The 54,119-nt window shown below is 64.2% G+C and carries 66 protein-coding genes and 1 tRNA gene (2 of these 67 running past the window's edge); 9 read left to right on the top strand and 58 right to left on the bottom strand.

Annotated elements, in window-relative coordinates; genetic code table 11:
• On the bottom strand, positions 1-563 hold the 5' portion of the coding sequence (locus PKE71_RS02460; protein ID WP_271185364.1) for a carboxyl transferase domain-containing protein. 1,045 nt of this gene lie to the left of the window's left edge; the window shows 563 of its 1,608 coding nt (coding positions 1-563); it begins with the start codon at positions 561-563; the stop codon falls past the left edge of the window.
• Positions 564-1,047: 484 nt separating this feature from the next.
• Here PKE71_RS02460 and PKE71_RS02455 point away from each other — a divergent pair, with 484 nt between their 5' ends.
• Positions 1,048-1,683, top strand: coding sequence for a hypothetical protein (locus PKE71_RS02455; RefSeq protein WP_271185363.1), 636 nt, complete (start codon positions 1,048-1,050; stop codon positions 1,681-1,683).
• A gap of 97 nt (positions 1,684-1,780) precedes the next feature.
• Positions 1,781-3,529, top strand: a complete 1,749-nt coding sequence (locus PKE71_RS02450; RefSeq protein WP_271185362.1) for a patatin-like phospholipase family protein — start codon at positions 1,781-1,783, stop codon at positions 3,527-3,529.
• A 6-nt stretch (positions 3,530-3,535) separates the two neighbouring features.
• Here PKE71_RS02450 and PKE71_RS02445 read toward each other — a convergent pair whose 3' ends face one another.
• The 7 genes from PKE71_RS02445 to mgtE all read right to left on the bottom strand — a co-directional run bounded on the left by PKE71_RS02445 (position 3,536) and on the right by mgtE (position 10,624).
• Positions 3,536-3,769, bottom strand: a complete 234-nt coding sequence (locus tag PKE71_RS02445) for a hypothetical protein (protein ID WP_271185361.1) — start codon at positions 3,767-3,769, stop codon at positions 3,536-3,538.
• A gap of 24 nt (positions 3,770-3,793) precedes the next feature.
• On the bottom strand, positions 3,794-4,285 hold the full coding sequence (locus tag PKE71_RS02440; protein WP_271185360.1) for a lysozyme inhibitor LprI family protein: 492 nt from the start codon (positions 4,283-4,285) through the stop codon (positions 3,794-3,796).
• Between the two features lie 77 nt (positions 4,286-4,362).
• Positions 4,363-5,067, bottom strand: coding sequence for a flavodoxin family protein (locus PKE71_RS02435; protein WP_271185359.1), 705 nt, complete (start codon positions 5,065-5,067; stop codon positions 4,363-4,365).
• 56 nt (positions 5,068-5,123) lie between these two features.
• On the bottom strand, positions 5,124-6,296 hold the full coding sequence (locus tag PKE71_RS02430) for an isovaleryl-CoA dehydrogenase (protein ID WP_373878781.1): 1,173 nt from the start codon (positions 6,294-6,296) through the stop codon (positions 5,124-5,126).
• 63 nt (positions 6,297-6,359) lie between these two features.
• Complete coding sequence (locus tag PKE71_RS02425) at positions 6,360-8,159, bottom strand: glycoside hydrolase family protein (RefSeq protein WP_271185357.1); 1,800 nt, start codon at positions 8,157-8,159, stop codon at positions 6,360-6,362.
• A gap of 62 nt (positions 8,160-8,221) precedes the next feature.
• Positions 8,222-9,184, bottom strand: coding sequence for a Kelch repeat-containing protein (locus PKE71_RS02420; RefSeq protein WP_271185356.1), 963 nt, complete (start codon positions 9,182-9,184; stop codon positions 8,222-8,224).
• A gap of 51 nt (positions 9,185-9,235) precedes the next feature.
• On the bottom strand, positions 9,236-10,624 hold the full coding sequence (gene mgtE, locus PKE71_RS02415; RefSeq protein ID WP_271185355.1) for a magnesium transporter: 1,389 nt from the start codon (positions 10,622-10,624) through the stop codon (positions 9,236-9,238).
• 277 nt (positions 10,625-10,901) lie between these two features.
• On the opposite strand from mgtE, the gene PKE71_RS02410 reads away from it, so the two are divergent.
• Positions 10,902-11,033 carry a hypothetical protein gene (locus PKE71_RS02410; protein WP_271185354.1) on the top strand — a complete coding sequence of 44 codons (132 nt, stop codon included), beginning with the start codon at positions 10,902-10,904 and terminating at the stop codon, positions 11,031-11,033.
• 79 nt (positions 11,034-11,112) lie between these two features.
• Complete coding sequence (locus PKE71_RS02405) at positions 11,113-11,409, top strand: hypothetical protein (RefSeq protein WP_271185353.1); 297 nt, start codon at positions 11,113-11,115, stop codon at positions 11,407-11,409.
• A 243-nt stretch (positions 11,410-11,652) separates the two neighbouring features.
• Here PKE71_RS02405 and PKE71_RS02400 read toward each other — a convergent pair.
• A tRNA-Leu gene (locus PKE71_RS02400) sits at positions 11,653-11,739 on the bottom strand.
• 63 nt (positions 11,740-11,802) lie between these two features.
• Entirely contained in the window at positions 11,803-12,051 is a 249-nt protein-coding gene (locus PKE71_RS02395; RefSeq protein ID WP_271185352.1) for a FliM/FliN family flagellar motor switch protein, read from the bottom strand.
• Positions 12,052-12,129: 78 nt separating this feature from the next.
• On the opposite strand from PKE71_RS02395, the gene lipB reads away from it, so the two are divergent.
• Positions 12,130-12,819, top strand: coding sequence for a lipoyl(octanoyl) transferase LipB (gene lipB, locus PKE71_RS02390; protein WP_271185351.1), 690 nt, complete (start codon positions 12,130-12,132; stop codon positions 12,817-12,819).
• A gap of 25 nt (positions 12,820-12,844) precedes the next feature.
• Here lipB and PKE71_RS02385 read toward each other — a convergent pair whose 3' ends face one another.
• The 8 genes from PKE71_RS02385 to PKE71_RS02350 all read right to left on the bottom strand — a co-directional run bounded on the left by PKE71_RS02385 (position 12,845) and on the right by PKE71_RS02350 (position 23,441).
• Entirely contained in the window at positions 12,845-14,089 is a 1,245-nt protein-coding gene (locus PKE71_RS02385) for a PepSY-associated TM helix domain-containing protein (protein WP_271185350.1), read from the bottom strand.
• A gap of 7 nt (positions 14,090-14,096) precedes the next feature.
• Positions 14,097-16,247 carry a TonB-dependent siderophore receptor gene (locus tag PKE71_RS02380; protein ID WP_271185349.1) on the bottom strand — a complete coding sequence of 717 codons (2,151 nt, stop codon included), beginning with the start codon at positions 16,245-16,247 and terminating at the stop codon, positions 14,097-14,099.
• Between the two features lie 147 nt (positions 16,248-16,394).
• Positions 16,395-16,913: a hypothetical protein gene (locus PKE71_RS02375; protein ID WP_271185348.1), complete on the bottom strand. Its 519-nt coding sequence runs from the start codon at positions 16,911-16,913 to the stop codon at positions 16,395-16,397.
• Between the two features lie 79 nt (positions 16,914-16,992).
• Positions 16,993-17,454 carry a DUF805 domain-containing protein gene (locus tag PKE71_RS02370; RefSeq protein ID WP_271185347.1) on the bottom strand — a complete coding sequence of 154 codons (462 nt, stop codon included), beginning with the start codon at positions 17,452-17,454 and terminating at the stop codon, positions 16,993-16,995.
• Positions 17,455-17,534: 80 nt separating this feature from the next.
• Entirely contained in the window at positions 17,535-18,026 is a 492-nt protein-coding gene (locus tag PKE71_RS02365) for a DUF805 domain-containing protein (RefSeq protein WP_271185346.1), read from the bottom strand.
• Between the two features lie 79 nt (positions 18,027-18,105).
• Positions 18,106-20,115 carry an acetyl-CoA carboxylase biotin carboxylase subunit gene (locus tag PKE71_RS02360; protein ID WP_271185345.1) on the bottom strand — a complete coding sequence of 670 codons (2,010 nt, stop codon included), beginning with the start codon at positions 20,113-20,115 and terminating at the stop codon, positions 18,106-18,108.
• A 90-nt stretch (positions 20,116-20,205) separates the two neighbouring features.
• On the bottom strand, positions 20,206-20,664 hold the full coding sequence (locus PKE71_RS02355; protein ID WP_271185344.1) for a potassium channel family protein: 459 nt from the start codon (positions 20,662-20,664) through the stop codon (positions 20,206-20,208).
• Positions 20,665-21,908: 1,244 nt separating this feature from the next.
• A complete protein-coding gene (locus PKE71_RS02350; RefSeq protein WP_271185343.1) occupies positions 21,909-23,441 on the bottom strand; it encodes an acyl-CoA carboxylase subunit beta in 1,533 nt (510 codons plus the stop codon).
• A gap of 164 nt (positions 23,442-23,605) precedes the next feature.
• Between PKE71_RS02350 and PKE71_RS02345 the strand changes: the two genes are divergently transcribed.
• A complete protein-coding gene (locus PKE71_RS02345) occupies positions 23,606-24,697 on the top strand; it encodes a GNAT family N-acetyltransferase (RefSeq protein WP_271185342.1) in 1,092 nt (363 codons plus the stop codon).
• Between the two features lie 65 nt (positions 24,698-24,762).
• On the opposite strand, the gene PKE71_RS02340 is transcribed toward PKE71_RS02345, so the two are convergent.
• Genes PKE71_RS02340 through PKE71_RS02330 form a run of 3 tightly spaced genes read right to left on the bottom strand, consistent with a single transcriptional unit; the run spans position 24,763 to position 26,952 of the window.
• Positions 24,763-25,440 carry a 2OG-Fe(II) oxygenase gene (locus tag PKE71_RS02340; protein ID WP_271185341.1) on the bottom strand — a complete coding sequence of 226 codons (678 nt, stop codon included), beginning with the start codon at positions 25,438-25,440 and terminating at the stop codon, positions 24,763-24,765.
• A gap of 52 nt (positions 25,441-25,492) precedes the next feature.
• Positions 25,493-26,260, bottom strand: coding sequence for an ATP12 family chaperone protein (locus PKE71_RS02335; protein ID WP_271185340.1), 768 nt, complete (start codon positions 26,258-26,260; stop codon positions 25,493-25,495).
• Entirely contained in the window at positions 26,257-26,952 is a 696-nt protein-coding gene (locus tag PKE71_RS02330) for an HAD-IA family hydrolase (RefSeq protein WP_271185339.1), read from the bottom strand. Before PKE71_RS02330 ends, PKE71_RS02335 begins: the two co-directional genes overlap by 4 nt.
• A gap of 107 nt (positions 26,953-27,059) precedes the next feature.
• Between PKE71_RS02330 and PKE71_RS02325 the strand changes: the two genes are divergently transcribed.
• Complete coding sequence (locus PKE71_RS02325) at positions 27,060-27,383, top strand: DUF1244 domain-containing protein (protein WP_271185338.1); 324 nt, start codon at positions 27,060-27,062, stop codon at positions 27,381-27,383.
• Positions 27,384-27,409: 26 nt separating this feature from the next.
• On the opposite strand, the gene PKE71_RS02320 is transcribed toward PKE71_RS02325, so the two are convergent.
• Positions 27,410-28,402 carry an RluA family pseudouridine synthase gene (locus PKE71_RS02320; RefSeq protein ID WP_271185337.1) on the bottom strand — a complete coding sequence of 331 codons (993 nt, stop codon included), beginning with the start codon at positions 28,400-28,402 and terminating at the stop codon, positions 27,410-27,412.
• On the bottom strand, positions 28,399-28,797 hold the full coding sequence (gene crcB, locus PKE71_RS02315) for a fluoride efflux transporter CrcB (RefSeq protein ID WP_271185336.1): 399 nt from the start codon (positions 28,795-28,797) through the stop codon (positions 28,399-28,401). The genes PKE71_RS02320 and crcB overlap by 4 nt, the downstream gene beginning before the upstream one ends.
• Before the next feature lie 510 nt (positions 28,798-29,307).
• Between crcB and PKE71_RS02310 the strand changes: the two genes are divergently transcribed.
• Positions 29,308-30,009 carry a hypothetical protein gene (locus PKE71_RS02310; protein WP_271185335.1) on the top strand — a complete coding sequence of 234 codons (702 nt, stop codon included), beginning with the start codon at positions 29,308-29,310 and terminating at the stop codon, positions 30,007-30,009.
• Here PKE71_RS02310 and PKE71_RS02305 read toward each other — a convergent pair.
• The gene (locus PKE71_RS02305) at positions 30,006-31,316 is read right to left on the bottom strand and encodes a replication-associated recombination protein A (RefSeq protein WP_271185334.1); all 1,311 of its coding nucleotides are present in this window, start codon (positions 31,314-31,316) and stop codon (positions 30,006-30,008) included. The two genes, PKE71_RS02310 and PKE71_RS02305, sit on opposite strands and share 4 nt — an antisense overlap.
• 44 nt (positions 31,317-31,360) lie before the next feature.
• Complete coding sequence (locus PKE71_RS02300) at positions 31,361-31,669, bottom strand: hypothetical protein (protein WP_271185333.1); 309 nt, start codon at positions 31,667-31,669, stop codon at positions 31,361-31,363.
• A gap of 129 nt (positions 31,670-31,798) precedes the next feature.
• Here PKE71_RS02300 and PKE71_RS02295 point away from each other — a divergent pair, with 129 nt between their 5' ends.
• Positions 31,799-32,239: a VOC family protein gene (locus PKE71_RS02295; RefSeq protein ID WP_271185332.1), complete on the top strand. Its 441-nt coding sequence runs from the start codon at positions 31,799-31,801 to the stop codon at positions 32,237-32,239.
• Here the strand turns inward: PKE71_RS02295 and PKE71_RS02290 are convergent.
• The 33 genes from PKE71_RS02290 to rpoC all read right to left on the bottom strand — a co-directional run.
• On the bottom strand, positions 32,236-33,627 hold the full coding sequence (locus PKE71_RS02290) for a Do family serine endopeptidase (RefSeq protein ID WP_271185331.1): 1,392 nt from the start codon (positions 33,625-33,627) through the stop codon (positions 32,236-32,238). The genes PKE71_RS02295 and PKE71_RS02290 overlap by 4 nt on opposite strands.
• Before the next feature lie 89 nt (positions 33,628-33,716).
• Positions 33,717-34,139: a 50S ribosomal protein L17 gene (gene rplQ, locus PKE71_RS02285; protein WP_271185330.1), complete on the bottom strand. Its 423-nt coding sequence runs from the start codon at positions 34,137-34,139 to the stop codon at positions 33,717-33,719.
• A 45-nt stretch (positions 34,140-34,184) separates the two neighbouring features.
• Positions 34,185-35,204, bottom strand: coding sequence for a DNA-directed RNA polymerase subunit alpha (locus PKE71_RS02280; protein ID WP_271185329.1), 1,020 nt, complete (start codon positions 35,202-35,204; stop codon positions 34,185-34,187).
• Between the two features lie 75 nt (positions 35,205-35,279).
• Complete coding sequence (gene rpsK, locus PKE71_RS02275) at positions 35,280-35,669, bottom strand: 30S ribosomal protein S11 (protein WP_271185328.1); 390 nt, start codon at positions 35,667-35,669, stop codon at positions 35,280-35,282.
• A gap of 11 nt (positions 35,670-35,680) precedes the next feature.
• On the bottom strand, positions 35,681-36,049 hold the full coding sequence (rpsM, locus tag PKE71_RS02270) for a 30S ribosomal protein S13 (RefSeq protein WP_271185327.1): 369 nt from the start codon (positions 36,047-36,049) through the stop codon (positions 35,681-35,683).
• Between the two features lie 145 nt (positions 36,050-36,194).
• Entirely contained in the window at positions 36,195-36,761 is a 567-nt protein-coding gene (locus PKE71_RS02265; protein WP_271185326.1) for an adenylate kinase, read from the bottom strand.
• Positions 36,758-38,098, bottom strand: coding sequence for a preprotein translocase subunit SecY (secY, locus tag PKE71_RS02260; protein ID WP_348507880.1), 1,341 nt, complete (start codon positions 38,096-38,098; stop codon positions 36,758-36,760). The genes PKE71_RS02265 and secY overlap by 4 nt, the downstream gene beginning before the upstream one ends.
• A 30-nt stretch (positions 38,099-38,128) precedes the next feature.
• The gene (gene rplO, locus PKE71_RS02255) at positions 38,129-38,602 is read right to left on the bottom strand and encodes a 50S ribosomal protein L15 (RefSeq protein WP_271185325.1); all 474 of its coding nucleotides are present in this window, start codon (positions 38,600-38,602) and stop codon (positions 38,129-38,131) included.
• Between the two features lie 40 nt (positions 38,603-38,642).
• Entirely contained in the window at positions 38,643-38,828 is a 186-nt protein-coding gene (gene rpmD / locus PKE71_RS02250) for a 50S ribosomal protein L30 (RefSeq protein ID WP_271185324.1), read from the bottom strand.
• 12 nt (positions 38,829-38,840) lie between these two features.
• Positions 38,841-39,461 carry a 30S ribosomal protein S5 gene (gene rpsE, locus PKE71_RS02245; RefSeq protein WP_271185323.1) on the bottom strand — a complete coding sequence of 207 codons (621 nt, stop codon included), beginning with the start codon at positions 39,459-39,461 and terminating at the stop codon, positions 38,841-38,843.
• A gap of 12 nt (positions 39,462-39,473) precedes the next feature.
• Positions 39,474-39,836, bottom strand: coding sequence for a 50S ribosomal protein L18 (gene rplR, locus PKE71_RS02240; RefSeq protein WP_271185322.1), 363 nt, complete (start codon positions 39,834-39,836; stop codon positions 39,474-39,476).
• 8 nt (positions 39,837-39,844) lie between these two features.
• The gene (gene rplF, locus PKE71_RS02235; RefSeq protein WP_271185321.1) at positions 39,845-40,378 is read right to left on the bottom strand and encodes a 50S ribosomal protein L6; all 534 of its coding nucleotides are present in this window, start codon (positions 40,376-40,378) and stop codon (positions 39,845-39,847) included.
• Positions 40,379-40,390: 12 nt separating this feature from the next.
• Positions 40,391-40,789 (bottom strand): 30S ribosomal protein S8, encoded by a 399-nt coding sequence (gene rpsH, locus PKE71_RS02230; protein WP_271185320.1) that lies wholly within the window; start codon positions 40,787-40,789, stop codon positions 40,391-40,393.
• Between the two features lie 13 nt (positions 40,790-40,802).
• Complete coding sequence (gene rpsN / locus PKE71_RS02225) at positions 40,803-41,108, bottom strand: 30S ribosomal protein S14 (RefSeq protein WP_271185319.1); 306 nt, start codon at positions 41,106-41,108, stop codon at positions 40,803-40,805.
• Between the two features lie 49 nt (positions 41,109-41,157).
• On the bottom strand, positions 41,158-41,718 hold the full coding sequence (gene rplE / locus PKE71_RS02220; protein ID WP_271185318.1) for a 50S ribosomal protein L5: 561 nt from the start codon (positions 41,716-41,718) through the stop codon (positions 41,158-41,160).
• Positions 41,711-42,028: a 50S ribosomal protein L24 gene (rplX, locus tag PKE71_RS02215; protein WP_271185317.1), complete on the bottom strand. Its 318-nt coding sequence runs from the start codon at positions 42,026-42,028 to the stop codon at positions 41,711-41,713. Before rplX ends, rplE begins: the two co-directional genes overlap by 8 nt.
• Positions 42,028-42,396: a 50S ribosomal protein L14 gene (rplN, locus tag PKE71_RS02210; protein WP_271185316.1), complete on the bottom strand. Its 369-nt coding sequence runs from the start codon at positions 42,394-42,396 to the stop codon at positions 42,028-42,030. The genes rplX and rplN overlap by 1 nt, the downstream gene beginning before the upstream one ends.
• A gap of 38 nt (positions 42,397-42,434) precedes the next feature.
• Complete coding sequence (gene rpsQ / locus PKE71_RS02205) at positions 42,435-42,671, bottom strand: 30S ribosomal protein S17 (RefSeq protein ID WP_271185315.1); 237 nt, start codon at positions 42,669-42,671, stop codon at positions 42,435-42,437.
• Positions 42,672-42,674: 3 nt separating this feature from the next.
• Positions 42,675-42,896: a 50S ribosomal protein L29 gene (rpmC, locus tag PKE71_RS02200; RefSeq protein ID WP_271185314.1), complete on the bottom strand. Its 222-nt coding sequence runs from the start codon at positions 42,894-42,896 to the stop codon at positions 42,675-42,677.
• Between the two features lie 11 nt (positions 42,897-42,907).
• Positions 42,908-43,321: a 50S ribosomal protein L16 gene (gene rplP / locus PKE71_RS02195; RefSeq protein ID WP_271185313.1), complete on the bottom strand. Its 414-nt coding sequence runs from the start codon at positions 43,319-43,321 to the stop codon at positions 42,908-42,910.
• An 11-nt stretch (positions 43,322-43,332) separates the two neighbouring features.
• The gene (gene rpsC, locus PKE71_RS02190) at positions 43,333-44,037 is read right to left on the bottom strand and encodes a 30S ribosomal protein S3 (RefSeq protein WP_271185312.1); all 705 of its coding nucleotides are present in this window, start codon (positions 44,035-44,037) and stop codon (positions 43,333-43,335) included.
• A complete protein-coding gene (rplV, locus tag PKE71_RS02185; RefSeq protein ID WP_271185311.1) occupies positions 44,037-44,417 on the bottom strand; it encodes a 50S ribosomal protein L22 in 381 nt (126 codons plus the stop codon). The genes rpsC and rplV overlap by 1 nt, the downstream gene beginning before the upstream one ends.
• A 3-nt stretch (positions 44,418-44,420) precedes the next feature.
• Entirely contained in the window at positions 44,421-44,699 is a 279-nt protein-coding gene (rpsS, locus tag PKE71_RS02180; protein WP_271185310.1) for a 30S ribosomal protein S19, read from the bottom strand.
• A gap of 10 nt (positions 44,700-44,709) precedes the next feature.
• Positions 44,710-45,546 carry a 50S ribosomal protein L2 gene (gene rplB / locus PKE71_RS02175; protein WP_271185309.1) on the bottom strand — a complete coding sequence of 279 codons (837 nt, stop codon included), beginning with the start codon at positions 45,544-45,546 and terminating at the stop codon, positions 44,710-44,712.
• A 1-nt stretch (position 45,547) separates the two neighbouring features.
• Positions 45,548-45,844: a 50S ribosomal protein L23 gene (locus tag PKE71_RS02170; RefSeq protein ID WP_271185308.1), complete on the bottom strand. Its 297-nt coding sequence runs from the start codon at positions 45,842-45,844 to the stop codon at positions 45,548-45,550.
• 1 nt (position 45,845) lies between these two features.
• Entirely contained in the window at positions 45,846-46,481 is a 636-nt protein-coding gene (rplD, locus tag PKE71_RS02165; RefSeq protein WP_271185307.1) for a 50S ribosomal protein L4, read from the bottom strand.
• The gene (gene rplC, locus PKE71_RS02160; protein WP_348506349.1) at positions 46,478-47,290 is read right to left on the bottom strand and encodes a 50S ribosomal protein L3; all 813 of its coding nucleotides are present in this window, start codon (positions 47,288-47,290) and stop codon (positions 46,478-46,480) included. Before rplC ends, rplD begins: the two co-directional genes overlap by 4 nt.
• 4 nt (positions 47,291-47,294) lie before the next feature.
• Positions 47,295-47,609, bottom strand: coding sequence for a 30S ribosomal protein S10 (gene rpsJ / locus PKE71_RS02155; protein WP_011643734.1), 315 nt, complete (start codon positions 47,607-47,609; stop codon positions 47,295-47,297).
• An 81-nt stretch (positions 47,610-47,690) separates the two neighbouring features.
• Positions 47,691-48,881: an elongation factor Tu gene (gene tuf / locus PKE71_RS02150; protein ID WP_271185291.1), complete on the bottom strand. Its 1,191-nt coding sequence runs from the start codon at positions 48,879-48,881 to the stop codon at positions 47,691-47,693.
• A 52-nt stretch (positions 48,882-48,933) separates the two neighbouring features.
• A complete protein-coding gene (fusA, locus tag PKE71_RS02145) occupies positions 48,934-51,009 on the bottom strand; it encodes an elongation factor G (RefSeq protein WP_271185306.1) in 2,076 nt (691 codons plus the stop codon).
• A gap of 39 nt (positions 51,010-51,048) precedes the next feature.
• Complete coding sequence (gene rpsG, locus PKE71_RS02140) at positions 51,049-51,519, bottom strand: 30S ribosomal protein S7 (RefSeq protein WP_271185305.1); 471 nt, start codon at positions 51,517-51,519, stop codon at positions 51,049-51,051.
• Between the two features lie 11 nt (positions 51,520-51,530).
• On the bottom strand, positions 51,531-51,902 hold the full coding sequence (rpsL, locus tag PKE71_RS02135; RefSeq protein ID WP_011643738.1) for a 30S ribosomal protein S12: 372 nt from the start codon (positions 51,900-51,902) through the stop codon (positions 51,531-51,533).
• Between the two features lie 328 nt (positions 51,903-52,230).
• Positions 52,231-54,119, bottom strand: the end of a protein-coding gene (gene rpoC / locus PKE71_RS02130) for a DNA-directed RNA polymerase subunit beta' (protein ID WP_271185304.1). Its footprint extends 2,326 nt past the window's final position; 1,889 of the gene's 4,215 nt are visible here — the last part of the coding sequence; its start codon lies beyond the right edge, outside the window — the gene reads right to left on this strand; it ends in the stop codon at positions 52,231-52,233.

The raw sequence follows: 54,119 nt of genomic DNA, 5'->3' as shown, positions 1-54,119 counted from the left end.
CACGAGCCCATCACCACGGCGATCTGGGGAATGCCCTCGGCGGACATGTTGGCCTGGTTGAAGAAGATGCGGCCGAAATGGTCGCGATCGGGGAAGACCTCGGCCTGGTGCGGCAGGTTCGCGCCGCCGCTGTCGACCAGATAGACGCAGGGCAGACGGTTCTGCATCGCGATTTCCTGGGCGCGCAGGTGCTTCTTCACCGTCATCGGATAATAGGCGCCGCCCTTGATGGTGGGATCGTTGCACACGACCATCACTTCGCGGCCCGAAACGCGGCCGATGCCGGCGATCATGCCGGCGCCGTGCACATTGCCCTCATACATGCCGTTGGCGGCCAGGGCGCCGATCTCCAGGAAGGGCGAGCCGGGATCCAGCAGACGCTCCACCCGGTCGCGGGGCAGCAGCTTGCCCCGGGCGACATGGCGCTCGCGCGACCGTTCCGATCCGCCCAGAGCCGCCTCGGCCGTCTTCGCGCGCAGGTCGGCGACCAGCGCCTCCATGGCCGCCGCATTCTCGCGGAAGGTATCGGACTGGGGATCGATGGCGGAAGCGAGCTGGGTCATGATCGGGTCCCGGTTTGGTCAATCTCTGCCGCTGCTTAACCCGCCAGGCCACCCGAGCGCAATTGTTGCTGCATCCAAAGCGGTTCCCGCACGCATCTTTCCCGGCACAGGTCCAACGGGACAAGACCATGCGCAAACACGCCATTTCTGCCGGCCACCGCGCATCGCGGGACCGATCTGATTCGGCAAGGTGCTGCCCGTGCGCGCCCCTGTTCCGGGCCCGCACAAACCGGACGGGAAACGGAAAAGTTGTTGCTTTGTCAGGAACGCAACCGGGTTTCCCACGTTGTTTGGATGGAATGCCTTGGCGCCGTCACACTTCTCCGGCAATGTCTGGTTCGGACCGCCGGGACAGGGCGGGCAGGGCGAATGAAAAATGAGTGCGTGGCCGGGTTAACGAGTGATTCAGGCCTCCGCTCGCAGGCTCACGGGCGTGATCTTCACGCTTTCTGTGATGTCCCGATTTCGTTCGCGGGAGGGAGCAATGCGTAAGCAAATTTTTGTTTCCATAGGCTTTGCAGCCGCGCTCTGCGCCCCTGCCATGGCGCAGTCCGCCATCGATTCCGAGGCCTGGCTGACCGCCCCGGCGAGCGTCGAGAATCCCGGCGCCGTGCGCTGGCGGATCACGACGGAATCGTCCAGCGGCACTCCTGTCGTTATCGGTTCCGGGCAGACGGGCGGCGACCGCGAGATTTCCGCCATCGCCGGCCAGATCGACTTCTATCCCTTCGGCGATGAATTCTACCTGTCGGCCGGTACGGTCGCGCCCAATGACCGGGGCCGATACCCGCTGTGGACCCGCGATACCGGCCAGCGCCCCGATGTCTTCCCGCACGCTGAACTGGCTGAAACTGCCAATCCCAGCCAGATCGAGCGTCTGACCCGCTATTTCGGTGCCGGCGTCACTGTGCGGACCATCGACGACTGGAGCCTGACGGTGGAAGGCGGCGCCTATTTCCAGGATTCCGGTGAAGACCGGATGGTGCTGTTCGATCCGGACACCGGCGAGAACCTGCCGCTGCTGGAGGATCTCGACAGGATGGATGTCGAGGCCGTCGGCGAAACCCAGGGCCGCTCCGTCCGCCCGGTCGGCCATCTGGTGCTGCGCCGCCGTTTCTAGCGCTGCGCCAGACCTGGACGCCACCCGCGTCCATCCCTCTTCATATCGCCCCGCGTCACCCCTAGAGTAAGCGTCGAATCTTCACGGTCGGCGCACCATGCCTCTCAACCTGTCCTTCCTGCCTTTTCTCAACCGGATCGAGAAATCGGTGCTCGATGCCGTCGAGCACGAGGTGGAATGGTTCTGCCTGCCGGCCGGCAAGCTGCTGTTCCGGGAAGGCGATGATGCGGACGCCTTCTATCTGGTGCGCTCCGGCGCACTGGCGGCTTTCCGGGACGGGGCCCTCGGCCGGCCGGACCTGATCGGCTATATCCGCGCCGGCGAGCCCGTCGGCGAAATGTCGCTGCTGGACGAGACGCCGCATTCGGCCAGTGTCTACGCCCTGCGCGACAGCGAGCTGGTCCGCCTGCCCAAGGCCAGTTTCGAACGCCTCACCTCAAAACATGCCAGCCTGATGCGCGAACTGTCCCGCATGATGCTGGCGCGCCTGCGCGGGCCCAAGCGGCCGGCCGGATCGGAGCCGCGCGTCTTCGCCCTGATCTCGACCTCGCCGACCATTGACCTCGACTACCGGGCGCGTGAGCTCAAGGCCGCGCTGAAGACAATCGGCACCAGCTGTGCCATCGCCGACGAGACGTGTGCCGACTGGAGTGCCAGCCAGCTTGATGTGCTGGAGCAGGACCATGATGTCGTCCTGCTGGTCGCGCGCTTTTCCGACCCGGGCTGGGCACGCCGCGCGATGGGCCGGGCCGACCGGATGTGGTTGTTCGCGCGGGCCGACGCGCGGCCCTCAACCCCGCTCCTGCCGGACGACCCCTCTCCCGCCATGCGGCTGAAACTGCTGGATGTTGTTTTGCTGCACCCGGGCGGGGTCACCGCTGCCTCACGGCCGCAGGAATGGGCCAATGCCTCGGATGCCGCCCGCGTCTTCCACTGGCGCCAGGACCAGCATGTTGCCGACACGGCCCGCCTCGCCCGCACCCTCGCCGGCAAGTCCGTCGGCCTCGTCGTCTCCGGCGGCGGCGCCCGGGCCTATGCCCATCTCGGTGCGATCCGCGCCCTGCGCGAAGCCGGTGTACCGCTCGATTTTGTCGGCGGCGCCTCGATGGGCGCCATCGTCGCCGCCGGGATCGCGCTCGACTGGAGCGATGACGAGCTGGACTGGCGGATACGCAAGGCTTTCGTCGAGACCAATCCGCTCGACGACTGGACCCTCCCCGTCATCTCAATGGCGCGGGGCGAAAAGGTCGACCGGCGCCTGAAAGAGCATTTCGGGGATGTCGAGATCGCCGAACTCGTGCGCCCCTATTTCTGCCTGTCCTCGAACCTGGCGTCCGGCCGGCCGCATGTGCACCGGTCCGGCCGCCTGCGCGATGCGCTGCGCGCCTCGATCGCGATTCCCGGCCTTTTGCCGCCCGTCGTCCTGCACGGCCAGATCCTGGTCGACGGGGCCGTCTTCACCAATTTCCCGGCCCGCGAGATGCGCGCCTTCCATCGCGGAGCGGTCGTCGGGGTCGATGTGACCCGCGCACAGGGCCTGAATCCGGACGATTTCATCGATCCGCCGAGCTTTTTCGGCTGGGTGCGGCGGCACGGGCTGAAATCCCCGCCGCCGATCGCATCCCTGCTGATGCGCGCGGCCACGGTGGGGGTGGCCGACCATCGCGATATCGGACGCGAAGCCGCCGACCTGCTCATCCTGCCCGACACGCCGGTCGATATCCGGCAGTGGGACCGGTTCGATGAAGTGGTCGAAGCGGGTTACGAGGCCACACAGGACATGCTGGCCGGCATCAATGACGAGATGCGTGCACGGCTGGGCCTGCCTGTACCGCCCGGGGCCTGACGCCGTTCAGTCACGCCAGAACTGCCACCAGGCCGGCGCATCCTCTTCTTCCAGCCCCAGCCAGGCCCGCACGCAATCCTGGGCCGGGTCCAGCCGGGTCCAGGCCGGCAGGTGCGTCTCGATGGCGTTGTCGACGGCCGGGCTGAAGACAGACACCGCAAATGCCAGCCCCAGCACCGTGACCAGCAGAGTCAGCAAGGGTTTGAGAATATCGCCCAGGAACCGGATCAGTCCGCCCATCTCGCCTCCCCGGCCGGATCGCACCTAGAAGGGCGGATAATTTTCGGACCAGTCGCGCAACACGATGGTGCGCTCGGCTGTCTCGGTCATCAGGCAGCTCGTTTGCTCCAGGCTGGCATGACTGCCGCCTTCGAAGATCGAGGCGAGAAACGCACAATCGGCATCGCGTTTGGCGATCCAGGCGCGCTGCGCGTCACGCAGGGCCGTCGCCCGCGTCCCGTCATGGCGCGCACGCAGGGCGTCGTAGGCCTCGTTCAGCGCGGCATCCCAGGCCTCGAGCTCCTGCGCGGTGCAGCCGATCATGCCGGCATTCGTCTCGCCGTCCTCGTTCAGACGGATACAGGCCTCGGTGAAATCGCCGATACAGGCGCGCGACGTCCCGTCCCGGCGTCCCAGGCACAGCGCGACCGTATCCGACGCGCTCAGCTGCGGCATTGCGCGGGCGGCAGCCGGAACGGGCTTGTCGCCCTGTGCGGTGAACAGTGTGGCGGCGGCAAGAATGGACATCAGCATCATGGGAAACCTCGTGGCGGCCGGGAGCCTAACAGGAACGAACGCCCTGCGCATCTCTGCCCGTGCGCCCGGCAGAACGCTCAGCGATATTCCGGATTGGGATGGTCGAAGCGGGCGCCGTCATCCCACGCGCGCCGCGAATTGCCTTCGGCCGGCAAGCCGCCACTGCGCTTGAGCAGCGCGGCCAGGTGCATGAGGTTCCAGCTCATGAAAGTCGTGTTTCGCTGGGTGAAGTCGTTCTGCGGCCCGCCGGAATACGGGTCGAGATAGGACGGTCCCGGCCCCGCCTCGCCGATCCAGCCGGCATCGGCCTGCGGCGGGATAGTGTAGCCGACATGCTGGAGCGCGTAGAGCACGCTCATCGCGACATGCTTGATGCCGTCCTCATTGCCGGTGACGATGCAGCCGCCGGCCTTGCCGTAATAGCCGTACTGGCCCTTCTCGTTCATGTCGCCGGACTGGGCATAGAGGCGCTCGATCAGCATGCGGGCGACCGAGCTCTCCTCGCCCAGCCAGATCGGCGTGCCGACCACGAGGATATCCGCCGCCTTCACATGCACCCAGATATCCGGCCAGTCATCGCTGTCCCAGCCATGTTCGGTCATGTCGGGGTAGACGCCGTGGGCAATGTCGTGATCGACAAGGCGGATCATCTGTGTCGCCACGCCCTGCTTGTCCATGATCGCCTGCGAGACCTTCATCAGGCCTTCGGTGTTGGAGACGTCCGGCGACTTCTTCAGCGTGCAGTTGATGAAGACGGCTTTGAGATCGGAATAGTCGGCCATGAAAAAAGCTCCGGGAGATTCTCCCGGAGCTTAGCACATACGGCTCGGCGATAGCCTCAGCCCGTCTCGCCGAAAAGCTCGCGGCCGATCAGCCAGCGGCGGATCTCCGAGGTGCCGGCGCCGATCTCGTAGAGCTTGGCGTCGCGAAGCAGGCGTCCCGTGGGATATTCGTTGATATAGCCATTGCCGCCCAGGAGCTGGATCGCGTCCAGCGCCATCTGGGTGGCATTCTCGGCGGCATAGAGGATGGCGCCGGCGGCGTCCTTGCGCGTGGTCTGGCCGCGATCGCAGGCCTGGGCGACGGCATAGACATAGGCGCGCGTCGCGTTCATGCGCACATACATGTCGGCGAGCTTGCCCTGCACCAGCTGGAATTCGCCGATCGAGCGGCCGAACTGCTTGCGCTCGCGGATATAGGGCATCACCACGTCCATGCAGGCCTGCATGATGCCGACCGGGCCGGAGGACAGTACGGCGCGCTCATAGTCGAGACCCGACATCAGCACTTCCACACCGCCATTGAGCGGGCCCATGATGTTCTCTTCGGGGACCTCGCAGTCCTCGAACACCAGTTCACCGGTCTCCGAGCCGCGCATGCCGAGCTTGTCGAGCTTCTGGGCGACGGAAAAGCCCTTCATGTCCTTCTCGATGATGAAGGCTGAAATGCCGCGCGAACCGGCATCGGCGTCGGTCTTGGCATAGACGATCAGCGTGTCGGCCGATGGCGCATTGGTGATCCACATCTTCGCGCCGTTGAGGACGTAGCGGTCGCCCTTCTTCTCGGCTTTCAGGCGCATGGAGACGACATCGGAGCCGGCGCCCGGCTCGGACATGGCCAGCGAACCGACATGCTCGCCGGACATCAGCCTGGGCAGGTATTTCGTCTTCTGGGCGTCATTGCCCCAGCGGCGCAGCTGGTTGACGCACAGATTGGAGTGGGCGCCATAGGACAGGCCCACCGAAGCCGAGGCGCGGGAAATCTCTTCCATCGCCACGACATGTTCCAGATAGCCCAGCCCCGATCCGCCGAGCTCTTCCTCGACGGTGATGCCCAGAAGGCCCAGATCGCCCATCTTGCGCCACAGATCGTGCGGGAAGATGTCGGTCTGGTCGATCTCGGCCGCGCGCGGCGCGATCTCGTCGGAGGCGAAGGAACGGACGGTATCGCGGATCATGTCCGCGGTGTCGCCGAGGTGGAAATCAAGCGTGGGGTATTGGTTCGAAATCATGCTGCGCGATGTATCACGCGGACGGGACCGGTCAAGATAGCGGCGTGAAACGCGTGAAAGACTTTACCGGGCTTCGGCAGGAACACGCCGATTTTTTTTCAACCGTTCCAGCCATACCGAGCCAAGCGACCACGCAGCAGCCAGCATGAGGAAAACGCCTGCAATCAGCGCCCAGGCATCCCCGGTCAGGCTGCGCTCGGACCACATCCGGCCCCAGTCGCCCCAGGTCATCACTGCACCGAACGCCGTCACCACGGCACCGGCTGCCAGCGAGGCGATATAGCCCCAGCTGCCATCGTCGGACTTGCCGACCGGCTTTTCCTCGACCTCGGGCGGCAGATCGGCAGCCAGATCGCGCGGCGAGAAACTGTCTTCATCAGCGTCCCGGGTCAGCGGATCATCGCCATCCAGCAGATCGTCATGCGGGTTTTCCGTCTCGGCTTCGGCCACCTCGACGCGCTCGCCCTCGACCTCACCGACAGCGCCGTGGCTTTCGGCCGGCACATTCGACGCATGCGGCGGCGGTGTGTCCTGGCCGGCAACGGCAACGGCCCGCTCGACGATTTCCGTGATCGCCACTTCCGGTGCAGGCTCGGCCTCGACAGGCGTTGTCACCTCGTCCTCGACGGCGGATTCCGCATCTTCAGCAGCGGTCTCGACCGCTTCCGGCTCGGTTTCGGGCTGCGCAACCGGAAGCACAACGTCACCATCGGTCGGGTTTGGCCGGAAGCGCGCGGTCATCACTGATGTGAAGGCATAGCCCAGTTCGACCTGCAGCGGCAGTTGCGGAACCGGCGCGGCCTGTTCGGCGGCAGGGACGGCCGCAGCCGGCGCTTCCGGAACAGCTTCGTCAGCGTCTATGGCCTCAAGGCCCGGCATCGCGGTCAGAGCAAAACCGAGCGTCGTATCGGCCGGCAGGGCGAAGGCCGGCTCGGCCGATCCAGGCTCATCGTCCCCGGCTTCGGCCAGCTCCTCGCTCATGCGGGCAGCGACAAGCGCCTCGGGCGTGTCTGTGACGGTTTCCGCGCCAATGGCCGGGGCTTCAATGACAGGCTCGACAGCTGCGTCCCCGGCGGCTTCGGCTAGATCTTCGGCCGGAGCGCCGTCTTCCTCCACCGCCTCGTAGGCGGCCTCGACCGGCGCATCGCTCATGTCAGAGACGGCGGCTTCAACCGAAGCCATGTCGTGATCGTCCGCCAGCGCCTCGCGCTCTTCCAGCGGCATGGCCTCGACCGTGGCGAGAATGCGGGCAATCTCCGCTTCAGCTTCGGCGCGGCTGGAGATGCGACGATCCGGCATGGGCGGCGGGGGCGGCGGTGCATAATCCTCGACCGGTTCGTCCCGGCCGCCGGCAATGGCACCTTCCAGCACACGCTCCTCGCGGGGGTGCTCGACCTTGATCACCAGTTCGACGGCCGGCCGTTCGGCCCGCGCCGGCACCATCGCATCCAGGAAAGCGCGGCTTTCGGCCTCGCGGCGCGCACTGGTGCCGTCACCATGTGCAGCCAGCGCCTCGGCCGCCGCGTCCAGCCGGCCCTCATAGAGATAGCGGGCAACATCGGAATTGCGGAAAGCATCGCGGCCGATATCGTGGATGAAGGAAACCAGCGCGTCGCGCTGTCCGCGCGCCAGCGGAATGTCCGCGATCTCGTCGATCGCCGTTTCAGCCTGCATCACATCGTAGATCAGCAGCAGCGACGCCTCTTCCTCGGAGACCTTGATACCGCCGCGCGCGGCAGCCCGGTGGCCATAGCCCACGACCCAGCGTCCGTCCGCCCCACGGATCGCCGTCTCGCGGAAAGGTTCGAACCGCTTGATCAGCTCACGCGCGGCCGGAGAGGATTTCAACTGCGGTTTTGTCATGTTCTGTTTCGAGACATTGCCCTGGCCCTGTCCACTCCCCCTGCAAGCGGGGCGCCGCAGCGCTAGTCCTGCAGTCCGCGGAAGACGTCCGTCGTGCCGATGGCGGTGAAGGGCGCGAAGAATCCGCCGCCCGAACCGCCGCCGACCAGGTAGATATCGCCATCCAGCAACGCCGCATCGGCCCCGGTCCGCGGCGACGGCATGCCCGCCTCCTGCCGCCAGCTGCTCTCGCCAGGCGCCCAGGAGAGATGGTCCTGCAGGGTGGCGCCGCCGTCTGCTGCGCGGCCGCCGAAGACGTGGATCCGGCCGCCTCGGACAACCGCCGCCAGCCCCGACCGGCCACCCGGCAGCGCCGGCCCGGCCGTCCATTCACCGCTTTGCGGGTCGAATACATCGTGCCGGTCGACAGCGCCCTCTGCTGTCGCACCACCCAGCACATGGACGCGGCCATCGATCACGGCAGCCGCGGTGCCCCGGCGGGTAATCCCTTCCGGGGCCTCGAGGGTCGACCATTCGCTGGTCTCGGGATCGAACACGAAAACAGAGGCATCATCGCGCAAGCCGCCTATGGCATAGAGCTGACCCTCGACGGCAACCAGCGAGAAATCCGCCTTCGGCGCCGGCATGGCGGCTTCGCTCTGCCAAATATTGCCCTCGATCGAGAAGGACCACATGCGCGCGCTGGGACCGACCACCGCGGTTTCATCAGCGGCATAACCGCCGGCGGCATAGATGCGCTCGCCGGTCGCGGCCATGCCGAAATGCTCGAGCCCGCGCGGCAGCGGCGTTTCCGGGAACCAGCGCTCATAGCCCGGATCATAGCTCTCGAATTCGTCGCGCGGCGATGTCAGCCCCGAACCGCCGGCCGCGAAGATCCGGCCGTCATGCACCACGACGGCAAGACCCGCGCGCGGCGCGTCCAGCCGTGCCGTCTCTTCCCAATGCCCGCCATCCGCGGCGTCCTGGGCCAGAACAGCCGGACCGGATGCCAGAAGCACCGCTACAAGACCTGTCAAAACACGCACGCTGTCACCATTCGTCAGCCGGGGCCCGTTGCCGGGACACCTCTAATATCATCATAACAGGACCAGCGTCGCCAGTCCCAGAAAGGCCAGGAAGCCGACTACATCGGTCACCGTGGTCACAAAGACCGAGGACGCGACAGCGGGGTCGGCGCCAGCGCGCACCAGGCCCAGCGGCACGAGAATGCCGGACAGGCCGGCGCAGGCGAGGTTCAGCACCATGGCGATGGCGATCACGCTGGCCAGCGCGACGTCCTGGAACCACAGAATGGTCACCGCGCCCATCACGACCGCAAAAATGAGCCCGTTGACCGCGCCGGTCGCCAGTTCGCGCCAGATCACCCGCATGGCGTTGGCCGCGGTCAGATCGCGCTCGGCGATCGAGCGCACTGCAACGGCCAGAGACTGGGTGCCGGCATTGCCGCCCATCGAGGCCACGATCGGCATCAGCACGGCGAGCGCAACGACCTGGGAGATCGCGCCCTCGAACAGGGCGATCACACCGGAGGCCAGCACCGCAGTCGCCAGATTGACCAGCAACCAGGGCGCCCGCGAGCGCACAGACCGCACGACCGTGTCGGCCAGGCCCGCCTCGTTCACGCCGGCCAGGGCGAGCATGTCTTCCTTGTTCTCGTCCTGGATGACGTGAACGATATCGTCCAGCGTCAGCATACCGGTCAGCCGCCCTGCACTGTCGACAACCGGCGCCGAGACCAGGTGGTATTTCTGGAACAGGTAGGCGACCTCCTCCTGGTCGGTCTCCGGATCGACGAGGATGCGCGGCGGTTCCATCAGATCCGACAACGCCACATCGCGCCGCGCACTCAAGAGCCGGCAGACCGGGATCTCGCCGACCGGGCGGAAGCCGGTGTCGATGACGAAAAGATCGTGAAACTTGTCCGGCAGGTCGTCCGAAGCGCGCATATGGTCCAGCGCATGGCCGACCGACCAGAATTCCGGCGCCGCGACGAATTCGCGCTGCATGAGACGGCCGGCCGTCTCGTCCTCGAAGGCCAGGCTCTGCTCGACCGCCTGACGGTCGATCTCGGAGATTTCCGCCAGAACGGCCGCCCGGGTCTCCGGATCGAGTTCCTCGACGACCTCGGTGGCATCGTCCGAATCGAGCTCCTGGATCGCGGCCGCCAGATGCGACGGATCCAGATAGGCCATGACGACTTCACGCGTGTCCGGCTCGATCTCCGCGAGCACTTCACCGGTGAAGACATCGGGCGCGAGCGTTGCAACGCCCTCCTGCTGCCCGGCGGTCAGCTGTTCGAGGACGTCGGCGATGTCGGCCGCGTGCAACGGCGCCAGCATGCGCCGGATCGCGTCGCCATCGCGATCGGCAATGGCCTGCCGGAGATTGCCGACGAATTCGGGATCGACATCGGCCAGGGCATGAGAATCGACGGGGAGGTCGTCTTCGAATGCGGCTTCGCCCATCTGATCCTCCTTACCATGTCGCCATCGGACCTACACTAGGGCTGGAATCATACGAAATCGAGACCGGGTGATGGCGCAAATGCGGAAATTTGCAGAGCGTTTACACGCCCGGCCACGACCCCGGGGAAGTCCTGCACACCACCTCGAAGCGTCGACGCACCAATAAAAAAGAAGCACAAAATAAAAATATATTTCTTTTTATTTAGGTGTATTTTTTGAAATAAATAATATTGTTCGATTTCGGACAATTTTTCCGAACAACAAGAAAGAAAATATTATGACCGATAACAATCAAGAAAAATCAAAATTCAAACAATCCCAGACGTCGCCCTCCCAGGCGCCGCAGGAAAAGACGGACGCACCCGAGGTGAAGCCGGGCTCGCCGGACACCAAGTCCAGCAAGAGCTAGCCTCACGGCTGCGCGGCGACCGAAGACGCCCGCTCGTCGCGCAACCTACCGCTTCGGACATATTGAAAAGGAGCCTTTTGTGACAATCCGCATTTCCAAGACACAGGTTTCCTTCAGAAGCCCGTTCCATCTCGACAGTATCGACGGCGAATGGCCGGCCGGTACCTACACGATCGAGGCCCAGGACGAGTCGATGTCCAACTCGTCGTTTCAGGCCTTCCGCCGGATATGCACGACCATGATAGCGCGCACGCGCAATGGCCGGCTTGGATTGCCGCGCTTTGTCGAAATCGTGCCGTCAGAGCTCGCAGCTGCGCTCGCTACGGACCGCGATGGCCTCGACCGGGCCGAGAATGAAGGCTTGGCCGCGCACTGATCCCGCGGCCGGAGATATCCCCCGGCCCGAAACACCCTCCGGAAAGCATTCCGCTTCATAGCGATGTCGGGATATCCTGGCCCCCTCCAGCCCAAGGCTACGGAGGGCATCCTGCTTCGAGCCGATGTCAGGGCTTGTCCTGCGCAGCCCCGAGGGCGAGTGTGTCGCGAACAGTCCGCCTACGCTCGGGAAATGATGAGGCTTGCCTAGCCGAACCCCGGATCAAGCCCGCAGGGCGAAGGATGGTGCGGTCGAGAAGACTCGAACTTCCACGGGTTTTACCCCACAGCGACCTCAACGCTGCGCGTCTACCAATTCCGCCACGACCGCACGTCATGGAGGCGCGGGAGATAGCAACATCGCCGCGCCTTGTGAAGAGTGTTCTGCAACGCTTTATGCAGCAGCAAAGAATTCGTTGGCGTCGGCCGGCCCGGTAATCGACACGGCGACGCGGTCACCCTGGATGATGACATCGCCGCGGGCGATCGGATGATTATTGGCGAGGATCCAGACCTGGTCGTCCTCACCGGTATCCAGGGGAATCACCGCACCCCGGCCCATGCGCAGGAATTGCTGGATCGGCATTTGCGACCGGCCCAGAAGGACCGAGATTTCAACGCTGACGGATCCGATCTGACTCACGTATGAGCTCCTGCTCTTGCGGTTCGCGGCTTCGGGACCGATGTTTGGGCCGATACGGTTTCGCGAGCGTTAAGATAAATGGATAAGGCAATACCGCCGGTCGAATGGGCCGTCTCCGAGGGCCATGTGCCCTACCCGCAGGCGCTCGCCTTCATGGAAGCGCGGGCGGCGGCGATTGCCGACGGCACGGCCGGCGAACTGGTCTGGCTGCTCGAACATGCACCGCTCTACACCGCCGGCACCAGCGCCAAGAGGGAAGACCTGCTGATGCCCGACCGCTTTCCCGTCTACGAAACCGGCCGTGGCGGCGAATACACCTATCACGGCCCCGGTCAGCGCGTGGCCTATGTCATGCTGGACCTGACCCGGCGCGGCCGCGATGTGCGCGCCTTCATCCGGTCGCTCGAGCGCTGGCTGATCGGTGCTGCTGCGCAATTCGGTGTCGAGGCCGGCCCCCGCGACGGACGGGTCGGCGTCTGGGTCGATCGCGGCGGCGGCCGCGAGGACAAGATCGCCGCCATCGGCGTGCGCCTGCGCCGCTGGGTGTCCTTCCACGGCATCGCCTTCAATGTCGATCCGGACCTGTCGCATTTCGGCGGCATCACGCCCTGCGGCATCTCCGATCCGCGCTATGGTGTCACCAGCCTCGCGGATCTCGGCCATGCGGTGACAATGGCAGACTTTGACGCTGCCCTGCACCTCGCCTTCCTGGACGCGTTCGGCGAGGCCCGCCGGGTCGACGCACCGGCGCTTGCAAGCGCTGCCTGATCGCTGCCCGGTTACAGCACGCCGGTTACAGCACGAACGGCGTCAGGGCGAAGGGCAGGATGACCAGGCCGGCAGCGATCCAGCTGGCTGGCCCCATGGCCCGCCAGCTGCGCACCAGGCCCCGGCGCCAGCCCGGCGTCTCACGCGCCGTCTTGGCCAGCCGCAGCGCATAGATCGCCACACCGGTACCGGCCAGCGCCGTCAGCGCCGCGCCGAACAGGAACCAGAGCGTCTTGGTCCAATAGCCGCCGAACGTGCCGAAATGCAGCGGGTCGGCCGCTTCGGCGATCCGCTGATGTGCACTCAAGCGCGCCGGATCGACCACATCGAGCAGCGCCCCGGTCCGCGGATCGATCCAGGCTGTATTGGCCCGCGGGCGCACAAGGATGGCGCGTCCGGTATAGCCGTGAATCTCGGCGGGCGTCTCCCGGTCCGGCGGCCATATCACGGCCTCGATCCTGAAGTCCGGGTGCCGGGCCATCAGCGCGGCGATGCCGGCGTCGATGGCCTCGCCCATGCCAAGCTCGCGCTCCAGGGCCGCGGTCTGCGGCAGTTCCGGATCGTCCCCGTTGGCGGCCGGTGCACCGGCGCCCAGAACCTCGACGAGATACCAGAGCCCGGTGACGATCATCAGCACGACGAACCACAGCGACCAGACGCCCGCCACCCGGTGCGCGTCGCCGATCCAGGCCCGCGCCGTGCGGCCGCGCGGCAGGCGCAAAAAGCCGCGCCACCATTTCTTGTAGACCCAGAAGGACGTCACCAGCGATACGGCCAGGAAGACCGCCGCCAGCGCCACGATCGGCACGCCGTATTTGACGGGCAGCATGAGGTGACGGTGCGTGTTGCGCAGGAAACGCTGCACGCCGGCCCAGGGGCCCGTGCCGGTTATCTCTCCCGTGCGCGGATGGACATAGACGTGTGTCGACACGCCATCCCGGCGCAGAACGGCATCGAAGGTCGCCGCCGGATGGATCGGGGCATAGACGATCATCCGCCCCTCACCCCCTGCCCCATCCATGACCGTCTCGCCGACCGTGCCCCAGCTGGCGCGATCCTCGATCGCTGTCGGTGCCGCCCACATCGCCGGACGCAGTGCCCAGTCGATCTCGTAGGAGAAGACGGCCAGCGTGCCGGTCAGGAAGACGAAGGTCAGGAACAGCGACAGCTGCAGGCCGGCCCACTGATGCACGCGCCACCAGGCCGAACGGGCTTTCGCCTTCCGCCCTGCCGGTGCGTTCGCCTCACGGGTCACGGCCTGCGCATCCATCGCCGCTTTACCAGCGCCGGGTCAGTTCGACGAAGACCGAGCGCGGAGCCCCCGGGAAGTGACCGGTGCGGTCGATGAATCCGCTCGACGCATAGGTCTCGTCGAACAGGTTGTCGATCCGCAGCAGCGCCCGCCAGGCGTCGGTCTCGTAGATCACCGAGGCGTCGAAGACGACATAGGGCCGGACCTTCTGGCCGCTGATCGACTGGCGCACATCGACATAATCGCCGCCCAGGGCCACCGCCGTATTGATCTGCGGGAACTGGTAGCGGGTCCAGAAACCGGCCGTGTGCTGCGGTGCATTGGCAAACCGGTCGCCGACCGAATTGGTCAGCGCATTCGTCCCGGCATCGCCGGTGATCAGCGTGTCGTTATAGGCGTAGGACATGGTGGCGACCCAGTTCGAGGTGATGTCGGCCGTCACATCGAACTCGAAGCCTTCAGAGGTCACCTCGCCCAGCGCCACCAGATCGTCCACGCCGTCATTGCCGACATCGCCACGCGGGTCGGACTGCAGCACGTTGGAGCGCACGATCCGGTAGATCGAGGCCGAGGACTGGATGTGCCCGTCCATCAATTCGGTGCGTATGCCCGCTTCCCAGATTTCGCCGGCGCTGGGATCGAACGGACCGCCGGCCAGCGGATCCTGGCTGGAGATGGATTGCGGCTCGAAGCTTTCGGCCCACTGGGCAAACAGCGACACGTCCTCGCGCAGGCGGTAGACACCGCCCGCACGCCAGGTCGTCGCCTCGTCCTGGAAACCGTCGCCGGTGACCAGGTCGGTATCCTCGAACCGGTCCTGGCGCACACCGACGACGCCGATAAAGCGGCCGATCGTGGCCTCGTTCATAAGGTAGATGCCCCGGCGTTCCTGTTCGCTGCGCGTCAGGCGATAGCCGGCGCGCGGCGGCAGGGCATAGGTCGACGGGTCGGTGACGCCGTATTCCGGCGTGAACAGGCTGAGCGGCGTCGGCAGACCGGCGGTCGGGACGTTGCGGCCGCGCAGGCTGAAGCCGAGGAAGTCGGATTCCCGGGTAAACCAGTCGACCCCGGCCAGGAGGCGGTTGTCGATCCGGCCGAAGGCATGGCTCCAGATCGCATTGGCGCCGAAGGACCAGCTCTGATTGCCGCGTTCCTGATCGCGGAATTCGCGGATCGAGGCATCCACCGCACCGTCGCCGTCCGAATCGAACAAGCCGCGCGGTTCGTGATATTGCTGCGTCTCCTCACCCTCATTCCAGCGCAGGCCTGCATCGAAGGAGAGGCTGGACGTCAGCTCATACTCGATCCGCGCCTGCAGGACATTCGAGACCAGGCGCAGGAAGTCGCTGTCCTCATTGTGGTTCCAGCGGCGGTCGGTGAGGAAGTTACCGGCATCGTCCGTCGGCACGCCGCGCAGTCGATTGCCGCCCAGATCCTGATCATAGCGCGTCGCCTGCAGCAGGATGCGACCGCGATCCAGCGCGATGGCCAGGCCGGCGTCGAAGATCTGCGTCGTGCTGTCGGCATTGCGGCGCGGCTGGTTCATTGTCTCGTAGAAGACGCCGGCGCGGCCCGACACGCGATCGGTCAGCCCGCCTTCCAGCTCGGCGGACGCGCCATAGCGGCCTTCCGTTCCGGCCACCAGGCTGGACTGGGCGGAAAATTCTTCGCCCGGCGTCTTGGTGATGTAGTTGAACAGACCGCCCGGTGCACCCGGCCCGTAGAGCATGCCGGCCGGCCCCTTGAGGAATTCCACGCGCGACACGTTGAACAGCTGCGGCACCGAGAAGCCGGCATAGGGGTCGCCGCGCAGCCCGTCGAAATAGATCTCTTCCTGGCGGAAGCCCCGCGCCGTCACGCCGGCATAGCTGAACACGCTGACGCCGGAGAAATTGCGGTAGAGGTCCTGGGCGTCGCGCGCACCCTGGTCCTCGATCAGCTGTTCATTGATCACCTGCACCGTCTGGGTCGACAGCAGCGGTTCGACCGGCAGCTTGCCCGAGCTGATCTCGCCGACCCGGTAGAGCGAGCGTGCCCGTCCGGTGACGATGACAACGTCCTCGTCGGTGTATTGTGCGGTATCCGGGGCGTCTGCGGACTGAACCGCGAAGGCCGGGACGGCCATAAGGGCGAAGGCGCAACCGGCCAGGGCCGATGTCGTGAGAAGACGGGTCATGCGGAACAACTCTCAAACCTGCAATTAAGAATGAGACACATAAATAGATTGAGAACCGTTCCGTCAAGCACAACGCACTGCGGCTGCACCCGTCAGGCGCAGCCGCACAAAAAGCGTTGCTGATTTGAAACAGGCTGGTGTGAGCCGTCAGCCCTGGCGCGACATGCGCGAGAACCAGATGGCAAAGGCCAGGATCACCAGCCAGAAGCCGATGAAAGAGGCCAGGCCGGTCGCACCGGTGAGCTGTTCCAGCATTTCGGGATTTTCCTGCAGAGCGCGCTGGAATTCCTGCTGGAAACCCGGCTCGCCCATGGCTTCGGCCAACGCGGCCTGGTCGGACGTGTCCACGCCGTTTTCGGCGGCAAACTCGACCATGGCATTATAGATGCCCGGCATCAGACCGGCGATGGCGCCGATCCCCTTGCCCACAATGGCCAGCCCGAGGGGCAGGAAAGCCAGCCCGACACCTCGGCCGGCATGGCGGCGGCGATTGATGAAGAGCGACAGCACGAAGAACCAGACCGCCAGCATGCCGATCCATATGGGCACCGAACCCAGTCCGAACTGGATGCGGACGAAATCGGCAACCGCCAGAACGGCGAGGCCGGCGAGCAATGCGGTCGCCGATGCACGGTAGACCGGCAGAAACAGAACGAGCGGATTCATGGTGCCTCCCAACGCCACACAAAAAGACGGGGCCGCACAATCGCGGCCCCGACCTTCAGGATCAAGTGATTTTGCCGTGTCAGACGGCGGCCGGCTTGAGACGGTAGGCGTAGAAGCCGACGGCACCGTTTGCCATCACGCTGATAATGATACTGACCAGTGCGGTGCTCAGCCCGGCAGCCTGATAGCCCGCCGGATTGCTCAGCGACGCGCCCACGATCACCGGCATCAGGATCATGCTGAGCACGATCGAGATCACGATCATCACGACAAAGGCTGCCGCCGCCAGCCAGCCGGACTGGCCGGCATCGTGGAAACGCTTGGCAAAGATGCACACCCAGCAGAACAGCAGCGCGAGGCTGCCAACCAGGTTGATCAGCCCGCCGATCACCGGAACCAGGGCAATGAATTGCAGGACGATAGCCGCCGCCAGGAGCGCGACCAGGCCCTGGGCGAACTCCATGGGGCCGAGCTTGCCGCTCGCGCCGATGAGGATGCGCTGGGCATCCTTGGGATCGATGATGAAATCGTTGAGCGCCATGTCGGTCTCCCATTAGCTCGATGCGCGACAATTAACGCGACTCGTTTGCAATGGCACGGCAAATCTGGCGAAGGCGCCGCCTAGCCCTGGTCGTCGGACGGAGCCGGGGGCTCGGCCGTCAGGATACGGATCGGCGCCGGCCCGTAGGCATTCGCCCCCGCCTGCCCCGCCGAAAGCCCGACCCACAGCGTGTAGATCAGCCAGACCAGATTACTCAGCCCCATCATAAGGGCGAGGCCGCTGCCCGCCGTAAAAAGGGTCAGCGGATTGAAATCGTCCCCGGCAAGGAACGCCGTCAGGATGGCACCGCCCATCAGCACACCACCGACCGAGGTCAGGGCCAGCGTGATCGCCCAGGGGACAAGATGCAGCCAGGCCGAGCGGCCGGTATCGTGCAGGCGCTTGCCGTACACGCACACGCCCACATAGATCAGGAACAGCCAGATCAGCCCGCCCAGAGCCGGGATAATGCCGGACACCACATTGCCGCAGATCAGCAGACCGACACCGATCCAGAATTCGCGTTGCGCGATCCGGCCGTTCGGATTGAGCAGGACATACTGCAGATCCATTGCGTCTCTCCCCCGAAAAGCCCGCTTCCGGCAGGCCCGACACCCAAGTAACGCACGACTCCGCCCTGAGGGTGAAGTCCTATTCGAACTCGATCATGAGCTCGTCTGCGGCGACGGATGCGCCGGGCTCGACCTTGATGGATTTGATGGTGCCGTCGGTTTCCGCGCGCAGGACGTTTTCCATCTTCATCGCCTCGACGATGACGAGCGGCTCGCCGGTCTTCACCTCCTGGCCCTCGGCCACCTCGATGGCGACAACGAGGCCCGGCATCGGCGAGACGACCAGTTTGGCCGTGTCCGGCTTTTCCTTCTCCGGCAGGCGCACATGCAGCTCGGCCGAGCGCGGCGTGCAGACAATGCCCACGGCCTTGAAACCGCGATGGCGCAGAAGGTACCCCTCGGTCCGGTCGGAGAATTCCAGTGCGACAGGGCGCCCGTCGATCTCGGCCTCGAACAGGTGCTGGCCGGGGTGCCAGGCAGTACGCATTACCAGCTTGTCGGACACCAGCGACGGCGCCCAGACGGTCGCCTCACCCTCACGCGTCATCTCGATCTCGACCGGAATGCGGCGCTTGTCCAGGAAGACCACCCATTCGCGCGCGGTCACCGTCTCTTCGGGACGCAGACGCCCCTCGATCCGCCCGGCACGCCGCGTCAGCGTCTCGTGCACATAAGCCGCACAGCAGGTCATCGCGACCAGCTGGTCCTCGCGCGGCGCGGTGCCGTGGAAGCCTTCAGGGAAGTGCTCGCCGATATAGCCGGTATGGATGCGCCCGGCCCGGAAGTCCGCCTCGTCCAGCACGGCGGAGAGGAAGGGCGCATTCGACTGCAGCCCCTCCACGTGCAGCCGGTCCAGCGAGGCCGCCAGCGTGTCGATCGCCGCCTCGCGGGTTTTGCCATAGCCGATCACCTTGGCGATCATCGGATCGTAGAAGAGCGAGATCTCGTCGCCCTCGCGCACGCCGCTGTCGATGCGCAGCATACCCTCGCCCAGCTGGCCTTCTTCCGGCATGGAATAGCGCTTGAGACGGCCGATCGAGGGCAGGAAGCCGCGATAGGGATCTTCCGCATAGAGACGCGCCTCGACGGCCCAGCCATCGATCTTCACGTCCTTCTGGGCGATCTCCAGCTTCTCCCCGGCGGCCGAGCGGATCATCTGCTCCACCAGGTCCAGCCCCGTGGTCAGCTCGGTAACCGGGTGCTCCACTTGCAGCCGGGTATTCATCTCCAGGAAATAGAAATTCCGGTCCTTGTCGACGATGAACTCGACCGTGCCGGCGCTGTCATAATCCACGGCCTTGGACAGGGCCACGGCCTGCTCGCCCATCGCCTTGCGGGTCCTGGCATCCAGGAAGGGCGACGGCGCCTCTTCCAGGACTTTCTGGTTACGCCGCTGGACGGAACATTCGCGCTCGTTGAGATGGACTACATTGCCGTGCTTGTCGCCCAGCACCTGGATCTCGATATGGCGCGGCTCCTCGATGAATTTCTCGATCAGGATGCGGTCATCGCCGAAAGAGGACTTTGCCTCATTGCGCGCCGCCTTGAACCCGTCCTTCACCTCGGCGTCCGAGCGGGCGATCCGCATCCCCTTGCCGCCGCCACCGGCCGAGGCCTTCAGCATCACCGGATAACCGATCTTCTGCGCCGCAATCAGCGCCGTCCCGGCATCGTTGATCTCGCCATCGGCGCCCGGAATGGTCGATACGCCCGACTTCGCCGCCAGCTGCTTGGAGCGGATCTTGTCGCCCATCGCATCGATCGCATTCACATTCGGCCCGATCCACGCCACGCCGATCTCGGCCAGCGCCTTGGGGAAGGCCGCGTTTTCCGACAGGAAGCCGAAACCGGGGTGCACCGCATCCGCACCGGTCTGCTTGATGGCCTCGAGGATCTTGTCCAGCACGAGATAGCTTTCGCCCGGCGCCGGCGGTCCGATGAACACCGCCTCATCCGCCATCTCCACGGCCAGGCTGTCCGCATCCGCTTCGGAATAGACCGCAACCGTCGCAATCCCCAGACGGCGGCAGGTCTTGATCACCCGGACGGCGATCTCGCCACGGTTCGCAATCAGTATCTTGTTGAACATGAACGGCCCCAAAGCATGGCGGGCGGACGCCCGGAATAGCCGCACCGGTTTAGCGTGCCGTCCCGCCGCGCGGCAAGCGCTGCACTGAGACTAGTCGGCCCGTTCGCGGCCGGGATCGGCGAACCAGTCCGCCTCCAGCGCGCGCAGCCGCCCGACCACGGACACCAGGAAGGCCGTCGACCAGCCGATCAGCAGGAAGCCGGTAATCCCCTCCATCGCTGCCACCAGGCGCCAGCCGGCCGACAACACCACATCGCCATAGCCCAGCGTGGAAAAGGTGGAGGCCGAAAAATACAGCGCCTCCTCCAGCGTGCCGATCTCGCCCAGCAGCAAATAGAGGCCTGCAAACAGCCAGATCTCGATCCCGTGCAGTCCCAGCACACCCAGCACCACGGCCAGGATCAGCCCGGCCTGAACCAGCCGGTGCCCCGGCTCGCTCGCACCGTCGCCGCGCCAGCGGATCATCACCAGAAGCGCGCCCAGCCCGACCATATGAATGGCCAGGACCAGCACGATCATCACGCCGGAAACCGCCAATGCCGCAATCATCCCTGCCCCCGCTTCCTGGATCGAGCCTTGATACAGCCATCATCCCCCACGCGAAAGTCAGGTCCAAACGGCGACGCTTCGCACTTCCTCCCCGTCACCCTCCGTTTTTCCCCGGCCACCTGCTTTCGCGGGCGCAGGTCCGGGGGCTACGGGAAGCTCATCTCTCCCCCTTCTCCCCATCCGGGGAGAAGGTGCCTGCAGGGCGGATGAGGGGTGCGCGTCAGCGCCGCAAAGAGTCTTGAGCAGGCCGCTCCGCGGCCGCCCCTCACCTTTGATTCCTCTCCCCGGTCGGGGAGAGGGGGTGCTGGAGCCACCACCCCCTAAACACCCCTCCGCTTTTCCCGGCTGAAAGCCCGGCGCAGGCCGGGCGCAGCGCCGGGATCTACGGGAAACTCATCGCTTGAAATGATCTTCGGTCGGTCCCGGATCTGCAGCCTGCCTGCGCAGGCCTCCGTCCGGGAAAAGTGAGAGCGTTGGAAGAGAAGGCACCAACGCTCCAACAAGCACCGTCACCCTGACGAAAGTCAGGGCCCAGTTCATAGAGCGCGGTGGCCGCGATCTCGCACTTATCCCTCACATCGCCGACATTCGATCTGAGCCCGCCTGGCGAAAATCTCCCTTTACGATCTGGGTCCTGACTTTCGTCAGGATGACGGTTTGTGGGGCCGGGGCCGGAAACTTATCCCCGCCCGCTCATTTGCCCTTACCATCGTCAGCGGTTTCCGGGATGGGAGGCATGAGCTCAGTCCCTTGTGCCCGGGAGCGTGCGGAGCTCGTCCGCGCCTGGTGGGTGACAGCATCAGGCTCCGGCGTGGCCATCTGCGGGGACACCGGCACAAAGCTCGACCGGAGCGTGCCTGCAGGTTTCGAGACGGGGCCCGCAAGGGACCCGGGTAAATCTCCGCGTGCGGGATGCCTCGGGCATCACCACCAAACCTTCAAATCCGGACACGATGTCCGCCGTGCATCCCGCACCCCTCTCATCGCTCCAGAGCGCAAGCTCGTGGAGGGTTTGGTGTTTCCTCATCTGCAAACACACACGATTTTTCCCGGAAGCGCACAGCGCTGTCCGGGACCGACTGGACGCGGCTCACGCTTCACGCAGAAAGGTAGATCCCGGATCTGCAGCCTGCCTGCGCAGGCTTTCATCCGGGAAAAATGGAAGAGGTTGAAATGAACACTTCCGCTTTCCCCGGATTTATTCCGGGGCCGGGGGAAGTGGAGGGAGCGGAAGAGCGCGCCCCCTAAAGCGGAATATTGTCGTGCTTTTTCCAGGGGTTTTCCGCCTTCTTGTTGCGGAGCGTCCTGAGCGCCGAGATCAGCCGTTTGCGGGTGCCGTGGGGCATGATGACGTCGTCGATATAGCCGCGGCCGGCGGCGACGAAGGGGTTGGCGAAGCGGTCTTCGTATTCGGCGGCATGGGCGGCCATTTTCTCTTCGTCGGAGAGATCCTTGCGGTGGATGATTTCCGCGGCGCCCTTTGCGCCCATCACGGCGATCTCGGCGGTCGGCCAGGCATAATTCACATCGCCGCGCAGATGTTTCGAGCTCATCACGTCATAGGCGCCGCCATAGGCCTTGCGGGTGATCACGGTGAGCTTGGGCACGGTGGCCTCGGCATAGGCGAAGAGAAGCTTGGCGCCGTGCTTGATGAGGCCGCCATATTCCTGCTTGGTGCCCGGCAGAAAGCCCGGCACATCCACAAAGGTGACGACCGGGATGTTGAACGCGTCGCAGAAGCGCACGAAACGACCCGCCTTGCGGGAGGCGTCGATGTCCAGCACCCCGGCCAGGCTCATCGGCTGGTTGGCCACGAAGCCGACGGGCTGCCCGTCCAGCCGGCCGAAGCCGGTGACGATGTTGGAACCATAATCCGGCGCGATCTCGAAGAAATCGCCCTCATCGGCCACCTTCTCGATCAGCTCCTTGATGTCATAGGGCTTGTTCGGATTGGAGGGGACGAGCGTGTCCAGGCTCTTCTCGATCCGGTCCGGATCGTCATAGCTGGGGCGTTTGGGCGGGGTCTCGCGATTGGACAGCGGCAGGAAGTCCACCAGGCGGCGGATCTGCACAATGGCCTCGAGATCGTTCTCGAACGCACCGTCGGCGACACCGGATTTCTTCGCATGCACCGAGGCCCCGCCCAGTTCCTCGTGAGTGACGGTCTCGTTGGTCACCGTCTTCACCACGTCCGGGCCGGTGACATACATGTAGGAGGTGTCCTTCACCATGAAGATGAAGTCGGTGATGGCGGGCGAATAGACATCGCCGCCGGCGCACGGCCCCATGATCATGGAGATCTGCGGCACCACGCCCGAAGCCAGCGTATTCTGCAGGAAGATATCCGCATAACCGGCCAGCGAGGCCACGCCTTCTTGGATGCGCGCACCACCGGCGTCGAAAATGCCGATGACGGGGGCGCCGTTCTGGATGGCGGCCTTCTGGACCTTGACGATCTTCTGGGCGTGGGTCTCCGACAGGGAGCCGCCGAACACGGTGAAGTCCTTGGAGAAGACATAGACCAGACGGCCATTGATCGTGCCATGGCCCGTAACCACGCCATCGCCGGGGATCTTCTTGTCCGCCATGCCGAAATCGACACAGCGGTGCTCGACGAACATGTCCCATTCCTCGAAGGAACCGGCGTCCAGCAGGAGCTCGATCCGCTCGCGCGCCGTCAGCTTGCCCTTGGCGTGCTGCGCCTCGATCCGCGTCTCGCCGCCCCCCATGCGGGCTGCGGAGCGTTTGGCATCAAGCTGTTCGATCACGTCTTTCATGGACCCTCGTCCCTTCCCCAAGATTTCGTCAGGCCATGATTTCTTTCGACAGGAATGGCGGCCTCCTGCGTTCGATAGCAGACCCGTCCGGCACAGAGCAATCAAGCCGCTGCTCAGGCGCGGGAATTGCAGGGCGTGGCAGCGGCAAGGAATGGAAGACGGACATGAGCCCGCTTTACAGTGCGGACATCGTCAGGATCGATGCGTTGACGGCAAGGCAGCGCGCGGCGTGGAACGCCATGCGTTCCAGCAACTTCGCCCTCGCCTCTCCCTATTTCGCGCTGGAATTCGCCGAGGTAATGGCCGCTGCGCGCAACGATACCCGCGCCCTCATCGTGTCCCGAAACGGATCGCCCGCGGCCTTCCTGCCGCTGCAATTGTCCCGCTCCGGCGTTGCACGTCCGGTCGGCGGGCCGCTGGGCGATCATCACGGGCTGGTCACCGACACGCCCGACATCGATCTCGACCCGCTGCTGAAAAAGGCCGGCTTCGGTGTCTTTGCCTATAATGGCGCGCTCGCCGACCAGACCAGTTTCCTGAAGCATTGCGACGGTCCGCCGGAGATATCCTGGGTCTCCGACCTGTCGCGCGGCTATGATGCCTTCATTGCCGATTGCACAGCAGCCGACGCCAAGGCCATGCGCAATATCCGCGCCCGCCAGCGCAAGCTTGACGAGCTGGATGCCGACGTCGTCATCCGGATCGACGACCGCCGGCCTGAAGCGCTGCAGGCGCTGATCGACGCCAAACGTGACCAGTATCGCCGTACCCACGCGCTCGACGTGTTTTCGGTACCGTGGACGCTGAATGTGATCGACACGCTGTTCGAGCGGACCGATCCGGCGCTTCGCGGCCTGCTGTCGACACTGGAGATCGACGGACAGCTGGCCGCCGCCCATTTCGGCATGCGGTCGCAAACCGTGCTGCACTACTGGTTCCCGGTCTTCTGGCCGGACCACGCCAAACTGGGCCCCGGCCTGACCCTCTTCCTCGACATGGCACGATCGCTCGCGGGTGACGGCATCACCGCCATCCATCTCGGCCCGGGCGAATATGACTTCAAACGCCGGCTGTCGAATGCCGGCTTCGGGGTCGTCACAGGCCAGATCCGCCAGCCCTCGCTGACGACGAGCCTGATTGCCGCCGGGGTCAATCTCGACAGATTCGCCCGCAGCCTGCCGCTCGGACGCTTTGCCAGCTGGCCGGGCCGGGCGATCCGGCGGCTCGACAAGTGGGCCGCGATGCACGCGCTCTAGACGGCCAGGGCCGCGCCCCGCCCTCACCCGAAAACGTGTGACGGCATGGCAGCGTCGGGTCCCGCCTACTGGAACGGGTTCAGCTTCTTCAGGAAATATTGCAGCCCGCCGCGCTTTTCCTTGCGGTCCAGCTCTTCCTGGGAGGTCAGGAAAGTGGTCTGGACGACATAGCGCTCGCCCTCGAAGGGCAGATGGCCGTGCCAGGAATGATCGTCGCGCAGGAAGGCGAAGACATAGCCGGCCAGCGGCGGCACTTCCTCGGTGAAGTCCTCGAAATCCTTCGGCCCGTTGAGCACGCGGATACAGCCGGCGCCCGTACCGTCCCACTCGGCATTGAGATAGGTCAGCATGGTCAGGATCTTCGACTTGGAGTCATTGTGGATCGGACCGTCGGACAGCTGGGAGAGCCGGCGCACGGTGATCATGCGCGGCTTTTCGGTGAAGTCGACGCCGAACTTGTCGGTCAGGACCTGGGCCAGTTCCGGCGAGTTGAGATCGTCCATCAACCGCTTGAACTCGCCGCTCGCTTCCAGCCTGGACAGCGGCAGATAGCCCGGCTTGTTGATGGCGGGATAATCGCGGCGCACATCAGCCGCCTCGCCAGCGCTCAGCGCGCCCTCGGCGACGAAATAGTTATACGGCGTGTTGCGCATCCTGGCGGAGCGCAGCGCATCGAAATTCAGCAGGCCACCCGGCCCCGTCTTCCCGGCCATGTCCGGCTCCGCAATCGTCATGTCGGCCATGATACCCAACTCCGGTAATTCCGCCGCCACACTATAGGAGCGGCGGCAGGCTTCAAGCCGGGCCGTCCGCGTCCAATGCGCGCAGCATGGCGTCCACCGCGACCAGCTCGGCCTTCAGCAGCGCCAGCCGCTGGGCCGCCTCTGCGTCCTCGCCCCATCGTCCGGCCTGCCAGGCTTCGTCGACACTGGACAGCGCGAAGGCCTGGCCGCCATCGATCTCGCCGTGCAGCAGCGCCAGACCGAGAATGGCCGAACCGGTCACCGCCGTGGCATGTGCCAGGGCGGTCAGGCGCCACGCATCCTGTTCGCCGGCAATCGCCATCACGCGCTGCAGCGCAACGGGGTCCTGGTCGACGGGCAGGATACCGGTCGCGGCGACGAAATGCGCGCCAAGCGCCCGCTCGGCCCAGGCCAGCATCGGATCCCAGGCCGCAGCCTGTGCCGCGACGAGTTCCTGCGGTTCGGGCGCCCGGAAACAAACCAGATCGGTGGAGGCGTATCTGGTGACTTCCGCCACGGTTTCCGCGTGCGCCAGCGCCATCCGGTCCAGCGCCACGAAGCACAGCCGGGTCATCGGCATGGACGGCGCGTCGATCCGCTCGCCCTGGGCCGACCATTCGGCAGCAACGCCTTCGGCCAGCGCCTCGGTCGGTACGGCCAGCACCTTCCTGGCCGGTGTACGCACACCGCGCCCGTCCAGCAGGACCGACCAGCCGGCCTCGCCGCGCTCGACACCGACCTGTTCGTAAAAGCGTTTGGGACGGGCATCTTCCGGCCTGGGCAGACGTACGCCGGGCTTGGTTTCATATTTGTCGCTCATGCCGCGCTCTCTTCCACGCCGCGCCCGAACACGTCCAGCGCCCGGTTCAGCGCGTCGAAGTCGTGGTGCACATCATGGGCGCCGCCGCCGCGGATCTCGTCCTCGGTGTGAAAGCCCCAGCTGACACCCAGAGTGTGGACCCCGGCATTGCGGCCCATTTCCATGTCGAAGGAGGTATCGCCGATCATCACCGCCTGGTGCGGATCGGTGCCCGTCTCCTTCATCGCGTCCAGCACCATGCGCGGATGCGGCTTGCCGGCCCCGCCATCGACGGTCTGGAAAGTGTCGAAATAGCGGTGCAGATCATGATGGCCGAAGACGATATCGAGGCCCCGCCGGGCCTTGCCTGTCGCCACGCCCAGAAGCCAGCCCTCACCGGCAAGACGCTCGATCGTCTCGCGGGCGCCTTCGTAGAGCTTTTCCTGGAAGCCGGTTTCGGCGCGCTGCTCGACGAAGGCTTCCTTGTAATACGTCGCCAGATGCGGGATGCGCTCGGCCGGATAGTCCGGCGGCGCCAGGCGCATGATCGCCTCTGTCAGCTCCAGCCCGACGATCGTGCGCGTGCGGTCATACTCGATCGGCGGCAGGCCGGCGCGCTCGAAAGCCCGCGCCATCGCCCGCTGGATCACCTGGCGGCTGTCGACGATGGTCCCGTCAATATCCCAGATGGCGAGTTTCAGATCGGACGGCATGGGCACTCCCGCAACGGCTTCACGGGCTCGTTAGGCGGCGTTCGCCGGCTTGGCAAGCCGGGGGCCGCTCATGCTAGCTATGCACAAACCCGCGAGGACGAACGCCCATGACCCATCCTGACGACCTCACCGACGCCCAGCGCACCGAACTGGATGCCGCCGCCTTCCGCCGGCTCCTGGCGCATCTGGACGATCACAAGGAGGTGCAGAATATCGACCTCATGCTGCTCGCCGACTTCTGCCGAAACTGTCTGGGCGACTGGTGGCGCGAAGCCGCAGCCGAGCGCGGCATCGATCTGTCCAGGACCGACGCCCGGGCCCGGGTCTACGGCATGGATCCCGACGACTGGAAAGCGCAGTACCAGACCGAAACGAGCCCGGAAAAGCTGGAAGCCTTCAAGGCCAAGCAGGCTGCGAAAGCCGGCGGCTGACGGTCAGCCGCCTGCCGGATCCGCCGCTACGCCAGCTCATCCTCAACGCGTGTCTCGTCGATCTCGTTGGCGAAGAAGCCGAGTGTGTCGAAGATTTTCTGGGTCGGCTTGGGCAGGTCCGCCGTGAGCACCAGCGGTGCGCCCTTGTCGCGCGGAATCTCCAGCCGTCTGGCATGCAGGCAGAGACGCCGGTCGAGATCTTCCGGGGCCGGACGGTCGCAAGTGTATTTGCGGTCGCCCAGAATGGCATGCCCCATCGCGGCAAGATGGACCCGCAGCTGGTGGGTGCGGCCTGTGACAGGACGCAGCGCGACCCAGCTCGCCTTCTGGCCGGCTTCGGCGACGACGGTATAGCGGGTCAGGGCATGGCTTGCCCCCGGGTCGCCATGCGAGGCGGCCACCATGGTCTCGCGCTCCGCATCGCCGCCGGCACCGCCGGCCTTCTTCATGAAGCCCTTGATCTCGCCCTGTTTGGGCTTGGGAACGCCCAGGGCAATCGCCCAGTATGTCTTTTTCGTGCGATGCGACTGGAAGGCCTTCGCCAGTCTCGCCGTGGCCCTGGGGCCCTTGCCGACGATCAGGACGCCGGATGTATCCTTGTCCAGACGGTGCACCAGGCGCGGCCGTTCCAGGCCCGTACCGAAAGCGTCCAGCAGGCCGTCGAGATGCCGCTGGGTCTTCGACCCGCCCTGCACGGCCAGGCCTGCGGGCTTGTTGAAGGCGATCAGCTCGTCGTCCTCGTAGATGACGAGGGATTTCACGAAGGCGGTATCTTCGGCCGACAGCGTCGGCCGGGCCGGTTTCTCGCCCGGTTCGGGCAGCGGCGGAACCCGCACTTCCTGGCCCGCAGAAACACGGCTATCCCCCTTTACACGGCCGCCATCGACACGGATCTGCCCCTTGCGGCAGAGCTTCTGCACCATCGTCGCGGGGACGTGCGGAAAGCGCCGCTTGAACCAGCGATCGACGCGGGAGCCATCCTCGGACGGCTCGACCTTCAGGGTTTGAACGCCACTCATGTCAGTACCTTGCGCATGATGATCAGCCCGGCGAACACCGCGCCGAGGGCCAGCACAACCGATCCCGCTGCATAGCCGAACGCCAGTGCATAGGCCTTGCGTTCGACCATCGTGGCGAGCTCGAGGGAGTAGGCCGAGAAGGTGGTGAAGCCCCCGAGAAATCCCACAGCCCCCGCCAGTCTGATATACTGGTCGGCCTCACCCCGCCCCGCCAGGGCAAGCCAGCCCACCAGGAGGCCCATCGCCAGACCGCCGACGACATTCACGGCCAGCGTCCCCCAGGGCAGGCCCAGCGGCATTTGCGGTCCCAGCCAGCGCAGCGCGGCCTGGCCGACAAGATGCCGGGACACGGCACCGCCCGCGCCGCCCGCTGCGATGAGAAGGAGATGGTTCATACGCCGCTCGATAGGACGGCCCCGCCGGATTGGCAAGCACGGCAGCAGGACGGGTCGCCCCGGACATTTCGGAATGCGACAAAACGACCCACATTAACATATGAAATCCATTTAATTTTGCATTTTTGCATAGCTACTCTGGTGAAACGTCCATTGTGAAACTTGGCTAAGTCCTTATTTACCAACACGCGAACCGGGACGGCCGGCTCGCCAAGACCAAAGGACTTTTGCTGATGACCCGCGTTTCTTCGACCCTCTCGACGGTGATCAACATCCTGTTCGTGGCCGGTGTGTTTGGGGCCATGACGATCGCGCTTTCCAGCGCCCTCGCCTAATCCCGCCCCCATCAGGCTTCGATCCGCCAGCCGGCTCCCCTCACACGCCGGCGGCCCGGGATCGCCCGACCCAACGAAAGCGGGTGCTGCTCCAGCAGCGCCCGCTTTTGTTTTGGGCCCTTGGCACAGGGCTGCCAGGGCATAGACTGCCGGCAGCAAAAGCCGGAGTCGCCTGATGCATCTGATCGCCCTTGCCGCCCTCGTACTGCTGCAGGACACGACGCCCGATGGCGAGCCCGCACCGGAGGCGGCGGAAACTCCCGCCGAACCAACCGATGCCGCCACACTCATCGCGCTGACCGAAAGCCGCTGGGATGAGTGGGGCAGCGTGATCGGCGAGCTGGCATCGCGCACGGCACGGGAGCGCTTTGCTGCCGATCTGGTCTATCCGGTCATTGCCCGCACCGACCTCGATGATGGCGCACGCGGCCCGATCATGCAGGCCGGACTGACGCGGATCGGCGCCCTGCAGGCAGAGAACACCGCCTGGGCGGCCGCGCAGCTTGATCCGCAGAGTTTCGCAGACTTCCACACCCTGCAGCCCCGCCCGGCCCGCGAGCTTCTGCGCATGGCCGAACGCGACGATGCCAATCTCGGCCGCATCGTCGCCGCACTGGAACCCGTCGTCCTGGAAGGCGGATATGACGCTGCCGCCTTTGCCGCCATGGCCGACCGCCACGCGCTCGCCGGAGACCGGGCCCAGCCCTACGGCACGCAATCCTACTGCGCCGACGGCACCGTCACCCTGCACGAGATCGCCGAGCCGGACACCCTCACCGACCGGCGCGAGGCCATCGGCCTGCCGCCCCTCGACCGGGATGCTGCAGAGGGCGCGGCCTGCGAGATGGAAGACGCGGCGCCGGGCTCGCCCGGCTAGCCCTTGCGACGCTCATTGCGCAGCGCGCGCCAGCGGTCGAGCCGTTCGCGAATGGACGCCTCCCGGCCGCGGTCCTTGGGTTCATAAAGCACCGGGCGGTCGTGCATTTCGGCCGGGAAGTAATCCTGGCCGGACACGCCGCCCTCGACATCGTGGTCATACTCATAGCCCTTGCCGTATCCCTGCTGCTCCATGAGCCTGGTCGGGGCGTTGAGAATGTGGGCGGGCGGCATGAGAGAGCCCGTCTCCTTCGCCAGACGCCGGGCCCGCTTGTAGGCGACGTAGACAGCATTGGACTTGGGCGCCGTTGCCAGATGGACGACGGCATGCGCCAGCGCCAGCTCGCCTTCCGGCGACCCCAGGCGCTCATAGGTGCGCGCGGCCTCATTCGCGATCATCAAAGCTGTCGGGTCGGCAATGGCGATCTCTTCGGACGCCATGCGCACCAGACGCCGCGCCAGGAAAAGCGGATCCTCGCCGCCTTCCAGCATGCGTGCAAACCAGTAGAGTGCGGCATCGGGATCGGAGCCGCGCACCGATTTGTGAAGCGCGGAGATGAGATTGTAGTGCTCCTCGCGATCCTTGTCGTAGGCCGTCGCCCGTCTGTTGAGAAGCTGGGCCAGTGCCGCCGCGTCGACCGGTGTGTCGGGATCGAAGGTGAAGGCCTCCTCGACGAGGTTGAGCAGGTAGCGGCCATCACCGTCCGCCATCGAGCGAAGGGCTGTGCGTGCGCCGTCGTCGAGCGGCAAGGCGCGGCCCATCTCGACCTCGGCGCGCGCGATCAACTGGTCGAGGCCCGCATCGTCCAGGCGTTTGAGAATCAGGACCTGGCAGCGCGACAACAGGGCCGCATTGAGCTCGAAGGAGGGATTCTCGGTTGTCGCCCCGACGAGCGTGACCGTCCCCTCCTCCACGACCGGGAGGAAACCGTCCTGCTGGGCCCGGTTGAAGCGGTGGATCTCGTCAACGAAGAGCAGCGTTCCCCGCCCGGCGGCGCGTCGGGCCCGGGCCCGCTCGAAGGCCTTCTTGAGATCGGCTACACCGGAGAAGACCGCCGAGAGCGGCTCGAACTCCAGATCGCTGTCCTCGGCCAGCAGACGCGCGATCGTCGTCTTGCCGACGCCGGGCGGTCCCCACAGGATCAGCGAGGCCAGACGGCCCTGCGCCCGCATCCGGGCAATCGGCCCGGTACCTGTCAGCAGGTGATCCTGGCCGACGACTTCATCAAGGGTCTTGGGGCGCAGCCGGTCGGCCAGCGGCCGCGGCGCGCTCTCTTCAAGGCCGGCAGATTGGAACAGATCGGTCATGCCACAAGAATGCCACGAACCGATCTGCAGTGCTCACATCCTTGTCAGTCGGGGCTACATGCGGCGCCGCTGCTGCAGATGCCACCCTGGCGGTTGATCCGCCGCATCGACTCGCGTGCGGCGTCGAGCATTTCCGCGTTTTCCTCACCACACTCATAGACCGTGCGGGTCCGCATGCCGGTCATGGGGCGCTCCCGACATTGACCGGCCTCGATCATGGCCTGCAAGTGCAGTTGTTCCTCAAGCTCCGCCTGGCGAAGCGCTTCCTGCTCCTCCGGCGAGGTGATGCAACCTGACAGCATCGATGCACACCAGACCGATGCGACAACAGACGCCACGCGAACATGTTTCATTGGTCGATCCCTCCGTTTTTATGACCATACGGAGCTAGAGAGTGACGCGTCTTGACGCCAGTGTAAATCAATACGAAACCGGAGGTCGCATGCCTTGAAGCATTCCAGCGATGAGCGGGGAGAGACAGGATGAGCGACAGGCCGGAGCAAGCCGTCAGTCCCGAAATGAGACTCGTGCCCTATCTCAGCGTCCATGACGGCGCTGCGGCGCTGGACTTCTACACCCGTGCCTTCGGGGCCGAGACGGTCGAACGATATGATTTCGGCGGCAAGCTGGGCCATGCCACCGTGCGCATCAATGGCGGTATATTGATGCTGGCCGACGAGTTTCCCGATCCGGACGAGCAGATCGGGAATGTCTCGCCGAAGACGCTGGCCAACCGCACCACATCAACCATCAATCTGAATGTCGACGATGCGGATGCCTGGTTCGAACGGGCTGTGGCAGCGGGTGCCACAGCTATCCGTTCCTGCCGCGACGAGTTCTTCGGCCGCCATGGCAAGCTGCGCGACCCGTTCGGCCACGTCTGGAGCCTGGTCACGCTGAAGCCGCAGAGCGACGAGCGCTAGTAAAGCCGCAGCGCGGTCTCGTACCGGCGGCCGCGCCGCTCGACCACGATCGGCCAGATCCGCTCTCCGTCCCGGCTCTGCAGGATCTCGGCGAGATCGTCGATGTCGCGAACCGGCTCACCCATCAGCTCGATCACCCGGTCACCGGCCCGGAAGACATTTGCCGCGACAGACCGCCCGGCGACCCGGTAAATCACCACCCCCTCGAGAAAGGGATCGAGTCCGACGCGTTCATTGAAGGCCGGCGACATCTCGACCAGCTGTGCCCCCGACAGCGGGTTGCGGCCGGTCGCATCGAACGGTGCAGGCTCGGTCTCGCCCGGTGCCGGTTCGACAGGCACCTCAAGCGACAGCTCGTCGCCATCACGCAGGACGGTGAAGCTGGCCGCCTCGCCAGCGGCCCTTGTGGCCAGCCGGAAACGGGCGCCCGCCTCGTCATTGATCTCGCGACCGTCGACAGCCATCACGATATCACCGCGGCGCAGCCCGGCCTCGTCGGCCGCTGCGCCGGGATAGACCTCGTTGACCAGCGCGCCGCGCGGCCGGCTCAGGCCCAGCGCCCGGGACAGGTCGCCATCCACCGGTTGCAGGCGGGCGCCAAGCCAGGGGCGAACCAGTTCGCCCTCGCCCAGCGCGGTATCGACCACACGGCGAACCATCTCGACCGGGATGGCAAAGCCGATCCCGTTCGACCCGCCGGAGCGGGAAAAGATCATGGTGTTCACGCCCACCAGCTCGCCATCCATGTCGACCAGAGCGCCACCGGAATTGCCCGGATTGATCGCCGCATCGGTCTGGATGAAGGAGCCGAAATCGCTGCCGCCGACCTCGGTCCGCGCCAGGGCCGACACGATGCCGGATGTCACGGTCTGGCCGACACCGAAGGGGTTGCCGATCGCCAGCACGAGATCGCCGACCTCGATATCGCCGGCCATGTCGAAGGGCAGGACCGGAAGCGGCTCGTCGGTCTCGACGCGCAGGACGGCCAGATCGGTGGCTTCATCCGTCAGCAGGACCTCGGCCTCGAACTCCCGCCGGTCGGCGAGGACGATCCGCAGCTCGGTGGCGTTGGCCACAACGTGATTGTTGGTGACGATCACACCGGACGCATCCACGATCACGCCCGAACCAAGGGAGTTCTGCTCGCGCGGCTGGCTGCGGAAAAAACGCGACAACACCGGATCTGACGCGAACGGGCTCTGGACCACGCGCCGCGAATAGACATTCACGACGGCCGGCGTCGCTTCACGCACGATCGGCGCAAACGACAGCTGCAGTTCGCTACGGCTTTCCGGAACCACCCGCTCCGAACTGTCGGCGAAGGGAATGTCCTGCGCCAGGGCAGGAGAGCAGGCGAAGAGTAAGGCGATGAGAAACTGTCTGATCATGGCTTCCACTTGGGCACAGCTGAGACAAGAAAAAAGGCGGCATTGCATGAGCAAAGCCGCCTTCTTCTGAACGTGCAATGACCGGGATCTTACTCCTCAGTCATGCCTTCTTCTGCTTCCAGGCGCGCGCGGTCCACGGCGCCCTTGGCGGCCGGGTCGCGATCGACGAGTTCGATCACGGCCATCGGCGCATTGTCGCCATGACGGAAGCCGGCCTTCAGCACGCGGGTGTAACCGCCATTGCGCTCGGCATAGCGGCCGCCCAGCGTGTCGAACAGCTTCTTGACCTGGTCCTCATTGCGGACACGGGACATGGCCAGACGACGACCGTGGATATCACCGCGCTTGGCCAGCGAGATGAGCTTGTCCATGAACGGAGCCAGCTCCTTCGCCTTCGGCAGGGTGGTGACGATTTGCTCGTGCTCGATCAGCGAGGCGGCCATATTGGCCAGCATCGCCTTGCGGTGCGAGTGCGTGCGGTTCAGTTTGCGATGTGCGATGCCGTGACGCATGGCTATATCTCCTCAGGTCCGGTTCGGGTGCCTCCCGGCAGCCGCCTAGACGTGATCCTCAAAACGTTTGGCCAGATCCTCGATGTTCTCCGGCGGCCAGTTCGGCGCTTCCATACCCAGGTGCAGACCCATCTGGGCGAGAACTTCCTTGATCTCGTTAAGCGACTTGCGGCCGAAGTTCGGGGTGCGGAGCATTTCCGCCTCGGACTTCTGGATCAGGTCGCCGATGTAGACGATGTTGTCGTTCTTCAAGCAGTTCGCCGAACGCACCGACAGTTCCAGCTCGTCGACCTTGCGCAGCAGCGCCGGGTTGAAGTCGAGCTCGGGCTTGTCGTCCTCGGCCGGACGCGCCTCGACAGCTTCCTCGAAATTGATGAAGATCTGGAACTGGTCCTGCAGGATGCGCGCTGCGAAGGCAACGCTGTCCTCCGGCGTGACGGTTCCGTCGGTCTCGATCTCGAGCGTCAGCTTGTCATAGTCCAGAACCTGGCCCTCACGGGTGTTCTCGACCTTGTAGGACACGCGCTTGACCGGGCTGAACAGCGAGTCGACGCCGATCAGGCCGATCGGGGCGTCTTCCGGACGATTCCGCTCGGACGGCACATAGCCCTTGCCCGTGTTGACCGTGAACTCCATGCGGATTTCCGCACCCTCGTCGAGCGTGCACAGGACGAGGTCCTTGTTCACGATCTCGACGTCGGCGGTCTCTTCGATGTCACCGGCAGTGACAATGCCCGGACCGGACTTCTTCAGGACAACCCGCTTGGGGCCTTCGCCATGCATGCGCAGGGCGATCTGCTTGATGTTCAGGACGATGTCGGTGACGTCTTCACGCACACCGTCGATCGACGAGAACTCGTGCACCACGCCGTCAATGTGGACATTCGTCACGGCTGCGCCCTGCAGGGAGGACAGCAGCACGCGGCGAAGCGCATTGCCGAGCGTCATGCCGAAGCCGCGCTCCAGCGGTTCCGCGACGATCTTCGCCTGACGCTCCGGGTCATGCCCCGGCTCGATTTCCGGCTTCATCGGGCGGATAAGTTCCTGCCAGTTCTTCTCGATCACGTTCCTACTGCCCCTTCATCAGCCGCCCGGCCCCTGGCCGGCGGCGCGTTCAACAGGCGAAATGCGCGCCGCGGATTAGACGCGGCGGCGCTTCGGCGGACGGCAGCCGTTGTGCGGGATCGGCGTGACGTCCTGGATGGTGGTGATGGTGAAACCCACCGATTGCAACGCACGCAGCGCGCTTTCGCGCCCCGAACCCGGGCCCGAGACCTTCACTTCGATGGTCTTCATGCCGTGCTCGATTGCCTTCTTGCCAGCGTCTTCAGCGGCCATCTGGGCCGCATACGGGGTCGACTTGCGCGAACCCTTGAAGCCCATGTGACCGGCGGACGACCAGGAAATCGCATTGCCCTGGGCGTCGGTGATGGTCACCATGGTATTGTTGAAGCTGGCATTCACGTGGGCGACGCCCGACGTGATGTTCTTACGCTCGCGCCGCTTGATGCGGCTCGGTTCCTTAGCCATGTCTCAGGGCCCTACTTCTTCTTGCCGGCGATCGGCTTGGCGGGACCTTTGCGCGTGCGCGCATTGGTGTGAGTGCGCTGGCCGCGGACCGGAAGGCCGCGACGGTGGCGCAGGCCACGATAGTTGCCCAGGTCCATCAGGCGCTTGATGTTGACCGCGACTTCACGGCGCAGATCCCCCTCCACGAGGTGATCACGATCGATCACTTCACGGATTTGCAGGATTTCTGCGTCATTCAGGTCGGCAACGCGGCGCTCCGGAGCGATGGAAACCTGCTCGCAGATCTCCTTCGCCTTGGCCGGGCCAATGCCGTGGATATAGCGAAGCGCGATTTCAACGCGCTTATTCGTCGGAATATTGACGCCGGCAATACGGGCCACTTTCCATCTCCCAAGTCAGAACGCCATTCGCGGACGAACCAATGGGCAACCTTTCGGTCGCCGCATGAGCTCGCCCGTTTCGCGAAGGGCGCTATCTACAGTCAGCGTTGCCGCCCCGTCAATGGGGTTGCAACAGGTGTGTGTGTCACTTCGTGTCCAGTGCCGCGGCAATTCTCGCCGCGACGTCTTCCATCGACCCCATGCCCTCGACTTCCTTCAGCTTGCCTTGAGCGGCGTAGAAGGGAAGCAGAGGCGCGGTCTGATCCTGATAGGCTTTCAGGCGCACCTTGAACGCGTCGATATTGTCGTCGGCACGTCCTTCTTCGGCCGCACGCTTTTCCATACGTGCGACAAGTTCCTGTTCATCCACCATAAGGCGGACAACCGCATCGACCTGCGTGCCGCGCTTCTCGAGCGCCGCATCCAGGGCTTCAGCCTGCGCAACCGTGCGCGGAAACCCGTCGAAAATTGCCCCGCCGGCCGATTCGGCCTCCGGCAGGCGCTCTTCAATCAGTTCGATAACGATCGCGTCGGGAACCAGGTTCCCGCCATCGACGATGGCCTTCACCCGATTGCCGAGTTCGGAACCGGACGCAATCGCCGCACGCAGCATGTCACCGGTCGACAGCTGGACCCAGCCGCGATCGGAAACGAGTTTCTTGGCTTGCGTGCCCTTGCCGCAACCCGGCGGTCCGAACAGGATGATGTTCATCGTTTGCGCCCCCGCAGTTTCGACTTCTTGATCAGACCTTCATACTGGTGCGCCAGCAGATGGGACTGGATCTGGGAAATCGTGTCCATCGTCACCGATACGACGATGAGGATGGACGTACCGCCCAGGGCAATCGCCGCGCCGCCGCCCATCAGCATGGGCACCATGCAGATGACGACCAGGTAGATCGCGCCGATCAGGGTCAGGCGGGACAGCACGAAATCGATGTATTCCGCGGTCCGCTTGCCCGGACGGATGCCCGGCAGGAAGCCGCCATACTTGCGCAGATTGTCCGCAGTATCTTCCGGATTGAAGACGACGGATGTGTAGAAGAAGCAGAAGAACACGATCATCGCCGCATACATCGTCAGGAAGAGCGGCGAGCCCTGGCCCAGATAGGCGACCACGGTCTGCAGCCATTCCGGTCCCGACTGCTGCTGGAAGCTGGCGGCCGTGGCCGGCAGGAAGAGCAGCGACGAGGCGAAGATCGGCGGGATCACGCCGGCAGTGTTCAGTTTGAGCGGCAGGAAGGAGGTATCACCGCCCACCATGCGATTGCCCTGCTGGCGCTTGGGGTACTGCACCAGGAGCCGGCGTTGCGAGCGCTCGATGAAGACCACCAGAACCAGGCCGGCCAGCACCAGGAGAATGCCGCCGAAGAAGACCGGCGCCGCCAGGGCGCCCGAAGCCGCCTGGCTCAGCGCACCGCCGAGCAGACCCGGCACGGCCGAGATGATACCGGCGAAAATGATCAGCGAGACGCCATTGCCCACGCCGCGCGACGTGATCTGCTCACCCAGCCACAGCAGCAGCATGGTGCCGCCGACGAGGGTGATCACCGTCGAGGCGATGAAGAAGGGTCCCGGATTGATGGCCATGGTCAGGCCGTCGGCGTTCGGCGTATTCATGCCGATCGCGATCGCAAAGGCCTGCCCGGCCGCCAGCAGCACCGTCAGATAACGCGTGTACTGGTTGATCTGCTGGCGCCCCTGCTCGCCCCCTTCCTTCTTGAGCTTTTCAAGGCTCGGAATGGTGGCGGACATGAGCTGCATGATGATCGAGGCCGAGATATACGGCATCACGTTCAGCGCGAAGATCGCCATGCGTTCGACGGCACCGCCGCCGAGCGTGTTGAACATGTTCAGGATTCCGCCCTGGAACTGTTCAAACACACGCGCATACTGGACCGGATCGATCCCCGGGATCGGCACGAACGTACCGATCCGGTAGACGATCAGGATCCCGATCGTAAACAGAATACGTTGTTGCAGCTCCTTCGCCTTGGCGAAGGAGCTGAAATTCATGTTCGCAGCAAGCTGTTCGGCAGCTGAAGCCATAAACTCGTCCCCGAAAGGTCAGCGTGGGTCCTATTCCGCGGCCTTGGCCACGGCGACGGTCACCTTGCCGCCCGCCTTCTCGACAGCCTCGATGGCCGCCTTGGAGGCACCGGCAACGGTGACGTCAAGTTTGGACTTGAGCTCACCTTTCGCAAGGAGGCGAATGCCATCCAGTTCACGGCGGACCAGGCCAGCCGCAATCAGGACTTCGGCATTGATCGGCTTTTTCGCGTCGATCTTGCCTTCAGCGATGGCCTTCTCGATACGGCCGACGTTCACTTCCGCCCAGCTCTTGCGGTTCGGCTTGTTGAAGCCCCGCTTCGGCAGACGCATGTGAAGCGGCATCTGACCGCCTTCAAAGCCCTTGATGGCCACGCCCGAACGGGACTTCTGGCCTTTGACACCGCGACCGCCGGTCTTGCCCTTGCCGGAGCCGATACCACGGCCGACGCGGGTGCGCAGCTTGGCGGCGCCGTCATTGTCGCGCAGTTGATTGAGACGCATGTCGTTCTCCATTCGATGGAGCGGTTTCCCCTTTAGGGACCTACTCCTCGACGATTTCCACCATATGGCTGACCTTGGCGATCATGCCGCGGACAGCCGGGGTGTCTTCCAGTTCGCGAACGCGACCGATCTTGCCGAGGCCGAGACCGGTCAGCGTTGCACGCTGATCCTGAGGGCGGCGCGTGGGGCTGCCCGTCTGGCGAACACGGAGCGTTTTCTTGGCCATGGTTCGCAGTCCTTACGCTTCGATCGCTTCCGGCGAAGACGCACCGTCATCGCGGCGGTTCACCAGATCACCAACCTTCAGGCCACGCTTGGCAGCAACCGAGCGCGGGCTCGACTGCGACCGCAGCGCATCCATGGTGGCGCGGATCATGTTGTACGGGTTCGAGGTGCCGACCGACTTGGCAACGACGTCCTGGACTCCGAGGGATTCCAGTACGGCGCGCATCGGACCGCCGGCGATAACACCGGTACCCGGAGGAGCAGCCCGCAGGATCACCTTGCCAGCGCCGTGACGGCCCTTGGTGTCGTGATGCAGGGTGCGGCCCTCGCGAAGCGGCACGCGGATCATCGTCTTCTTGGCCTCGTCGGTCGCCTTGCGGATGGCTTCCGGCACTTCGCGCGCCTTGCCCTGACCGAAGCCGACACGGCCCTTGGCGTCGCCGACGACCACGAGCGCGGCGAACTGGAAGTTCCGGCCGCCCTTCACGGTCTTGGCAACGCGGTTGATGTGGACGAGCTTGTCTACGAGCTCGTCGTCACGTTCCTGTTCGCGGTCGCGTCCGCGGCCGCGGCCACGGCCGCCGCGATCGCCGCGATCACCGCGGTCACGCTGCTGCTCGTTCTGATGAGCCATACGTCCGCTCCCTTAGAAGTTCAGGCCGCCCTCGCGGGCCGCCTCTGCGAGCGCTTTGACACGCCCGTGATAGATGTAACCGCCACGGTCGAAGACGACGTCCTTGACGCCTTCCTTCACCGCGCGCTCGGCAATCAGCTTGCCCACGATTTCCGCGGCCTTCGTGTCCCAGCCCTTGGAATGCTCCTTCAGGGCAACCTCTTCCAGGGAAGAAGCGGAAACGAGGGTCTTGCCCGCCACATCGTCGATGATCTGGGCATAGATGTTTTTCGCGGACCGGTGCACCGACAGACGCGGACGCCCATTGGCGAACTTGCGCAGGCGGGTGCGGTTGCGCTGGGCGCGCCGGACCGATTTTTCGCGTTGAGTCTTCATCGCACGCCCTACTTCTTCTTGCCTTCTTTGCGGCGAATGTATTCGCCGACATACTTGATGCCCTTGCCCTTGTAGGGTTCCGGCGGACGGAAGCGACGGATTTCCGCAGCGACCTGACCGACCTTCTGCTTGTCCGCGCCCGAGATCTTCACCTCGGTCGGCTTCGGACAGGCCAGCGTAACCCCCTGGGGCGCGTCATAGATGACGTCGTGGGACAGGCCCAGCGACAGCTTCAGCGAAGACCCCTGCATCTGGGCGCGGTAACCGACGCCGACCAGTTCGAGATCCTTCTCGAAGCCGTCAGCGACGCCCTTGACCAGATTGGCGACCAGTGCCCGCTGCATGCCCCACATGGCACGCGCCTTCTTGGACTCGTCGGCCGGCTTGATGGTGATGCCATCTTCGCCCTGGCTGACGGTAACGTCCTCGACGAAGGTCATGGACAGTTCGCCCTTGGGTCCCTTCACGGTCAGACTGCCATCCTGAAGCGTCGCGGTGACGCCGGAAGGAATGGCGACGGGGAGTTTACCGATACGTGACATTGGCTCGCTCCCTTAGCTCACGTGACAGAGGATCTCGCCGCCCACATTGGCCTCGCGAGCGGTCGCATCCGACATCACGCCCTTGGGCGTGGACAGGATTGCGATGCCGAGGCCGTTCTGGACGAGCGGCAGGTCCTTGACACCGGAATACACACGGCGGCCCGGCTTGGAGATACGCTTGATCTCGCGGATCACCGAGTCACCTTCGAAATACTTGAGTTCGATTTCGAACTCTTTCTGGCCGTTGGCGTGCTCCACTTCCGCGTAATCGCGGATGTAGCCTTCGCTCTTCAGCACATCAAGCACGCGGCGGCGCAGGGCCGAAGCCGGCGTGTTCACGTTCCGCTTGTTGCGCATCAGCGCGTTGCGGATGCGGGTCAGCATATCGCCGAGAGGATCGTTCACAGACATGTCGGGCCCCCTCTTACCAGCTCGACTTGACCATGCCGGGGATCATCCCCTGGCTGGCCAGTTCACGCAGCGCGATACGCGACATGCGCAGCTTGCGATAGAATGCGCGCGGGCGGCCGGTGATTTCACACCGGTTGCGGATGCGCGACGGAGCCGAATTGCGGGGCAGCCCGGCCAGTTTCAGCTGAGCAGCGAAACGCTCCTCAACCGGCAGTTCCTGATTGCGCGCGATCGCCTTCAGTGCGGCCCGCTTGGCAGCATAGCGCTGCGACATGCGTTCCCGCTTGCGATTGCGTTCAACTGCGGAAGATTTCGCCATTTAAGTCCTCCTGCGTGCAGAGCCCGAGCGGCTCTGCTCTCCTGCTGCGTTAGTTCGTAAACGGAAAATCGAACTCGGCCAGCAGGGCCTTCGCTTCCTCATCATTGCCTGCGGTAGTGCAGACAACGATATCCATACCCCGGATTTTCTCGACCTTGTCGTAGTCGATTTCCGGGAACACGATATGTTCCTTCAGACCCATCGCGTAATTGCCACGACCGTCGAAGCTCTTTCCGTTGAGCCCGCGGAAGTCACGCACACGCGGCAGGGCGATGGTGATCAGGCGGTCCAGGAACTCGTACATACGGTCCTGGCGCAGGGTCACCTTCGCGCCGATCACCTGCTCCTCGCGGAGCTTGAAGCCCGCGATGGACTTCTTGGCAACCGTCTTGACCGGCTTCTGGCCGGAAATGGCTTCCAGATCCTCAAGGGCACCCTTGATTTTCTTGGAGTCCTGGGCCGCTTCGCCAACGCCCATATTGATCACGATCTTGTCCAGACGCGGGATCTGCATGTCGTTCGCGTAGCCGAACTTTTCCTTCATGCGCGCCTTGATCTCGTCACGGTACTTCGCACGAAGACGCGGGGTGTAGGTGTCAACCTCAGACATCGATGACCTCACCGGATGCTTTGGCGACACGGACCTTGCGGCCGTCATCAAGCGTCTTGAAGCCGACACGGGTCGGTTCGCCGGTTTTCGGGTCGGCCAGCGCCACGTTCGAGACGTGGATCGCGGCTTCCTTTTCCTTGATGCCGCCCTGGTCGGTCTGGGTCGGGCGGGTGTGGCGCTTGACCACGTTCACGCCCGCCACGAAGACCTTGTCCTCGGCCGGAACCACTTTCATGACCTCGCCGGTCTTGCCCTTGTCACGGCCGGCGAGAATGACGACCTTGTCGCCCTTCTTGATCTTGGCAGCCATTACAGCACCTCCGGCGCCAGCGACACGATCTTCATGTGGTTCTTGGAGCGAAGCTCACGCGGAACCGGGCCGAAGATACGCGTACCGAGCGGCTCGTTATTATTGTTGATGATCACCGCGGCGTTGGAGTCGAAGCGAATGACGGAACCGTCCTTGCGCTTGATATCCTTGGCCACGCGAACGACGACGGCCTTGCGGACGTCACCCTTCTTCACGCGACCACGCGGGATGGCTTCTTTCACGGAGACGACAATGATGTCGCCGACGTGGGCGTAGCGACGCTTGGCACCGCCCAGCACCTTGATGCATTGCACACGGCGGGCGCCAGAATTGTCGGCTACGTCCAGATTGGTTTGCATCTGGATCATGGCAGATCCTCCTTAGGAAAGGGTCTCGGCCTGCGGGCTTACGCCTGCGCCGGGACAACCTCCCACCGCTTCAGTTTCGACTTGGGTGCACATTCCTGGATCTGGACCTGGTCACCCACTTTGAACGCATTGGCTTCGTCATGCGCGTGATAACGCTTGGTGCGACGAACCGTCTTGCGGAGCAGCGGGTGGAGGAAGGTCCGTTCCACACGCACGACCACGGTCTTGGCACCTTTGTCACTCACCACGACGCCTTGCAGGATACGCTTAGGCATCGCTTAGCTCCCTTGCTCTTGCTGCGACTTGCGCTCGCTCTGAACGGTCTGGATGCGCGCGATGTCGCGGCGCACCTTGCCGTAGCGAGCGGTGTTTTCCAGCTGGCCGGCGGCCTGCTGGAAACGCAGGTTGAATTGCTCTTTCTTGCGCTTCAGGAGTTCGTCCTGGAGCTGGTCGTCCGTCATGGCGCGAACGTCGACGGCCTTGAGTTCTTTATCGCTCATTGCCCGATCTCCTACTCGCCCAACCGGGCGACGATCTTGGTCTTGATCGGCAGCTTCGCGGCGCCGAGTGCCAGGGCCTCACGTGCGACGCTCTCCGGAACACCGTCGATCTCGAACATGATGCGGCCAGGCTTGACCTTGCACGCCCAGAATTCGGGCGAGCCTTTACCTTTACCCATCCGGACTTCGGTCGGCTTCTTGGAAACCGGCACATCCGGGAAGATGCGGATCCACACGCGACCGGCACGCTTCATGTGACGGGTGATGGCCCGGCGCGTGGCTTCGATCTGGCGTGCGGTGACGCGTTCCGGCTGCAGCGCCTTGAGGCCGTAGGAGCCGAAGTTCAGCGTATAGCCACCCTTCGCAGCACCCTTGATGCGGCCTTTGTGCGCCTTGCGGAATTTTGTGCGTTTCGGTTGCAGCATGGCTGATATCCTTACGCGGCTTGACGGCCCGAACGGGCACGTTGCTCACCCGACTCCTGGAGACGACGCTCCTGGGCCATCGGGTCGTGATCCATGATCTCGCCTTTGTAGATCCAGACCTTGATGCCGATGATGCCCATCGCGGTCTTGGCTTCGGCGGTTCCGTAGTCGATGTCGGCGCGCAGCGTGTGGAGCGGCACAGAGCCTTCCTGGTACTGCTCGGAGCGCGCAATCTCGGCGCCGCCGAGACGGCCGCCGCAGACGATCTTGCAGCCTTTGGCACCCATGCGCATCGCCGACTGCATCGAACGCTTCATCGCACGGCGGAAAGCCACGCGGCGCTCGAGCTGCTGGGCGATGGACTCGGCCACCAGATTGGCGTCGATCTCGGGCTTGCGCACTTCGACCAGGTTCAGGAAAACCTCGCCGTCGACCATCTTCGACAGCTCCTTGCGGAGCGTCTCGATGTCCGAACCCTTCTTGCCGATCACCACACCCGGACGGGCCGTGTGAATGGTGACGCGGCACTTCTTGTGCGGGCGCTCGATCACGATCTTCGACACGCTGGCATTCTTCAGGCGCGCCTTCAGCATCTTGCGGATCTTCAGATCCTCATGAAGCAGCTTGGCGTACTCGCCCGCGCCGGCGTACCAGCGGGATTCCCAGGTGCGGTTGACGCCGAGGCGCAGACCGATCGGATTGATTTTCTGACCCATCAGGCGGCCTCCTCGACTTCGCGCACCACGATGGTGAGCTCGGAAAACGGCTTCAGGATCTTCGCGCCGCGACCGCGGGCGCGCGCCTTGTACCGCTTCATGACCAGGTTCTTGCCGACATAGGCTTCCGACACGACAAGGCTGTCGATGTCGAGACCGTGATTGTTCTCGGCATTGGCAATCGCGGACTCGAGGGTCTTGCGAACCTCCTTGGCGATGCGCTTGCGCGAAAACTCGAGATCCGCCAGCGCACGCTCGACCTTCTTGCCGCGGATCATCGCGGCAACCAGGTTGAGCTTCTGCGGGCTGGTGCGGATCATCCGCAGCTTGGCGCGCGCTTCGTTGTCAGCGACGCGACGGGGATTGGCAGACTGTCCCATCGCTTATCTCCGCTTCGCTTTCTTGTCCGCCGCGTGACCGTAATAGGTCCGGGACGGAGCGAATTCGCCGAGCTTGTGGCCGACCATGTCTTCGGTCACGAGCACCGGCACGAACTTGTTGCCGTTGTGGACCTGGAAGGTCAGACCCACGAATTGCGGCATGATGGTAGAACGGCGCGACCAGGTCTTGATCGCTTGCTTGCGGCCGCCCTCGTGCGACTTTTCCGCTTTTTTCAGCAGATAGCCGTCGACGAACGGACCTTTCCAGACAGAACGAGGCATCGTCGGCTCCCTATCGCTTCTTGCGCTCGTGGCGCGAGCGGATGATGAACTTGTCCGTAGACTTGTTCTTGCGCGTCTTCGCACCCTTGGTCGGCTTGCCCCACGGGGTCACCGGGTGACGGCCGCCCGAGGTCCGGCCTTCACCACCGCCGTGCGGGTGGTCGACCGGGTTCATCACCACGCCGCGAACGGACGGGCGACGACCCAGGTGGCGATTGCGGCCGGCCTTGCCGAGATTGATGTTCAGGTGGTCCGGGTTCGACACCGCACCGACCGTCGCCATGCAGCTGTCCGGAACCATGCGCAGCTCGCCGGAAGACAGGCGGATCTGGGCATAGCCGGCATCACGGCCGACGAGCTGGACATACGCACCGGCGGAACGGGCGATCTGACCACCCTTCTCCGGCTTCATCTCGACATTGTGCAGGATCGTACCGACCGGCACAGCCTTCAGCGGCATGGCATTGCCCGGCTTCACGTCGCACTTGGCGGATGCGATGACAACATCGCCTTCCGACAGGCGCTGCGGCGCCAGGATGTATGCCTTCTCGCCGTCCTCATACTGGATGAGGGCGATGAAAGCCGTCCGGTTCGGATCGTATTCCAGACGCTCGACGGTCGCGGGAACGTCCCACTTGCGGCGCTTGAAATCGATCACACGGTACAGGCGCTTCGCGCCACCGCCACGACGGCGGGCCGTGATGCGACCGGTATTGTTGCGGCCACCCTTTTTGGTGAGGCCTTCAACCAGCGTCTTTTCCGGACGGCCCTTGTGCAGCGCGGAGCGATCCACGAGCACGAGGGCGCGGCGGCCCGGAGAAGTCGGTTTGAATGTTTTCAAAGCCATCTTACAGACCCGTCGTCACGTCGATCGAGTGACCCTCTGCGAGAGTCACGACCGCTTTCTTCTGGTCATTGCGCTTGCCGTGAATGCCACGGAAACGCTTGGTCTTGCCGTGAACCTTGATCGTGTTCACCGCTGTCACCTTCACCTTGAAGAGTTGTTCGACCGCTTCCGCGATCTCCTTCTTGTTGGCGCTCAGCGGGACGAAGAAGACAACCTTGCCGTCTTCCGACAGCAGGGTGGACTTTTCCGTGATCACCGGTCCCAGGATCGTATCGTAATGGCGCGCAGCAGCCGTCATCTTAAGCCTCCTTCGCGCTCAGGCGTTCGTGGATCTTCTCCACGGCGGCCTTCGTCAGCACCAGGGTGTCGCGACGCAGCACGTCATAGACGTTCAGGCCCTGAGCGGGCAGCACGTCGATGAGCGGCAGGTTGCGAGCCGCCTTGGCGAAGTTCTCGTCGACCTGCTCACCGGAGATGAACAGTGCGTTCGAAATGCCCAGGCCTTCGAGCGAAGCGCGCAGGTCCTTCGTCTTCGGCTCGGTCAGGACGGCATCATCCAGGATGATGAGCGCCTTGGAACCGGCCTTGGAGGACAGGGCGTGACGCAGACCCAGCGCACGGACCTTCTTGGGAAGGTCGTGAGCGTGCGAGCGAACCCGCGGGCCGTGTGCCTTGCCGCCGCCGACGAAGATCGGAGCCGAACGGGCGCCGTGACGTGCACCGCCACCGCCCTTCTGCCGGCCGAACTTCTTCTTCGTGCGAGCGATTTCCGAGCGGCCGAGCGTCTTGTGCGTGCCCTGCTGGCGTGCAGCCAGCTGCCACTTCACAACGCGCTGCAGGAGGTCGGAGCGCACCTCTTCGATGCCGAAGACGGCATCGTCGAGATCGATAGCACCGGCGTCCTTCGCCGCGAGGGTTTTTACCTCGATCTTCATGCTTGCGTTCCTTCTTCACCTTCGGCGGCCGTGTCCGTCGCTGCCGCTTCGGCTTCCGCCGGCGCAGCGTCGTTCTCGACAGCCGGCGCTGCTTCAGCAGCCGGCGCGTTCATTTCGTCCAGCGTCCGGAACTTGCCCGGCAGCGGGAGTTCCATGTCGCCATAGCCCTTGATGGCATCGCGCAGCTCGACCCAGCCGCCGGCCGATCCCGGCACCGCACCCTTGACCAGGATGAGGCCGCGATCCGCATCGACGCGGACAACTTCGATATTCTGCGTGGTCACGCGGGTCGCACCCATGTGACCGGCCATCTTCTTGCCCTTGAACACCTTGCCCGGGTCCTGGCACTGGCCGGTGGAACCATGGGAGCGGTGCGAGATCGACACGCCGTGCGAGGCGCGCAGGCCGCCGAAATTGTGCCGCTTCATGGCACCGGCAAAACCCTTACCGATCGAAATGCCGGCAACGTCGACCTTCTGGCCCGGAACAAAGTGATCGGCCGTCAGCTCGGCGCCGACTTCGATCAGGGCGTCCTCGGCAACGCGGAACTCGACCAGCTTGCGCTTCGGAGCCACATTGGCCTTGGCGAAGTGACCGCGCAGCGCCTTCGGCGTCCGCTTGGCCTTGGCTTCGCCGGCACCCAGCTGCAGAGCGACATAGCCGTCACGGTCAGCGGTCTTGTGAGACACGACCTGGACGCCATCCAGCTGCAGCACGGTGCAAGGCACGTGCACGCCGTCATCGGCGAAAATACGCGTCATGCCCAGCTTGCGGGCGATCACGCCGGTTCTACGATCTTCCTGGCGCATAACCCTACGCTCCCAGCTTGATCTCGACGTCCACGCCGGCCGACAGGTCGAGCTTCATCAGCGCGTCAACTGTCTGCGGGGTGGGGTCAACAATGTCGAGAAGGCGCTTGTGAGTCCGGATTTCGAACTGTTCGCGCGACTTCTTGTCGATGTGCGGCGAGCGCAACACCGTGAACTTCTCTATGCGCGTCGGCAGCGGAATCGGGCCGCGAACGTTCGCGCCGGTGCGCTTGGCGGTGGAGACAATCTCCCGGGTGGAGTTATCCAGAACCCGGTGATCGAACGCCTTCAGGCGAATGCGGATGTTTTGACGTTCCATCAAACCGATCCCGTTTCTAAACTTTCAAAAAGAGCAATGAGCGGGGCGGCACACACGGCACCGCCCTGCCCGGATTTCTTGTTACTCGACGATCTTGGAGACGACGCCTGCGCCGACGGTACGGCCGCCTTCACGGATAGCGAAGCGCAGCTTCTCTTCCATGGCGATCGGCGTGATCAGCTCGACATTCATTTCCACATTGTCGCCCGGCATCACCATCTCGGTGCCTTCCTTCAGCGTCACGACGCCGGTCACGTCGGTCGTGCGGAAGTAGAATTGCGGACGGTAGTTCGTGAAGAACGGCGTGTGACGGCCACCCTCTTCCTTCGTCAGGATGTAGGCTTCGGCCACGAACTTCGAGTGCGGCTTGATCGAACCCGGCTTGCACAGAACCTGACCGCGCTCAACGCCTTCACGGTCGATACCGCGCAGCAGAACGCCGACATTGTCGCCGGCCTGGCCCTGGTCCAGCAGCTTGCGGAACATCTCCACGCCCGTGCACGTCGTCTTCTGCGTGTCACGGATGCCGACGATCTCGATTTCCTCGCCGACCTTCACAACACCGCGCTCGACACGCCCCGTCACAACCGTACCCCGGCCCGAGATCGAGAACACGTCCTCGATCGGCATCAGGAAGGGCTGGTCAATCGGACGGTCCGGCGTCGGGATGTATTCGTCCACAGCCGCCATCAGCTCGAGGATCTTCTCCTTGCCGATGTTCTCGTCACGGCCTTCAACAGCCGCCAGAGCCGAACCCGCAACGATCGGAATATCGTCGCCCGGGAAGTCGTAGGACGACAGAAGTTCGCGAACTTCCATCTCCACCAGCTCCAGGAGCTCCTCGTCGTCGACCTGGTCAACCTTGTTCAGGAACACAACCAGAGCCGGAACGCCAACCTGGCGCGCCAGAAGAATGTGCTCGCGCGTCTGCGGCATCGGGCCGTCGGCCGCGTTCACAACCAGGATCGCGCCGTCCATCTGCGCTGCACCCGTGATCATGTTCTTCACATAGTCGGCGTGACCCGGGCAATCCACGTGCGCATAGTGACGGTTCGCCGTCTCGTACTCGACGTGGGCCGTCGAGATCGTGATGCCGCGCGCCTTCTCTTCCGGCGCAGCGTCAATCTCGTCATACTTCTTCGCCGTGCCGCCGCCCTGCTCGGCCAGCACCATCGTGATCGCTGCCGTCAGCGTCGTCTTGCCGTGGTCAACGTGACCAATCGTGCCAATGTTCGCGTGCGGCTTAGTGCGCTCAAACTTTTCCTTCGCCATCGATCTCGCTCCGAAATCTCGTATTCGTTTCTACAGTGACCAGAGGTTCGCCTTAGGCGGACTTGGCAATGACTTCTTGTTCGACCGCCTTCGGCACAGGCTCGTAGTGGTCGAATTGCATGGTGAACTGGGCCCGGCCCTGAGTGGCCGAACGCAGGTTGTTGACGTAACCGAACATGTTCGCCAGCGGCACCATCGCATTCACGACGGTGGCGTTGCCGCGCATTTCCTGCCCGGCGATCTGGCCGCGGCGGGAGTTCAGGTCACCGATCACCGAACCGGTGTACTCGTCCGGCGTCACGACCTCGACCTTCATGATCGGCTCGAGCAGCTTCGGCGCGCAGTGGTGCTTCGCTTCACGGAAGGCCGCACGGCCGGCGATTTCGAAGGCCAGGACGCTGGAGTCCACGTCGTGATAGGCACCGTCGATCAGGGTCGCCTTGACGTCGATGACCGGGAAGCCGGCCAGCAGACCGTTTTCCATCACCGAATTCAGGCCCTTCTCGACGCCCGGAATGTATTCCTTCGGCACCGAACCGCCGACGATCTTGGATTCGAAGACGAAGCCCGAACCCGGCTCGCCCGGCTCGAATTCGATCTTCACGCGGGCAAACTGACCGGAACCGCCGGACTGCTTCTTGTGCGTGTAATCGACCGTACCGGCCTGACCGAGCGATTCACGGTAGGCCACCTGCGGCGCACCGATATTCGCTTCGACCTTGAATTCGCGCTTCATGCGATCGACCAGGATGTCGAGGTGAAGCTCGCCCATGCCCGCGATGATGGTCTGACCGGACTCTTCGTCGGTCTTCATGCGGAAGGACGGATCCTCGGCGGCCAGACGCTGCAGCGCGATGCCGAGCTTTTCCTGGTCACCCTTCGATTTCGGCTCGATCGCGAGCTCGATCACCGGATCCGGGAATTCCATACGCTCCAGGATGACCGGGCTGGACGGATCGCAGAGCGTGTCGCCCGTCGTGGTGTCCTTGAGGCCCGCAATGGCGACGATGTCGCCGGCGAAGGCTTCCTTGATGTCTTCGCGCGAGTTCGAGTGCATCAGCAGCATACGGCCGATACGCTCTTTCTTTTCCTTCACCGTGTTGAGCAGGGACACGCCCGTCTCGAGGTGACCGGAATAGATGCGCGCGAAGGTCAGCGAGCCGACGAACGGGTCGTTCATGATCTTGAAGGCCAGCAGCGACACCGGCTCGGAGTCCGAGGCCTTGCGCTTGGTGGGCTCGCCCGACTTGACGTCGATGCCCTTGATGGCCGCGATATCGATCGGGCTCGGCAGGTAATCGACAACGGCGTCGAGCAGCGGCTGGACACCCTTGTTCTTGAACGCCGTGCCGCACAGGACCGGGTTGAAGGCCAGAGCGATACAGCCCTTGCGGATCAGCGCCTTGAGCTGCTCTTCAGTCGGCTCTTCGCCTTCCAGATAGGCTTCCATCGCGGCTTCGTCCTGCTCGACAGCAGCCTCGACCAGCTTTTCGCGGTACTCGGCAGCCTTGTCGGCAAGCTCGGCGCGGATTTCGCGCTCGTCCCAGGTGGCGCCAAGGTTTTCACCGTGCCACACTAGTTCCTTCATCTTGATGAGGTCGATGACGCCTTCGAAATCGCTTTCCGAGCCGATCGGCAGCTGCGTGCACAGCGGCGTGGAGCCCAGACGCTCCTCGATCATCTCGACACAGCGGTAGAAGTCGGCGCCCAGCTTGTCCATCTTGTTGATGAACACCATGCGCGGCACTTCATACTTGTCGGCCTGACGCCAGACCGTTTCGGTCTGCGGCTCGACGCCGGCATTGGCGTCCAGACAGCACACGGCACCGTCGAGCACGCGCAGCGAACGCTCGACTTCGATCGTGAAGTCGACGTGTCCGGGCGTGTCGATGATGTTCAGGCGCTTGTCCTTCCAGAAACAGGTCGTCGCAGCCGAGGTGATCGTGATGCCACGCTCCTGCTCCTGCTCCATCCAGTCCATGGTGGCGGCACCATCGTGCACTTCACCAATCTTGTGGGACTTGCCGGTGTAATAGAGGATCCGCTCGGTCGTCGTCGTCTTGCCGGCATCGATGTGCGCCATGATGCCGAAGTTGCGGTAGTCCTCGATTTTGTAGTCGCGGGCCATTTCAAAGGGTCCTTGGTACGGGTCAGTGCCTGTGGATCGTTACCAGCGGTAGTGCGAGAAGGCACGGTTGGCTTCCGCCATCCGGTGCGTGTCTTCGCGCTTCTTGACGGCGGTACCGCGATTGGCGGCAGCATCCATCAGCTCGGCTGCGAGACGCTCACGCATCGTGTTCTCGTTGCGGCCGCGCGCAGCGCCGGTCAGCCAGCGGATCGCAAGAGCCTTCTTGCGGTCGGCGCGGACCTCGACCGGAACCTGGTAGGTCGCACCACCGACACGGCGGGAACGGACCTCGACCTCCGGAGCCACATTGTCCATGGCGTCGTGGAAGACACGGATCGGCTCGCGCTTCAGCTTGTCCTCGACGATATCGAGGGCGCCATAGACGATACGCTCGGCGACCGACTTCTTGCCGTCGAGCATGATGTAATTCATGAACTTCGTGAGATCGCGATCTCCGAACTTCGGGTCCGGATGGATTTCGCGTTTCTCTGCGCGGTGACGACGCGACATGGACGTCTCCCTTACTTAGGACGCTTGGCGCCGTACTTGGAACGGCGTTGCTTGCGGTCCTTGACGCCCTGGGTATCCAGAACGCCGCGAAGAATGTGATAGCGGACACCCGGAAGGTCCTTCACGCGGCCACCGCGGATAAGAACGACGGAGTGTTCCTGAAGATTGTGCCCCTCACCCGGAATGTAGCTCACAACTTCGTGCCCGTTCGTCAGACGCACTTTGGCGACTTTACGCAGGGCCGAGTTCGGCTTCTTCGGGGTCGTGGTGTAGACACGCGTGCAGACGCCACGGCGCTGCGGGCAAGCCTGAAGGGCCGGCACCTTGTTGCGCTTCGGCTTGTCTTTCCGCGGCTTGCGAATGAGCTGGTTGATTGTCGGCATCCCGCTCTAATCCGTTCCTAATCTCAAAGACCACGCCCCTCAGCACCGGAATGGAACTGATGGACGCAAATGACGACACCGACGTTCGAGCGCGAGGCCCGCACGGCGGCATCTGGGGTTTTTCCGTTACCGTGGATGACGTCTAACCGCTTGGGTTACGGCTCATCCTCAAAACGAGCGCGGAAACTACGCATGCGACTCGGTTCCGTCAAGCGCTTGTTCAGACATTTTCAGAGGCTTGCACGGTAAACGCTGCAATCATGAAAAAGGCCGCCGGTCACCCGGCGGCCTTTTGCCTGTTTAGATTGGGCTTTCGGGCCCGAAACGCCTAGTCGGCCTTGCCTTCGGACGCCATTTCTTCGGCAGCTGCCTCGGCGATTTCCGCCGGCAGACCTTCCGCTTCCACGGCTGTCGCCCGCTCGGCGAGCATCTCGGCATCGAGATCGTCGGCCAGCGCCTGGTACTGACGCATCATCGCGCCGGTACCGGCCGGGATGAGTCGGCCCACGATGACGTTCTCCTTGAGGCCCTCGAGCATGTCTTCCTTGCCCTGCACGGCGGCCTCGGTGAGGACGCGTGTGGTCTCCTGGAAGGAGGCCGCAGAGATGAAGGAGCGCGTCTGCAGGGAAGCCTTGGTGATACCCAGCAGGACCGGCTCGCCTGTTGCCGGGCGCTTGCCCTCGGCTTCGAGCTTCTCATTGGTCTCCAGGAACTCGATCTTGTCGACCTGTTCGGCTGCCAGGAAGCTGCTCTCGCCCGGATCCTTGACCTCGATCTTCTGCAGCATCTGGCGAACGATCACTTCGATATGCTTGTCGTTGATCGGCACACCCTGCAGTCGATACACTTCCTGGATCTCGTTGATCAGGTAGTTGGCCAGGGACGGCACGCCGAGGATCGCCAGAATGTCGTGCGGCGCCGGGTGACCGTCGAGCAGATATTCGCCTTTCTGGATATAGTCGCCTTCCTGGACCGTCAGGTGCTTGCCCTTGGGCACCAGGTACTCGACCTTCTCCATGTTCTCGTCATCCGGCACGATGGCGATGCGGCGCTTGTTCTTGTAGTCGCGGCCGAACTCGACGCGGCCGGTGATCTCGGCGATCACGGCGTGGTCTTTCGGACGGCGGGCCTCGAACAGCTCGGCAACGCGCGGCAGACCACCGGTAATGTCCCGGGTCTTGGCGCCTTCGGTCGGGATACGGGCAACGATATCACCCGGACGCACCGTATCACCGGAGCTGACCGAGAGAATGGCGCCCACGGCGAGCATGTAGCTGGCGGTGGAACCGGACGCGAGCTTGATGGGATCGCCGTTCTCGTCCTGGATGACGATGGTCGGCTGGATCGCCGAGGCCTTGGCCCCGCCGCGCCAGTCGATCACCACCTTGGAGGCGATACCCGTCGCTTCGTCGGTCTCTTCCTTAACGGATACGCCGTCGATGATGTCGACGAACTTCACCGTGCCGCCGACTTCCGACACGATCGGAGCGGTATACGGGTCCCATTCGGCCAGACGCATGCCGCGTTCCGACTTGTCGCCCTCCTTGACCTTCAGCTTGGTGCCGTAGCCCAGCTTGTAGCTTTCGCGTTCCTTGCCGTCCTTGTCGACAATCGCCACCTGCATGTTGCGGCTCATCACGATCAGATCGCCATCGGCATTGGTCACCGTGGACGGGTTCTTGAAGGTGATCTTGCCTTCATGCGCAGCTTCGATGAAGGACTGCTCGGACACCTGGGCCGTACCGCCGATGTGGAAGGTCCGCATCGTCAGCTGGGTCCCCGGTTCGCCGATCGACTGGGCCGCGATAACGCCGACCGCCTCGCCGATATTGACGCGCGTACCGCGCGCCAGGTCACGGCCGTAGCAGGTGGCGCAGACGCCGACGCGGGTTTCGCAGGTCAGCGGCGAGCGCGCGAACACGCTCTGGACGCCGGCAGCCTCGATCGCCGCAGCAAGGTCTTCGTCGATATAGGTGTCGGCCGGGCAGATCACTTCGCCCTCGCCATTCTTCACCTCGGCAGCGGTCGTGCGGCCCAGGATGCGCTGCTCCAGGGAGACCACCACATCACCGCCATCAACGACGGCGCCGATCTCGAAGCCTTCGGACGTGCCGCAGTCTTCTTCGGTGATGATGCAGTCCTGGGCAACGTCGACGAGACGGCGGGTCAGGTAACCCGAGTTCGCCGTCTTGAGCGCGGTGTCGGCCAGGCCCTTAC

The organism is Maricaulis virginensis (genome assembly GCF_027922185.1).
In the GTDB taxonomy this organism is placed as follows: domain Bacteria; phylum Pseudomonadota; class Alphaproteobacteria; order Caulobacterales; family Maricaulaceae; genus Maricaulis; species Maricaulis virginensis.
Note: the sequence above shows the minus strand (reverse complement) of the source record. Positions and strands in the feature narration are given on the sequence as shown.

Bases quoted from the DNA above. Each gene is read 5' to 3' on its own strand.
- PKE71_RS02295 (WP_271185332.1), top strand. From the start codon at position 31,799: ATGAGCGACAGGCCGGAGCAAGCCGTCAGTCCCGAAATGAGACTCGTG.
- rplP (WP_271185313.1), bottom strand. From the start codon at position 43,321: ATGCTGCAACCGAAACGCACAAAATTCCGCAAGGCGCACAAAGGCCGC.
- PKE71_RS02325 (WP_271185338.1), top strand. From the start codon at position 27,060: ATGACCCATCCTGACGACCTCACCGACGCCCAGCGCACCGAACTGGAT.
- rpsS (WP_271185310.1), bottom strand. From the start codon at position 44,699: ATGCCTCGTTCTGTCTGGAAAGGTCCGTTCGTCGACGGCTATCTGCTG.
- fusA (WP_271185306.1), bottom strand. From the start codon at position 51,009: ATGGCCCGCGACTACAAAATCGAGGACTACCGCAACTTCGGCATCATG.
- rplE (WP_271185318.1), bottom strand. From the start codon at position 41,718: ATGTCTGAGGTTGACACCTACACCCCGCGTCTTCGTGCGAAGTACCGT.
- rpsL (WP_011643738.1), bottom strand. From the start codon at position 51,902: ATGCCGACAATCAACCAGCTCATTCGCAAGCCGCGGAAAGACAAGCCG.
- PKE71_RS02365 (WP_271185346.1), bottom strand. From the start codon at position 18,026: ATGGATCTGCAGTATGTCCTGCTCAATCCGAACGGCCGGATCGCGCAA.
- PKE71_RS02380 (WP_271185349.1), bottom strand. From the start codon at position 16,247: ATGACCCGTCTTCTCACGACATCGGCCCTGGCCGGTTGCGCCTTCGCC.
- PKE71_RS02445 (WP_271185361.1), bottom strand. From the start codon at position 3,769: ATGGGCGGACTGATCCGGTTCCTGGGCGATATTCTCAAACCCTTGCTG.
- PKE71_RS02170 (WP_271185308.1), bottom strand. From the start codon at position 45,844: ATGACGGCTGCTGCGCGCCATTACGATACGATCCTGGGACCGGTGATC.
- rpsQ (WP_271185315.1), bottom strand. From the start codon at position 42,671: ATGCCTAAGCGTATCCTGCAAGGCGTCGTGGTGAGTGACAAAGGTGCC.
- PKE71_RS02265 (WP_271185326.1), bottom strand. From the start codon at position 36,761: ATGAACATCATCCTGTTCGGACCGCCGGGTTGCGGCAAGGGCACGCAA.
- secY (WP_348507880.1), bottom strand. From the start codon at position 38,098: ATGGCTTCAGCTGCCGAACAGCTTGCTGCGAACATGAATTTCAGCTCC.
- PKE71_RS02335 (WP_271185340.1), bottom strand. From the start codon at position 26,260: ATGAGCGACAAATATGAAACCAAGCCCGGCGTACGTCTGCCCAGGCCG.
- PKE71_RS02430 (WP_373878781.1), bottom strand. From the start codon at position 6,296: ATGATTTCGAACCAATACCCCACGCTTGATTTCCACCTCGGCGACACC.
- PKE71_RS02345 (WP_271185342.1), top strand. From the start codon at position 23,606: ATGAGCCCGCTTTACAGTGCGGACATCGTCAGGATCGATGCGTTGACG.
- PKE71_RS02385 (WP_271185350.1), bottom strand. From the start codon at position 14,089: ATGGATGCGCAGGCCGTGACCCGTGAGGCGAACGCACCGGCAGGGCGG.
- lipB (WP_271185351.1), top strand. From the start codon at position 12,130: ATGGATAAGGCAATACCGCCGGTCGAATGGGCCGTCTCCGAGGGCCAT.
- rplR (WP_271185322.1), bottom strand. From the start codon at position 39,836: ATGAAGACTCAACGCGAAAAATCGGTCCGGCGCGCCCAGCGCAACCGC.
- rpsN (WP_271185319.1), bottom strand. From the start codon at position 41,108: ATGGCGAAATCTTCCGCAGTTGAACGCAATCGCAAGCGGGAACGCATG.
- rpsJ (WP_011643734.1), bottom strand. From the start codon at position 47,609: ATGGAACGTCAAAACATCCGCATTCGCCTGAAGGCGTTCGATCACCGG.
- PKE71_RS02340 (WP_271185341.1), bottom strand. From the start codon at position 25,440: ATGGCCGACATGACGATTGCGGAGCCGGACATGGCCGGGAAGACGGGG.
- crcB (WP_271185336.1), bottom strand. From the start codon at position 28,797: ATGAACCATCTCCTTCTCATCGCAGCGGGCGGCGCGGGCGGTGCCGTG.
- PKE71_RS02305 (WP_271185334.1), bottom strand. From the start codon at position 31,316: ATGACCGATCTGTTCCAATCTGCCGGCCTTGAAGAGAGCGCGCCGCGG.
- rpsC (WP_271185312.1), bottom strand. From the start codon at position 44,037: ATGGGTCAGAAAATCAATCCGATCGGTCTGCGCCTCGGCGTCAACCGC.
- rplQ (WP_271185330.1), bottom strand. From the start codon at position 34,139: ATGCGTCACGGCATCGCACATCGCAAACTGAACCGCACGCACTCGCAC.
- PKE71_RS02375 (WP_271185348.1), bottom strand. From the start codon at position 16,913: ATGAATCCGCTCGTTCTGTTTCTGCCGGTCTACCGTGCATCGGCGACC.
- PKE71_RS02455 (WP_271185363.1), top strand. From the start codon at position 1,048: ATGCGTAAGCAAATTTTTGTTTCCATAGGCTTTGCAGCCGCGCTCTGC.
- PKE71_RS02290 (WP_271185331.1), bottom strand. From the start codon at position 33,627: ATGATCAGACAGTTTCTCATCGCCTTACTCTTCGCCTGCTCTCCTGCC.
- tuf (WP_271185291.1), bottom strand. From the start codon at position 48,881: ATGGCGAAGGAAAAGTTTGAGCGCACTAAGCCGCACGCGAACATTGGC.
- rpsG (WP_271185305.1), bottom strand. From the start codon at position 51,519: ATGTCGCGTCGTCACCGCGCAGAGAAACGCGAAATCCATCCGGACCCG.
- PKE71_RS02450 (WP_271185362.1), top strand. From the start codon at position 1,781: ATGCCTCTCAACCTGTCCTTCCTGCCTTTTCTCAACCGGATCGAGAAA.
- PKE71_RS02310 (WP_271185335.1), top strand. From the start codon at position 29,308: ATGCATCTGATCGCCCTTGCCGCCCTCGTACTGCTGCAGGACACGACG.
- mgtE (WP_271185355.1), bottom strand. From the start codon at position 10,624: ATGGGCGAAGCCGCATTCGAAGACGACCTCCCCGTCGATTCTCATGCC.
- PKE71_RS02330 (WP_271185339.1), bottom strand. From the start codon at position 26,952: ATGCCGTCCGATCTGAAACTCGCCATCTGGGATATTGACGGGACCATC.
- rplV (WP_271185311.1), bottom strand. From the start codon at position 44,417: ATGGGACAGTCTGCCAATCCCCGTCGCGTCGCTGACAACGAAGCGCGC.
- PKE71_RS02425 (WP_271185357.1), bottom strand. From the start codon at position 8,159: ATGACAAAACCGCAGTTGAAATCCTCTCCGGCCGCGCGTGAGCTGATC.
- rpsH (WP_271185320.1), bottom strand. From the start codon at position 40,789: ATGTCTGTGAACGATCCTCTCGGCGATATGCTGACCCGCATCCGCAAC.
- rpsE (WP_271185323.1), bottom strand. From the start codon at position 39,461: ATGGCTCATCAGAACGAGCAGCAGCGTGACCGCGGTGATCGCGGCGAT.
- rplB (WP_271185309.1), bottom strand. From the start codon at position 45,546: ATGGCTTTGAAAACATTCAAACCGACTTCTCCGGGCCGCCGCGCCCTC.
- PKE71_RS02320 (WP_271185337.1), bottom strand. From the start codon at position 28,402: ATGAGTGGCGTTCAAACCCTGAAGGTCGAGCCGTCCGAGGATGGCTCC.
- PKE71_RS02355 (WP_271185344.1), bottom strand. From the start codon at position 20,664: ATGATTGCGGCATTGGCGGTTTCCGGCGTGATGATCGTGCTGGTCCTG.
- rplX (WP_271185317.1), bottom strand. From the start codon at position 42,028: ATGGCTGCCAAGATCAAGAAGGGCGACAAGGTCGTCATTCTCGCCGGC.
- PKE71_RS02350 (WP_271185343.1), bottom strand. From the start codon at position 23,441: ATGAAAGACGTGATCGAACAGCTTGATGCCAAACGCTCCGCAGCCCGC.
- PKE71_RS02360 (WP_271185345.1), bottom strand. From the start codon at position 20,115: ATGTTCAACAAGATACTGATTGCGAACCGTGGCGAGATCGCCGTCCGG.
- PKE71_RS02370 (WP_271185347.1), bottom strand. From the start codon at position 17,454: ATGGCGCTCAACGATTTCATCATCGATCCCAAGGATGCCCAGCGCATC.
- rplD (WP_271185307.1), bottom strand. From the start codon at position 46,481: ATGAAGATCGAGGTAAAAACCCTCGCGGCGAAGGACGCCGGTGCTATC.
- rpmC (WP_271185314.1), bottom strand. From the start codon at position 42,896: ATGAGCGATAAAGAACTCAAGGCCGTCGACGTTCGCGCCATGACGGAC.
- rplC (WP_348506349.1), bottom strand. From the start codon at position 47,290: ATGCGCCAGGAAGATCGTAGAACCGGCGTGATCGCCCGCAAGCTGGGC.
- rplN (WP_271185316.1), bottom strand. From the start codon at position 42,396: ATGATCCAGATGCAAACCAATCTGGACGTAGCCGACAATTCTGGCGCC.
- rpsK (WP_271185328.1), bottom strand. From the start codon at position 35,669: ATGGCTAAGGAACCGAGCCGCATCAAGCGGCGCGAGCGTAAGAACATC.
- PKE71_RS02410 (WP_271185354.1), top strand. From the start codon at position 10,902: ATGACCGATAACAATCAAGAAAAATCAAAATTCAAACAATCCCAGACG.
- rpmD (WP_271185324.1), bottom strand. From the start codon at position 38,828: ATGGCCAAGAAAACGCTCCGTGTTCGCCAGACGGGCAGCCCCACGCGC.
- PKE71_RS02435 (WP_271185359.1), bottom strand. From the start codon at position 5,067: ATGGCCGACTATTCCGATCTCAAAGCCGTCTTCATCAACTGCACGCTG.
- PKE71_RS02440 (WP_271185360.1), bottom strand. From the start codon at position 4,285: ATGATGCTGATGTCCATTCTTGCCGCCGCCACACTGTTCACCGCACAG.
- rplF (WP_271185321.1), bottom strand. From the start codon at position 40,378: ATGTCACGTATCGGTAAACTCCCCGTCGCCATTCCTTCCGGCGTCACC.
- rplO (WP_271185325.1), bottom strand. From the start codon at position 38,602: ATGCGTCTCAATCAACTGCGCGACAATGACGGCGCCGCCAAGCTGCGC.
- PKE71_RS02300 (WP_271185333.1), bottom strand. From the start codon at position 31,669: ATGAAACATGTTCGCGTGGCGTCTGTTGTCGCATCGGTCTGGTGTGCA.